The organism is Acidocella aquatica (assembly GCF_030160635.1).
In the GTDB taxonomy this organism is placed as follows: domain Bacteria; phylum Pseudomonadota; class Alphaproteobacteria; order Acetobacterales; family Acetobacteraceae; genus Acidocella; species Acidocella aquatica.
Map to the genome: position 1 here is coordinate 111,046 of NZ_BSOS01000005.1, position 54,654 is coordinate 165,699.

Here is a 54,654-nt window from a genome sequence, read left to right on the forward strand (position 1 = left end):
TTGCGTGGACGGCGCGTTTTCGCATGATGGCGGTTATTGCGGCTTTTGCGGGTTTTCCGGCGGCGATTATGGCTTGATACTTGGCTTTGAAGTCTGGGTTGAAGCGTGTTGCGACGATATGGGAAAATAATAGTTGGCGAATCGAAATTAACGGCCAAAATAGTTTAATTAATAAAACTTAATTTTTTGGAAATCGTAATTTAGTCAACTTTAAGTGCAAAGAATTTTCTAAGCTGTCGCTGAGGCACTTCTGGGAGCTAAAATGAAAACCGTGCGGATTTTATCCGTGGCGCTTGCCGCTGCGGCAGTGTTGTTTTGCGGTCTCAGTGGACCTGCCCAGGCGCAGGAACAAGTTGGCTTTCAGGCTTCCGACCCCTTTACGGCAAATGAGGTCACACTCACTGCGGAGTTGAACAAGCCGCTCGGCAATGGGCCATTTCCCGCCGTCGTGGTTATGCATGGCTGTGGCGGCTGGCAACCGGCGGTGCTGTATTCGCTTGACCTGCTCTCGGAATACCTCAGCGAGCACGGCTATGTGGTTCTGGATGTGGACAGTTTCGGACCGCGCAACCTATCGGGCGACGAGATGTGCGCCAGCAATGCGCAACTCCGGCAAGCGCTCGTCTACCGCGCCCATGATGCCTTCGATGCTATGCGTTATCTACGCGCGCAACCCTTCGTCCAACCGCAGGACATTTTTCTGATGGGCCAAAGCAACGGTGGCAGCGTGGCGCTGGAAGCCGCGGACGCCAGCGACCTGAAATCTCTCAATGGCCCCGGCGCTTTCCGTGGCGTGGTGGCCTATTACCCGTGGTGCGGCGTATATTCTCAGCGCCCCGTGGACCTCGCCTCACCTCTGCTGATCTTTAACGGCGGCGCCGATAACTGGGTGTCCGCCAGCCAATGCACGCGTATCAAAAGCACTGGCGCGGACATTGCCGAAATCACCTACCCTGATGCCGTGCATTCATTCGACATCAACATCCCCAAGCAACTCTATCAGGGCCATTGGGTCGGCTATGACCCGCAGGCAGCCCAAGATAGCGAGGCGCGCATGCTTGCCTTTTTCAACGCTCAGCTCACGCCTGACATCCGTCAGGATTGAGCCGCCTCAGAATGGGAGCCCGGGCTCAAAGGAGAGTTGCGTGTAAATAACGCTGCCCGTCTCGAACACGGCCTCCACCTTCACCGGTCCGCGCAAACGCTGGAATGTGCAGGTAATCTTGGTGGGCAGCAAAGATGACTGCCTGACCGGGATACTCTCCACCACCAGCGTGCGCGTCTCAGTGTTGGGCGTCTCCAGGCACATGCATCGCATCTCGGGTAGGGGCAGCCGCCTATAGGGCCAGAGTGAGAGGCTGAAGGAATTCGCCACAAAGGCCCAAGCCAGCGCCGGTTCGTACCATTCCATGGCGCTTCTGGCGGCATAGGGAATGGAGGGAATGGCCAGGGCCAGCAAGCGCAGCAGCGGGGCGCGCAGCTTGTGAAGCTCACGTATACGCCACGCGTCAGGGTCAAGATGAAGAACAAGGCCGCCACCGAAACAGGAAGTGAGGATATGCTGCCCCTCCATATCCAGCCGCGTGGTGATGTGCTCGATTTTTCCGCGTCTGTTGGGTTGGCGGAAGCGCGACGGCAGCCTGCCGGTCACGGCGACGGTCCACACGGCCGAGCCCGGCGCTAAGCTCGTCAATATCTGATAAGTTTCCGGTTCCGGCCAGGAGGCGGCAAGAACTGTCTGTTCTTGCGGCACGCCTGATTCCCGCCAGAAACTGCCAATGCCGCGCTCGGCAAGCCGCGTCTCGTAATTGGCCAGGCGGAACGGGCTGGCCGGCGCGCCCATATGGGGTGAATTCTGCACCTGCAAATGCAGATGCGGCACCGGCGAGCGGCCTGAATTCCCCACCTTACCCAGATAAGCCCCCAGCTCCACACGCGTGCCGGCTATTACCGCGATGCTGGATTGCTTAAGATGTGCGAGCAGCACCCAACCGCCCTGATCCATGCGCAGCAGGACATAATTCCCCCAGTTTTCCGCATAGTTGCAAACCCCGAGCTCGTTATCGGGGATATTGTCCCTCACCCGCTCGACCGTACCGGAAGTTGGCGCGGTAACAAGCGCCTCCCAGATCGACTCGCCGGGCGGCCTCTGGAAATCAAGCGCATAACGCCAAGCCCCGGAATGGCTCAACCGGCCATTGAAGCCTTGTGTGATCTGCACAGCCCCGGTCAAAGGCACAACAAGCAACGGCTCATGGCTGCCAAACCGGCGTACATGGTCGACCGCATATGCCCAGGCTTGTTCGGGCGGTATGTTGTGCCGCTCATTGCGCCTGATCAACGCCTCGTCCTTGGTCAGGGTGAATGCCGTCAGGCAAATCCAGATTATTCCAATCGCCGGTAGTGGCAGAAACGCCCAGGCTGGCTCCATATGCTGGATTAGTGCCGCCAGCACAGCCGCCCCCATGCCGCCAACAACCGCCAGGCCAAGGCTCGGCCAGCCCGGCAGGAAATACGCCGCCCCCAACGCCATACCCGCAATAAAGAAGTTATATGACGCCGGTTGCCAGTAGAACGGCACCGACAGCCCCTGCAATTGTATGGAAGTGAGTGCGCCGGCCAGCCACCCGGCAAACCCGGTGAAAACAATTATCCGCGACCACAACAGCAAGGCGAGGCCGACGATAATCCCGACCTCCAATGTCGGCGAGAACACCAGCGAGCCCAGCGAACGGATGAAAATCTGCGCATCCGCCCAAGCATTCACGGGGGCCGGCCAGACCAACAGCGTGCTCGACGCACTCTGCACCCAGAGCGGGAACAGCGTGAACAAAATTCCCGCGACAATGCTGAAACCAAGCACCATCGGCGGGAGCAGCGTTTCGGCAAGCGCGCGCATCAGCGCGGCGGTAATAAGGCCGGCCGCGCTTGCCGCCAGCGTGGCGAGCACGATCTCAGTTTCCAATGGCGTGTAGGAGCCAGAGGTGAGCCACGCGACCGCAACCGCGCCGAGAATTGCATTGGCCCGCACGCCACCGCCCAGCGCGGGCCTATCCAGCACCCCGATTAGGCGGCCAGTGATATCGCCCACCCAAAGCCCGAACAGCCCAAAGATCAGGCTGCGCACATGCCCGGCGGTAACCGCCACCCAGAGCAGAATGCCGAGCCTGGAATCGCCGATCAAAAACGCCAACCCTAGTGCGCCACCTACCCTGGCGAGCAACAAATCTCCAGCGCGGCGCATTGGCTTGGCCGGAAACTCCAAGCAACCGCCGCGCAGGGTATTAGAATTTTCCTGTTCGCTCATTATCTGGTCAGATGCTCCGGCATCCTCTCCGGACCGCTAATATCCTCAAGCGTCTCGCGGGCACGGATGATATCAGCCTTGCCGTCGTTGCTGATCAGCACCAACGCGGGGCGATATTGGATGAACTGCATCCATTGTGTGACGTTATAGGCGCCCACGGGATGGATCGTGAGAATATCGCCTGTCTCCAGCGGTGGAAGATCGACATGATCCCGGATCACGTCGATGGCCATGCACAACGAGCCGTAAATACGCGACGTCACCGGCGGCGCGTCAATCGTCCGTGCCGGCAAAATCTCGAACTGATACCATGCGCTCGTATACAGCAGGTTGATGCCGGCATCGACGACATAGCCAATGCGTGAATCCTCATTAAGGATCATGCGTTCTTTATAGGCGCGCGCTGACAACCCGCCATCGGTGAGCGCCGGTCGGTTTACGCCCTTCACGGCGATGACTGTGCTCAGCAGATAGCCGGCCTCATCCACCAGATAACGCCCGGTTTCAAGCCGCAGTAACGGCTGCTCGCCGGGCGGCAACTCACGCAAAACATCGGTGATCGCCGTCGCGAACGCCTCTATCGGCGGCACCACCTGCTCCGCAGGCCCGGCGAAACCGTGCAACAGGCTATGCGAGGGGAAGCCACCACCCAAATTCAGACATGGCACCAGATAATGGTATCTGGCCCGCAATGCATCCCGAAGGTGCAACAATTTTTTCGCCGTAACAGCATAGGCGTTGGGGGCAAGAATGTAGGTGCCAATATGGCAGTGCAACGTATGCAGTTGCAGATTCGGATTCTCGAGAATCCGCGCCGCCGCGCGCTCAGCCTCGCCATTTTCCAAAGCAAAGCCGAATTTCGACCACACAGGCTTGATCTCGGGATCAAGCCACACGCGTAGCCCGATATCCACGACCTTGCCATGTTGCGCCACCAGTTCCTCGGCCAGGCTCAACTCGTCCCAGTTGTCGATCTGGATCAGCGCGCCTTCTTCAATCGCCGTCTTCATCGCCGCGCGCGGTTTGTAGGGGCCGTTGAAGACGATCTCATTACCCTCAAAGCCAATCTGCCGCGCCTTTTCGTACTCGAATTGCGAAACCACTTCCGCGATCCACCCCTCGCTTTGCAAAATTTTACAGATGGCACCGAGATAATTCGTCTTCAGCGACCACGCGAAGCTGGTCTTTTGATAACGGCTCCTGAATGCCTCGCGAATCCGCTTGGCCTTGGTCCGGATGTCGTATTCGGAAAAGACAAAGAGCGGCGAACCGAACTCCTCGATCAGCCCCACGACCGGCAGCCCGTCGATTTGGAACAGCGACGGTGCCCGCGGCCCACGCGCATAAAAATTACGGTCCTCAGCTACATGCGGGGCGTTGCGTCCAAGTTCTCCGCTGATGACGGGAGGAATGTAAGAACGATCCATCATAGCCTCCTGGAAAAGTTAAAAAGCGACGAACCGGTCCGTTCTCCGGTGCTGGCTAATTCCGCAAGATCGGCAATATCACCCAGCACATCAACACAATGGCGAATGAACATCCGCCCCGGCTCGCAGGGCGCAAGCGGGGTTTGCTCCGTCTCCATCAGCCATTCCAGCAAACAGGCGGGCAGATTGCAGCCAAGTTGCGAGGGGAAATCCACCCAGGCCGGAAATCTTGGATTCATCTCAAAAACAAGATGCCGCTGCCCCGGCGCCTTGATGAGTTCCAGCTCAAAGGGCCCTGCCCAGCGGAGCGCGCGGATAAACCGGCGGGCAAGATCGTCGATCCGCGTATCCGCCACGACCACACCAGCAAACCCCTTACCCGCCGATGTGCGCAGCATTTTCCGGATGGAACAACTACCGATGATGCCGCCTCGGCCATCTCCCAGGCCGACAACGTCATATTCCTCGCCGACCACCATCTCCTGCACCATCACGGGCAGCCCCCACATCTCGGCAATATCCTTAAAAGCGGCGTAGAGCTCTGCTTCCGTGGCTGCCAGATGCGCCTCATAATATATCCCTTTCACATAGATCGGATACCCGATCTGCTCCGCAAATCTGGCCAATTCCACTGCATCATGCGCCATTCTCGTTTTCGGCGTGGGGATATCAATCCGGTGGCAAAGGAGCGAAAGCGCATCCTTGCGGCGCCGCAAAAAAGCCGCCTTACCCGGCAACATCATCTTGATCCCGCGATGCGCAAGAACCCCTTGCAGCTCAATATAATTCATAATTTCGGAATCGAGACACGGAATGATGAAATCAATCTTCTCTTTCTCAAGAATGCTTTCCAGACGCTCCATGAGCGCCCGAGCGCCGGCCCTTGGATACGGCATCAAATAAACCGCATCGAGATGACTGTTGTCCCGGCAATAGATCGTGCTTTCCATCGGGTCATAAGAAAATCCGATGATCCTGACACCGGGAAACCGCCGCCGCAAACTCGCAATCACCGCGGCTCCAGGCTGCGGATTGTCGCCTCGATGCAACCCCGTAACCGCGACGGATACCGCGTTAATGGGGATTGGCTTTGTCATGGACAAACTGATCCAACGGATCGAGGGCAACCAATTCGTTCAGAAACAATTGAACATCTCTCGCTGCCATCGCATGATCGATACCATAACGTTGCTGCATCGCCGCCGGCAGATCGGCAATGCTGACGCCACCGACAATCGAACGGAGAATAAAACTAGCAACCGCACTCAGCCGGAAAAACATTCCCGATTTGGTGTCGAACACAAATTCATCGCCATAAAAGCGCAATCCGGAAGCAGGCAGTGCCGCCACGGTAGACGCATGCTCCGCATCTGCGATAACGGCAGGATCAACGGACTTGGCAGTAAGGTGGGCATCCATCTATGTCCCTCCCGTACGTTAAATTGTACTCAATTTTGAGACCTGTTAACAAATAAATGTAAAAAAGACTTATTTTAACTTCTCACCCGGACACAAGCGAATTGTTCTTTGCTTCTTTAAGGCATTGAGAGTAATATTAATAACCCAACAAACAGTACTTCGTTCATTGATTTGCATCAATGCCAAAAACAAATATTTGTTGGTAGTGTCGTTAATATAAAGATCATTAGGACGCGAAATTAAACTGATCGCTGCACTTTGTCGGCCTAAAGGCTGAAAAATAAGGAGTCTTCGATGCTTTTAAGGAAACTGAGAAAGCTGGCTCTGTCAGCAACCATCTTCTCGCCTTTGGCAATTGGGGTCCTCGCGCCTTCCGCCGCGCAGGCGGGGCCTCAATTAAAACCAACACCTTCCATTTTGCGGGTCGCTGTGCATGTAGGGCTGGAAACGCTCGATCCCATCACCACCACCGCCTATATTGATCGAACACATGGCTACCTAGTGTATGACACTCTGTTAGCAATGGACAAGAACTTCCAGCCACAACCACAGATGGTCGGCCACTGGACGGTGTCCCCGGACCAGAAGACATGGATATTCGTGCTGCGCGATGGGTTGAAATGGAGCGATGGCACCAATGTTGAGGCCGCCGATTGCGTGGCCTCGCTTGAACGCTGGGGTAAACGCGATGGTACCGGGCAGCAGTTGTTCGAAGATATCGCAAGCCTGACCGCGCCGGACAGCAAAACGATTGAGATACAGCTCAAAGCCCCGGACGATACTTTGCTGGATGCACTAGCGAAATTGTCATCGAACGTGCCGTTCATGATGCCCAAACGCATTGCCGAGACAAGCCCATACACATCCATTACCGACCCGACCGGCTCCGGCCCCTACATGTTCGTGATGAAGGACTGGGTGCCTGGCGAAAAAGCCGTGTATGTGAAGAATCCTTATTACAAGCCTCGCTCGGATACGCCTTCGCTCGCCGCGGGCGCAAAGATCGCGCAGGCTGACGAGATCGATCTTATTCACTATGCCGACCCCAAAGCCGCGGCCAAGGCGCTGATCGATGGGTATGTGCAATATGATGAATCGCCGCCGATGAGCGTCCTGCCGATGCTCGAAGCAGACCAGAGCATTATTGTCGAACCGACATCACCGCCGGGCGCGGTTGGCATGCTCCGCTTCAACGCAGCCATCCCGCCCTTCGATAACCCTGCCATCCGGCTTGCAGTGCTCGAGGCCATCAACCAGACCACCTACATGGAGGCAGCGTTCGGCAATGACCCGCGCTGGTGGCGCACCTGTTATTCCATCTATCCCTGCGGCACGACATACGCGACCGACTCCGGCAACTGGATTATGAAGCTGACCAACCCGCAGGCCGCGCGCTACGCCCTCGAAAACGCTGGTTACAAGGGAATGCCGGTGGTCGTGCTCGACCCGGTGGATATCCCGGTTCTCGCGGCTTTTACAAACGTCACTGTCAAGATGCTGAAAGATCTTGGCATGAAGGTCGAGGTCGAGAATATGACCTGGGACGAGATGCTGAAGCGCCGCAACAACCGCGGGACCGAAAACGGGTGGAACATATTCGATACCTGGTGGATTGCTGATGACATCTCCTCCCCGCAGGCGATCGCCTATTCCGGTGATCCCAAAACGGGTTGGGTAGGCTGGCCGGACGATCCGAAACTTGAAAAGGACCGCGTGGCGTTTACGGCGGCCACGACCCTGGCCGACCAGCAGGCCAAAGCCGCTCAGGTGCAAGCAGATGTACTGCAAGATGCAACAGTCGGAATTCTCGGCCAATTTTTCGAACCGATTGCTTTCAGCAAAAGCGTAACGGGTCTGACCACACCGGTCCAGTTTTTCTGGAATCTCCGGCCGTAATAGCATGTCTCGCGATGTGTCCATTGGTGTTTGATCCCGGACTTTAGAGCCTGATCGCTTTAAGTGCGATCAGGCTCTAGCCGTATTTCTGAGGGCGTTTCACGCTTTCGGCTCGCTCGGTTGAGCGAACCTCAAACGATCGCACTCTAGTGGATAGGATCTGACACTTGGTACCCGCCCACGACCGTCCTTCGCTCTAGCTTTGAACACTAAAATTAGTGCTCCGCCATCGCCGCCTTGGCCTCAGGCGGGAGCCGTTGGGCCCTCGGCGGAAACCCGCGCGCTTGCCATCCGCTCCAGGGCTTCGTCGTGGGCGGCTGCGGTGGCGCTTCTCACATAGTTTGCCAGCATGTCTGGGGTGGCAATCTCGATCATCACCCGGTTCTCAATCCAAAACTCGATCAGCTCGAACGCCGGGTGCCCGGGCGGTCCGCGCCAGCAGTTCAGCGTGCGCCAGCCCTCGCGATCACCGATGCGCTGCACAGTGGCGCGGTCTGTGTCCAGCGACAACAGGACGTGGAACGGGAAGACCGCCGGGCTCTCGTTGCGGCCGAAGACGATCTGGCCGTCGCTCTGGCCCGGCGACATGGTAGTGCCGTCGGGGTAGATCTCCATCGCCGTCCCGTGCCCGTCCTCAGCGAGCATCATGACCGAGCCGGGACAAGGACCGAGGAATGGCCGCGCCTGCCAGCCGGCCAGTTCTGTCAGCACCTTGGCGACATGGCTCACGTCGAGTGCGGGAATCGAAACGTGATGGATCATAGCGTCCTCCCTAAACGGCTTCGATAGCGCCGTTGTATGGGCCTCAATCGGAGCCCGATCAAGTTGGAGACTCTCGGATACCGCCAGGTTCATCAGTCAAACCCGTCTTTTGCGACGGCTGCTTTTTTGGTCGCGGGCTCCCTTGACGACGATGCCCAGAAGCGGACGCCGCGTTGGGCGGCAAGGGGGCGATTCCCATCGTTGGCTTCCAGTTCGGAACCGGGCCTTCGACCGACAGCCTTATCGACGCACTGCTGGGAATCATGTGTGAGATTTTGACCACTAGCACTACTTTGGCATATTTTGGGTGGCGCTTTTGTCAGGGGCATATCACAGTGCGGACATCGCCGAGGCGGAGGCAGCGCGAAGAGAGGTGGCACGCGAAATTCAGACGCCGGGATAAGTGGAATTTCTGCCTGAACCCGGCGATGATGCCGCAGAACAGTAGAGCAGCTTACGAAGCGTACCCGCCATAACCACGCCCTGGCTTTCAAGGCCAAAGTGGCGTTAGCCGCTTGGAAGGGCGAGAAGACGTTGGCTGAATTGGCGCAGCTTTACGATGTTCACCCGAACCAAATCACGACCTGGAAGGGGCAACTTGCGGAAGGTGCCGCCGGGCTGTTTGGCGGCGCGCCGGGCGCAGCAGGCCGTCATTCCAGAGAAGCATCTCTTTTTGAGGCGAGGCATCGTGATTATGTTCGGTCTCACCGGTATCAATTCTGGTGAAAGACTGAACATGCGAAACATGATTGCGGTTTTTGGGCATCGCGGCGCGCGAGGTTTGGCGCCAGAGAACACGCTGGCGGGATTTCGCCTGGCTTCATGTCTGGGCTTGACGGGAGTTGAGTTTGATGTCGGCATGACGGCGGATAATGTCCCAGTCGTCCACCACGATGCGCGGCTGCATCCTGACATCGCCCGTAATGAGAGCGGCGTCTATGCCGGCGCGGATGCGCCGTTGATCAGAGCCCTCACCTATCAGCAATTGGCCACCTACGATGTCGGACGATTGCGCCCCGGTTCGGCTTATGCCCGCCGGTACCCAGGCCAACAAGCGCAGGATGGGGAGCGGATTCCAACGCTTGCCAAGGTTTTGACAACATGTGCATCGCTTGATCTGCTTGTGGAGATCAAGACCGCACCTGACCGGCCCGATATAACTCACACACCGTCGGAATTGGTCGAACAGGTATCGCGCGTTTTAGGCGCCGCGAAGTCGAGCGAGAATGCCGGGCTTATCGCGTTTGATTGGAGGGTGTTGGATGTGGCGGCACGACGCGCGCCATCTCTGCGGCGCGGCTGTCTGACGGACGCGAATACGGTGTGCCAAGCCCGTCTTTGGTTCGGTGATAGCAGACTTGATGCGCACGAACCGGAAAAGCCAGGTAGCGTGCCGCGCACCGTGGCAAGTACTGGGGCTGTTATATGGGCGCCCGACCATAAGACCATCACTGAAGCCGATATAGCGGAAGCGCGGCGCCTGGGCCTTGCTGTGATTCCTTGGACGGTCAATGATCCCGACGATATTCAGCGCATGATCGAGCTTCGGGTGGATGGGATGATTTCAGACGTTCCAGACCAAGCGAAAGCCATGATTGCCGCCCGCGGCATTGCGCTCGCGGCGCCGGGCTTTGTTTCACGCCTACGGATGTGAGACCGGCTCCGAGCATCGCTCGTTTTGGGCTGTGCGCCAGAGTGCGATCGTTTGAGGTTCGCTCAACCGAGCGAGCCGAAAGCGTGAATCGCCCTCAGAAAAATAGCCAGAGCCTGATCGCACTTAGAGCGATCAGGCTCTGGCTTGACGCAGGGCGTTCAAGCTAGCCGCATGAATTTATTCGCTCAAACATGAAATTAGGGTATTTGGCGATTTGCTGAATACCCTAACCGGCCTGGCAGGCCAGAAGTTTTTGCGCGACCAGCGCCTCGGCGATCTGCACCGCGTTCAGCGCGGCTCCCTTGCGCAAATTGTCAGACACGCACCAGAAGGCCAGGCCATGGGGCACGGTGGGGTCCTTGCGGATGCGCGAGACGAATACCGCGTCCTCGCCCTTGCATTCGATGGGGGTGATGTAGCCGCCATCGACGCGCTGGTCGTGCACCTCCACGCCGGGTGCGGCGCGCAGGGCCGCGCGGGCCTCGTTCACGCTCACCGGGTTTTCGAACTCGACATAAACAGCCTCCGAATGCCCGATGAACACCGGCACGCGCACGCAGGTGGCGATGACCTGAATGGCCGGATCGAGAATTTTTTGCGTCTCGACCACCATCTTCCATTCCTCCTTGGTGGCGCCATCATCCATGAACACGTCGATCTGCGGGATGACATTGAAGGCAATGTCTTTCTGGAAGATCTGCGGCGGGTTCTTGTCGTGCACATAATGCACCTTGGTGTTGGCCAGAAGCTCGTCCATGCCCTCTTTCCCGGCGCCGGAAACCGACTGGTAGGTGGCGACGACAACACGCTTGATCTTAAATTTATCGTGCAGGGGCTTGAGGGCCACGACCATCTGGATGGTCGAGCAGTTGGGGTTGGCGATGATGTTGCGCTTACGGAACTGGGTGATCGCCTCCGGGTTCACTTCCGGCACAACCAGCGGCACATCAGGGTCCATACGGAACTGCGAGGTATTGTCGATGACGACGCAACCCGCCGCGCCCGCGCGCGGGGCGTGAATTGCCGAGATCGAGGCGCCCGGCGAGAACAGGCCGATGTCCCAGCCCGTGAAGTCGAAGGTCTCAAGGTTTTTCACGGTGAGGATTTTATCCTCCCCGAAGGACACCTGCGAGCCGGCGGAGCGGCCCGAGGCCAGGGCGGCGACCTCGGAGACCGGAAAATTCCGCTCGGCAAGGGTTTTGAGGATTTCGCGCCCGACCGCACCGGTGGCACCAACAACCGCAACCCTGAAAGACATCGCAACAATCTCCAAATTGAAAAGTGAACGGTGAAGTAAAACCAAAGGGGGGGCAACGCAAGGCAGGGGCTGGTTTGCGGCTCCCTTATGGCTCTGGCATAGCCGGCGCATGACCTCTGGCCCCATTACCGTGCCGTCCCCCAAGGCAGCGGCGTTGTTGCGCCATAAGCCGTTCCGGCTGTTTTTCATGGCGAGGGGCATGTCCAGTTTTGCTTACCAGATCGCCGCGGTGGCGGTGGGCTGGCAGGTTTACGCGCTCACCCATAGCGCCTTCGACCTCGGGATGGTCGGGCTGGTGCAGTTTTTGGCGCTGGCGGGTCTGTCATTTTTCGGCGGCCACGCGGCTGACAAGTATGAGCGCCGGCGCGTGGCGCAGATTTGCCAGAGTGCCGAGGGCCTGGTGGCGGTGGTTCTGGCCTGGGGCAGCTTTGCCGGCTGGCTGAGCGTGCCGGAGATTTTTGCCGCCGTGGCGGTGCTGGGCGGGGCGCGCTCGTTCGAGAGTCCGGCGGTAAGCGCGTTGTTGCCTGGCGTGGTGCCGGTGGGATTGCTGCAGAAAGCCTCGGCGCTGACCACCGGGGTGTTCCAGTGCGCGATGATCAGCGGGCCGGCGGTGGGCGGGTTACTATACGCGCTCAGCCCTGGCGTGCCCTATGTGGTGATGGCGGTATGCTGGCTGGTGAGCGGCGCGCTGAACGGGGCGATTACACTGGAGCGCAAGGTGGAGGCCAAGGCGCCGCCTGATTTTCGGGCGGTGTTCGCGGGCGTGGGGTTCGTGCGCCGCAACCCGGCGATTCTGGGGACCATCTCGCTGGACCTGTTCGCCGTGCTGCTCGGCGGGGCGACCGCGCTGCTGCCGATTTATGCCCATGATATTTTGCACACCGGCCCCTGGGGGCTTGGCGTGTTGCGCGGTGCACCGGCGGTGGGCGCGTTGCTCATGACGGCGTTTCTGGCGCGCTTTCCCATCACCCGCCGCGTCGGCATGCGCATGTTCCAGGCGGTCATCATATTCGGCATCGCCACCGTGGCGTTCGCGCTCTCGCGCTGGCTGGTGTTTTCGCTGTTCGCGCTGGCGGTTATGGGGGCGGCCGATACCATCAGCGTCATCATCCGCCTCTCGCTGGTGCAGTTGGCGACGCCTGATGACATGCGCGGGCGGGTGGGGGCGGTGAACTATTTGTTCATCAACGCCTCCAACTTGCTGGGCGAGTTTGAGAGCGGGATGACCGCGGCATTGTTCGGCGCGGTTCCCGCGGCGGCGCTTGGCGGGGTGGGCACGGTTCTGGTGGCGCTGCTCTGGATGAAGCTTTTTCCCGCGCTGCGTGAGGTGGAACGCCTGGAATAGCCGAAAGTTCTGGAGATTTTAGATCGTTGCGCTATAGTTCCACAACGGAGGCAAAAAGTGGGCAATGCGCTTCAGTCTGTTCTGAGCAGTGTTTTCTCCTTCTGTGAGGTGCTCCTCAATTGCGCCGGCTGGGTTAACGATGCGGCATCCAGTTTTCTGTCCAGGCTGGGGATACCCCCATCGTATCAACTTTATGTTTTCCTGGTCATTCTGGTTGCCGTCTCGGTGTTCGCGCTGCGTTGGCTGGGCGGGTTCATGGGCTGGCTGCTGGTGTTGCTGCTGTTGCTGCTGTTGCTGCAGCGGGTTTTGCCTGATTTCACCTCCGCCAGCCCCCAGAACCTGCCGGTGATTCACCCGCTGCAATCCGCGCTTTAACCAGAGCCGGATCACTTTGAGCGCGATCAGGCTCTGGCTGTTTTTCTGAGGGCGATCTCTCCGTACACGCGAAGTACCTATCTCTTGCAATTCCGGGTCAATTCTTACTATCGTCTTCCCATAAGGGGGGCGTCATGGGCAGTTTTATGTTGTTGATTTTAGCCATTCTAGGCTTCCTTCTCTATTTTCTTCCCTGCATTATCTCAGGCAACCGCAATGCCACGAACGGCGGGGCTGTCTTTATGGTCAACTTGCTTTTTGGCTGGACATTAATCGGCTGGCTGGTTGCCATGATTATGGCTATTACCGCACAGACAGAGGTATCGGCCGAAATCGAACGCGAGACATTGCGCCAGTTACGAGCCAAGGCAAACAAATAGCCTGCCTGGCCGTTACGCTCCATAAGCCCTCTTCCGCCCAATCTACCGATAAACGCTTTCGGCTCGCTCAGGCGAGCGAACCTCAAACGATTGCGCTTAATTGATAAGAGGCTGATTCAGCCATTCGCTGAAGACCCTAACGGCCCGCATCCACCAGCACCCGGCGGCCCGCGGCCCGGTGCCGCGCGGGAATAAGCCCGTGCAGATCCTTGCTCGCCGCCACGACGTGCAGCCCGGCGAATTGCGGCGCCAGCAGGCGCCCGGTGCGCTCGCACATATTAAATACCCGCAGCGCCGGTCCCCAGTTCAGCGGCGGGGCGAACAGGCAGGTTTCCTCGGCTTCGACGCGGAAAAACAGCCCTTGCAGCAGCCGGGTGATCTGGGCCTCCGAATACGGCTGGCCATGGCCGAAGGGCGTGCTCTCCGCATAGGCCCAAAGCCCGCGCCGGTTGGGCGCCACGATGATCAGCTGCCCGTCATCCTTCAGCAGCCGCCACACCTCGCGCAGGCAGCGCCGTGCGTTGCCGGCCTGCTCCAGCCCATGCACGAGGAGGATCCGGTCAAACATCAGGTCGGGGAAGGGCAGGGCATCCTCCTCCGCGCTGCACGCGAGGTTGGCCCGTCCGGCAGGCCACGGGGCCAGCCCCAGTTGCGGCGGCGATACAGCGATGCACCGCCGCGCCTGTTCGCGCCACAAATGCAGATAAGGCCCAGTGTAGCCAAGCCCCAGCACCGACATCCCGGTGCAGTCCGGCCATAGCGCAAGCAGCTTCCGCCGCAGCAGGGCGGCTGTCATCTGTCCCAGCGCGGTGGCATAAAATCCGGCCGCATCTCGCGTATCGGTCGCCATTGGCCCTATATATACGCGCAAACACCAAGGAGTGACACAGGTGACAGTGACGGCAACGCGCATCCCCATGCTGACCGATAATTATTCCTGGCTGCTGCGGGAGTCGGGCACCGGCAAGGTGGCCATCGTCGACCCGGCGGCGGCCGAACCGGCTCTTGCCGCGGTGGAGGCGGCCGGGGGTCGGCTGGATTATATTTTTCTCACGCATCATCACGGCGACCATATTGACGGTGTGCCGGCGCTCGTGGCGCGCTACCATCCGGTGGTGGTAGGCCACGCGGCTGATTCGCACCGGCTGCCCAAGCTCGATATCGCGGTGCGCGAGGGCGACCTTGTCGATTTCGGCGCCGCGAAATTGCGCGTCATCGCGGTTCCTGGCCACACGCTGGGCCATATCGCCTATTACATCGCCGATGGCGGCATCTTGCTCCCCGGCGACACGCTGTTCAGCCTGGGCTGTGGCCGGTTGTTCGAGGGCACGGCGGAGGACATGTTCACATCGCTGCAAAAATTCGCCGCGCTGCCGGGGGAGACGTTGATCTGCTGCGGCCATGAATACACCCAGTCCAACGCCAAATTCGCGCTGGCGGTAGACTCTGACAACGCAGCGCTGCGCGCCCGCGCGGCGGCGGTGAACGCGCTGCGCGAGGCCGGGCAGGCCACCGTTCCGGTCACCCTGGCAAGCGAGCGCGAATGCAACCCGTTTTTGCGCTCAGCCGACGCCGCCAGCCTCGGCCGCCTGCGCGCCGCCAAGGATGTATTCTAGCCCATGAACCGCCAGGAGCGCCGCCGCCTCGCCAAGACCAATCCGTCCAACAGCGCGGCGCTGCTCGCGCAGGGGGTTCGCGCGCATCAGGCGGGCAATCTGGCGGCGGCGGAAACCGCGTACCGTGAAGTGTTGCATCAGGAGCCCGGGCATTTTGACGCCATGCGGCTGCTCGGCGAGTTGATCCTGAGCCGGGGCCAGGCCCGTGACGCGCTGGCGCTGCTGAATCACCTCACCGCGCTGCACCCGCGCAATTTTCTCGCGCATTACACCCTGGGCAACGCCTGCCGCCTCACGGGGCAGGTTGATACCGCCATCGCCTGCTACCGCAACACCCTGGCCCTGAACCCCGGATTCGCGGCGGCGCATCACGGCCTGGGGCTGGCGCTGCGCCGGGCCGAGCGCGAGCGCGAGGCCGCTGATAATTTCCGCCAGGCGCTCACCGCCGAACCCAACTGGGCCGAGGCGTGGAAAGACCTGGGGCTGGCGCTGGCGATGCTGGGTGAACTGCCGGACGCCGAAGCCGCGCTCAAACGCGCCACCGCCTTGCGGCCGGGCTTCGGGGAGGCGCAGCGCCACCTCGCCGCGATCCGCTGCGACACCCCCACGCAGGCCGAAACCGCCGCCCTGCTGGCCTGCGCCGCCGACCCGCGGCTGCCGCCCGATGAAAAGCTGGAGATTCTCTTCACCCTCGGCCGCCAGGAGGACAAGGCCGGGCAGTATGAGGCCGCCTTCAACCATTTCGCCGCCGCCAACGCCCTGCTGCGCGCCCGGCAGGCCCAGGCCGGCATAGGCTTCGAGCGCGCCCGGCTAGTCCAGGACGTTGATAAACTGGCCTCCACCTTCAGCCCCGCGTTTTTTGTGGCGCAAGGCGGCACCGGCAGCCCTTCCGAGGCCCCGGTCTTCATCGTGGGCATGCCGCGCGCCGGGTCCACCCTGTTTGAGCAGATCGCGGCCAGCCATTCGCAGGTTTTCGGCGCGGGCGAGTGTCTTGGCATCGGCGCGGCCGCCGCGCGCATCGGCTGGGCGCCATCTCCGGCCTGGACCCCCGCCGCCCTGCGCACCGAGGCCGAGACCTATCTGCGCACCCAGCAGAGCAAGGCCGGAACCGCCGCGCGCATCATCGACAAAATGCCCGACAATATTTTCCAGCTTGGCCTTATCTCGGCCCTGTTCCCCCAGGCGCGCATCATCTTCTGCGCCCGAGACCCGCGCGACACCATCCTCTCCTGCTTCTTCCAGCATTTCGCGCAGCCGCTGGCCTACGACACTGACTTGCAGGACTGCGCCTTCCGCCTGCGCGAGGTTGAGCGCCTCACCCGCCACTGGCAGAGCGTGCTGAAGCTGCGCCACATGACGCTCTCCTACGACGCCCTGCTGGCGGCGCCGGAGGCTGAATCGCGGCGCCTCATCAGCTTCCTCGGGCTGGACTGGGAGGCGCAATGCCTGGATTTCCACCAGAGTGCCCGGGCAGTGCGCACCGCCAGCTGGGCGCAGGTGCGCCAGCCGTTGTATCAAAACGCCTCGGGCCGCTGGCGCCACTATGCGGCGCAGCTGAGCGGGGTGGAAATCTAGCCTTTCCCCCAGGTTTACCTTAGCGCGCAGTTTTTGCTTAACTTATACCAGAACAACCGTCCAAAAAGGGAAACCATAAATGCAAGACGTTTTCATCCTTTCCGGCCAGCGCACCGCCATCGGCGATTTCGGCAAAAGCCTGAAGGACATTCCGCCAACCAAGCTGGGTGAAATCGCGATCCGCGCCGCCATCGCCAAGGCTGGCGCCGAAGCGGCTGAAATCCAGAACGTGGTGATGGGCACGGTCATCTACACCGAACCGCGCGACACCTACCTCTCGCGCGTCTCCTCGCTGGATGCGGGGGTCCCGGTGGGCACCCCGGCGATGAACGTCAACCGCCTTTGCGGCTCGGGCCTGCAGGCCATCATCTCCGCCGCGCAGGGCATCATGCTGGGGGACTCCTCGCTGGCCGTCGCTGGCGGGGCTGAATCCATGAGCCGTGGCGGCTATCTGCTGCCCTCCGGCCGCTGGGGCGCGCGCCTTGGCGACGGTCAGATCATCGACATGGTGGTCGGCACCCTCAACGACCCCTTTGGCGGCGGCCATATGGGCATCACCGCTGAAACCGTCGCCACCCGCTATGGTCTCACCCGTGAGATGCAGGATGCATTCGCAGTGGAATCCCACCGCCGCGCCGCGCTCGCCATCGCCGAGGGCCGTTTCAAAGCCCAGATCACCCCGGTGGAACTCGCCTCGCGCAAAGGTGTCACCCTGTTCGAGACCGATGAGCATCCGCGTAGCGAGACCAGCATGGAGAGCCTGGGCGGCCTGAAACCAGCCTTCCAGAAGGGCGGCACTGTCACCCCCGGCAATGCCTCCTCGCTTAACGACGGCGCGGCCGCCGTGGTCCTGGCCTCCGGCGCCGAGGTTGCCCGCCGCAACGCCAAGCCGCTCGCCCGCCTGGTCGCATACGGCCATGCCGGCGTGGAGCCCGGAGTCATGGGCCTCGGCCCCATCCCCGCTTCGCAGATCGCGCTGAAAAAAGCCGGGCTCACCATCGCCGATATCGACGTGATCGAGGCCAATGAAGCCTTCGCCGCCCAGGCCTGCGCCGTCGCTCATGACCTCGGCTTCCCGCCGGAAAAAGTTAACCCCAACGGCGGCGCCGTCGCCCTGGGGCATCCGGTCGGCGCCTCGGGCGCCATCATCACCATCAAGGCCCTTTACGAGCTGCAACGCACCCAGACCCGCTATGCGCTTGTCACCATGTGCATCGGCGGCGGCCAGGGCATCGCCGCGATTTTCGAGCGGGTGTGAAACAAAATCCCCGGTGATGCTTTGTCACCGGGGGGAGTTTTATCCGCGGGCTAAAAACCCGACCAGCCGTTCCGCCTCGTCGACGATCGGGTTGGCGATGGCGGCGGCGCGGCGCGCGCCTGCCTGCAATATCTGGTCGAGATGCGCGGGTTCGGCCAGAAGCTCCTGCGCCCGGGCATTGATCGGCGCCAGATGCGCGATGAGCGCCTCCACCAGTTTTTCCTTGAACGGGCCAAAGCCCGAGCCTGCGAATTCGGCCAATACGGCGGCGGTTTTCTGCCCGGTCATGGCGGCGTAGATACCCACCAGGTTCGCCGCCTCCGCCCGCCCGGCCAGCCCCTCGGCGGTTTCCGGCAAAGGCTCGGGGTCGGTTTTGGCGCGGCGGATTTTCAGGGCGATGGTATCCACATCGTCGGTCAGGTTGATCCGGCTCTGGTCCGAGGTGTCGGATTTGGACATTTTTTTGGCGCCGTCGCGCAGGCTCATCACCCGCGCGGTCTCGGGTAAAATCAGCGGCTCGATGCGCGGAAAAAATTCCACGCCGAAATCATGGTTGAATTTCTCGGCGATGTCGTTTGCCAACTCCAGATGCTGGCGCTGGTCATCGCCCACCGGCACCTGCGTGGCGTGGTAGGCGTGAATATCGGCGGCCATCAAATTCGGGTAGACGAACAGCCCGGTGGAAACCGCCTCGCGGTCTTTACCGGCTTTGTCCTTGAACTGCGTCATCCGGCTGAGCCAGCCGAAGCGCGCGACGCAGTTGAAAATCCAGGCCAGGCGCGCATGCGCGTGCACGGCGGATTGGTGGAAGAGGATGTGCTTATCCGGGTCGATGCCGCAGGCGATCAATATCGCCGCGTTCAGCCGCGTTTGGTCGCGCAGCAGAACAGGATTCTGCGCCACCGTGATGGCGTGCAGGTCGACGAGGCAGAACACGCATTCGTTGCTGTCCTGTAGTTTGACCCAGTTTTGCACGGCGCCGAGGTAGTTGCCGAGATGCGCGATGCCAGTGGGCTGAATGCCGGAGAATATGCGTGCCATGGCGGCTACGTCGCGCGGTTTTTTGCCCCGGTCAACCGGGGGCGGGTTTCGGGCGCCGCCGCTTCAGCAATGCCGCCAGCTCCGAGAGATCAAACGCGCGCAGCAGAATCCCCGAACCGCCATAGGCAACGCCGCCCGCCAGTGTGAGCAGTAAAAATTGCGGAATGGTCGTCTTGCCGTGAGGGAGCACAAAAACCTCCATCGCGAAAAGCGCGCCGGCCATGATCGCCCCGGCCAGCATGAGGCGCGGCACCCGGCGCCGGGCGGCGGCATCGAGCGCGAAATGCCCCCGCCGGTGCAGCAGGAAGAGCAGCACGGCGGCGTTGAAGGCCGATGACAGGCTGGTGGCCAGCGCCGGGCCCACGGCCTTGAGCGGATGCATGAACAGCAGGTTCATGCACAGGTTCAACACCACCGCCGCCACGCCGATCTTCAATGGCGTCACAGTATCCCCGCGCGCGAAAAACCCGGGGGTGAGCACCTTCACCAGCGCGAACACCGGCAGGCCGAGCGCGAAGGCCGCCAGCGAATTCCCCGCCAGCAGCGCGGTATGCTGCGAAAACGCGCCGCGCACGAAGAGCACATCCATCACCTGCCGCCCCGCGACTGAAAGCCCGATGGCGGCGGGCAGGGTGAGCATGAGCACCCCTTCCAGCGCCCGGTTGAGCGCGTTCAGCGCCGCCCCCTCCTCGCGCAGGGCGATGTGGCGGGTGATCGCGGGGAGCAGCGCCGTTCCGGCGGCGGTGCCGATCACCCCCAGCGGCAACTGGTTCACCCGGTCGGCGTAATACAATACAGAGACCGACCCCGCCGGCAGCAGCGTGCCGATGATGATGTCGATGGAGACATTGAGCTGCGTCACCCCCGCCCCCACCAGCCCCGGCGCCATGCGGCGGAACAATGTCCTGATGCGCGGTGTCAGCCTGGGCCGTGGCACGGTGATGCGTATCCCCGCCCGGCGCGCCGCCCAGATGAGCAGAAAAAGCTGCGCGATGCCCGAAACCGTGACCCCCCAGGCCAGCGCATAGCCCGGGTTGGGCGTGTAGCGGCTCAAGCCCAGCATGAAGGCGATGGAAAACACGTTGAAGAGCACCGGCGCTGCGGCGGCGGCGGCAAAACGGTTCATGGCGTTGAGCACGCCCGAGAACAGCGCCGTGAGGCAAACGAAGAACAGATACGGGAACATGATCCGCGTCAGCGCCACCGCCAGCTCAAATTTGGCGTGATTCCCTGAAAACCCCGGGGCGAGCACATACAACAGCCAGGGCGTGAAAATCTCGCCCGCGGCCGTGATGCCGCCCAGCCAGAAGATCATCACCGCCGTCGCCTCCTCGGCGAACCCGGCGGCCGCCGCCACGCCCTCGGTGTGCAGGATGCTGGAGATGGAGGGCACGAAAGCGGCGTTGAACGCCCCTTCGCCAAACAGCCGCCGGAACAGATTGGGCAGCCGCAGCGCCACGAAGAACGCATCGGCCACCGGCCCGGTGCCAAGAATCGCGGCGATGAGAATATCCCGGGCGAAGCCCAGGACGCGGCTCGCCATCGTCCACATCCCAACCGTAAAGGCACCGCGCATCATGAGTTAAGGCCCTATCTGATTAATTCGGCAGGATAAACCCATAGGTGGGATACACCTTGCGGCCCAGCTGGTGCGCCGGCTCATACCACACCCGCACCCGTGTCCAGTCATTGCGCGCTGAAACATCAACCACCGGCTGGCCGTGCTCGATGCGGTGCGGCAGCCAGTTGGATTGCGTGACCAGAATGTTGCGCGGCCCGCGCACCGCCGTGACCACCGCCAGATGCCCCACATCCATGCGGCCATGCGGCGCGAACACCAGAACAGCGCCGCGCGCGGGCCTCTGGCTGCGCGGATACACACCATCGGCCTCGCCCCACCACTCATAGGCGTCGCCATCGAGCTGAATGCCCGAGACCTCGCGCGCATAAGGCACGCAGGTGAGCGGCGTGGGGGTGCCAAAATGGCTGGGCGAGGCCATCCGTGGCCCGGCGCAGGCGGCCAGTGCCAGAAAAACCGCCAGCAACCCAAGCCGCCGGGCCAGCATCATACCGGCGTGAGCTGTGAACCGCGCCAGCGCTGCAGCGTCACGAAGCTCCGCGTATTCTGCCCGCTGGCATCAAACGCCACGCCGAACCCGTTGGCCAGGCCGCCGGCCGGAATATCCACCTTGCGCAGCACGTCGAGCAATTTGTCCGCGCTGCCGCCCTGGGCGTTCAGCGTGTCGAACACCAGTTTCGCGCCAACATAGGCGGTCAGGCTGTCCGCGCCGCGCGGCGGGGTGCCGTATTTCGCCTGATACGCCTGCGCGATCGGCGCCGCCGCCGCGGGATAAAACGGCGCGCCGATGACCAGCGTGCCATCGAACGCCGCGCCCAGCGCATCGGCCGTTTCGCGCAGCATATAGCCATTGCCGCAGCCGATCACCGCGCCAGGCCGCCAGCCCTGCTCCTGCATGGCGAGATAAAACCCAAGCACATCCGCCGGTCCGCCCGCATGCAGCACCAGCTCCACCCCCGCGCGCATGAACCGGCCAACCGGGTCATACAGATCGGTCACATCCTCCGGGTAGCCGATGGCCAGCAGCACGGGGATTTTCGCGTTGCCGAGCGCCGCGATCACCCCTGCCGCAATCGCCCCGCCGGTGGCGCCGGTATTGAACAGCAGGCCAATTTTGCGCCCCGCGAACCGGCTCTGGATGGCGCCCACCGCCAGCCCCCCGATCATGCTGGTCGTAGGCCCGGTGCGGAGCAGGAATTTGAACCCGCGCGCGGTGAGGCCATCGGCCGGGGCGTTGAGCTCAATATAAGGCACCTGCGCCAATTCAGCCGCCGCCGAGCCAGGGTAGGAGAGCGCCGAAGCCCCGGTGCCCAGCACGACTCCGGCGTGGCCGCCGCCAATCACCCCGTTCACCGCCGCCGCCACATGGCTTTGGTCCACGGCATCCGCCGCCACCAGCGCCACTTCTTTCCCCGCGATGCCGCCCGCCGCGTTCACCGCCCCGGCGGCGAGATGTATGCCGCGCAGGCATTCATCCCCGATCAACGAGAGATCGCCCGAGAGCGGCAGCACAACGCCGGTCACCGCCGGGGCAGGGGGCTGTGCCTGCGGCGCGGCGGCTCTGGCGCGGCCTGCTATGAGGCTGGTAGAGAGGCTGGCGAGCAGAAATCGGCGGGTGAGGTATGACATCGCCGCTAAACTCGCATTTGGCACCAAACCCGGCAAGGTGATGCAGATGACCCAACTTCCCGACAGCATGCGCTATATCGAAATTGCCGCCCCCGGCGGGCCGGAGGTTATGCGCATCGGCCGCTGCGCGCTGCCCGTGCCCGGGCCCGGCGATGTACTCATCCGCGTCGCCGCCGCCGGGGTTAACCGGCCGGATGTGCAGCAGCGCAAGGGGCTGTACCCGCCGCCGCCCGGCGCCAGCCCGATTCTGGGGCTCGAGGCGGCTGGCGAGGTTGTGGCGCTGGGGGCGATGGCCAGCGGCTTCTACCCCGGCCACAAGGTCACGGCCTTGTGCAACGGCGGCGCCTACGCCGAATATGTCGCGGTGCCCGCCGGGCAATGCCTGCCCTGGCCGCACGGCTTCACCGCGTTGCAGGCCGCCGCCCTGCCGGAGAATTATTTCACCGTCTGGGCCAATTTGTTTGACATGGGGCATCTCAGCGCGGGCGAGACCCTGCTGGTTCATGGCGGCACCTCGGGCATCGGCCTCACCGCCATCCAGCTTGCCCTGGCGAGCGGCGCCAAGGTTTTCGCCACCGCCGGCTCGGCGGAAAAATGCGCCGCCATCGAGGCGTTCGGCGCCACCGCCATCAACTACCGCACCCAGGATTTCGTCGAGATCATCGCCACCCTGACCGATAATCGCGGCGTCGATGTGGTGCTCGATATCGTGGGCGCCCCCTACACGCAGCGCAATTTCAAATGCCTGGCCCTGCGCGGGCGGCTTTTGCAGGTTGCCTTCATGCAGGGCAGCAAGGCGGAGGGGCTGGACCTGCTGCCGATCATGACCAAGCGCCTCACCTATACCGGCTCGACCATGCGCCCGCGCACCACGGAGGAAAAAACCGCCATCGCCGCCGCGTTGAAGCGCAAGGTCTGGCCGTGGCTGGAGGCGGGCAAGGTTGTCCCCGTCATAGACAAGGTGTTCTCCCTGGAAGACGCCCCCGCCGCTCATGCGCTGATGGAAAGCAGCACGCATATCGGCAAGATCATGCTCGACCTTGCCGGTTGAAACCCTGATCGGCCCGGCTGGCGAGGTGCTGCACCAGCTCGGCCAGCCGGCCTCCTCGCTCCCGGCGGTGAGCAAGCGCGACCTGGAGCAGGCGCTGGAGGCGGCGCATGGCCGGTTGAAGAGGGCACCGGCACGCGGTTTTCGCTTTCTGGCCCCGCCCGCCCCGCCGGTGGAGTTGATACTGGCCGACGCTGACGCCGCCGCCTGGGCCGTCGCGGTGGAGCAAACCGCGGGGCTGGATACGCCGCACGGCGTTTCCCTCTGCCTGCGCCTGCTGGCCCTGGTGGCGCTGCTGGCCGATGCCGCCTGGGTGCGCCCCTGGCTGGCGCGGGGCGGCGAGGGCATTGAGATCCACCCGCAACTGCTGCGCGCCGCCGCCCTGGTGCCGCTCAATACGGCCGGGGGTTTTGACGAAACGGCCCTGCGCGCTCTATTGCCCCACACACAAGCCCGGGGTGCAAACATATGATGAAATTCCTGATGGCCGTTCTGGCCTGCGGCGCGCTCGCCGCCTGCGCGCCAGTCCAGCCGGAAAGCCAGGCCCAGCAGGCCGACGATGCGGCCTGCACCGCCCAGGCCGATGCCGCCTATAACGCCAGCACGCTCGATGAGCAGGCCCGCCCCTCGCAGAACGGGCTGCTATACGGCGCGATGCCGACGCACGTGTTCGATGGCGAGAAGCTTGGCGCCGAGCATGACCGCCAAAGCCAGATAAGCGATTGCGAGCGCAACGGCGGCAACAGCGGCCCCGATGGGCTGAACGGCGCCCCGGCCGTGGTGCCGCACATCATCAACCCCTGAATTTTTTGAAAAAAGGAACCTATCATGAGCCGCATAATCCGCACCGATGCCAATCCGGTCCTGTCCAAGGCCCTGGAGTACCATGGCTTTGTCTACACCCAGGGCGTGGTCGCTTCCGATCCGAGCCAGGACATCACAGCCCAGACCAAGGATGTTCTGGCGCAGATCGATTCCCTGTTGGAAATTCATGGTACGGATAATACCCGCCTGCTCCAGGCGCATATCTGGCTCAAGAATATGGCAGACCGCGAAGCCATGAATAAAGTCTGGACCGCCTGGCTGCCCGAAGGCGCCGCGCCCGTCCGCGCCTGCGTGCAGGCTGTTCTGGCCGACCCCGGCTATCTGGTCGAGATCATGATCACCGCCTGCCGTTAAACCGCAAATCAGTTTTTTTGTTATAAGATTGAAGCGGTTACGCTTCGATCATGGAGTCGCGGCCGCCTCTTGAAACGGGCGGCCGTATTTCATGGGACGAAAAAAACATAACCAAAAACTCAAATAGGAATGTTGTCTTAACTTGTTTCCGCTCATCATCGGCAAATGACGATTTTGTCACTATGTTGCATTTTTGCCGCAATTTCGTATTGCGCTTAACGCATTCCACCCGTAGCCCCTTAGCATGACATATTGGCGCAACGGCAATCTGGGGCGGAGTATTTGATGGCCGGCAAAAGCAAGTTCAGCGGATTTGGGGCAAAAGCCCGCTTGATTCTGCTCGGCGCGGCACTGGCCGGCGCATCGTTCCTCGGCACCACCGCTGCTCACGCAACCACCCATCATTATGTTCATCACACCGCGCCGCACATAGCCTCGGCCCATAGCCACCTGCGCAGCCATGTCCGCCTTGCCAGCCGCCACCATTACACCTCGGCCCATCTGAAAACCGCGGCATACCATCCGCATTACGCCCACAACCGCGTCGCGCGCTATCATCATTCGGGCCTGCAATGCGTCCCCTATGCGCGCGAAGTTTCGCATATCGACCTGACCGGCAACGCCTTTCTCTGGTGGGCCGAGGCGGCCGGCCGTTACGCGCGGGGCGATACCCCGGTTGAAGGCGCGGTGCTGAACTTCCGCGCCATCGGCCGCATGCCGCTCGGCCATGTCGCCGTTGTCACCGGCGTTATCGACAGCCGCACCATCCTCGTCACCCAGGCCAACTGGGTCCGCGGCACCATCACCAATGATGTCACGATGCAGGACGTATCCCCGAATAACGACTGGTCCCAGGTTCAGGTGGAACTGGGCGACAGCAGCACCTGGGGCGCCGCCTACCCGACCTATGGCTTCATTTACAACAAACCGGCGGCCAGCACGGTTATTGCAGCCAACGGCCAGGGCAGCGAAGTCGCGGAAGCTCCCAGCGTTCAGCCTGTCAGCACCGACGCTCCGAACCGCAACCTGCAATAATCTGTGTTTAAGGCGGGCGCCGGTCACGCCGCGGCAACAGGCGGGCTTCAGCCCTGCTTTAAAATCGCCATCATCAATTGCTCGAACTCCTCAACGCTGAGCGTTTCGGCGCGCCGGGCCGGGTCTATGCCCGCTGCGTCCAGAAGTGCGATGCCGCCGATCCCCTTTAACGCCCCGCGCAGCATTTTGCGCCGCTGGCCAAAGGCGGCGGCGGTAAGCTTCTCCATGGCCTGGATCTGGCGCCTCGGCGGCTGATTGGGTTTTGGCACCAGCCGGATCAGGGCGGAGTCCACCTTTGGCGGCGGCGCGAAGGCGCTGGCCGGAATCTGCATGACGATCGCCACATCGCACAGCCATTGCGCCAACACGGAGATCCGCCCGTAGGCCGGGGTGTTGGGCGCGGCGCAGATGCGTTGCGCCACCTCGAGCTGGAACATCAGCGTGAACGACTGATATTGCGCCGCCTGCATCAGCCATGAGATCAACAGCGGCGTGCCGATATTGTAGGGCAGGTTGGCGACGATGGCGCGCGGTGCCGGCACCAGCGCGGGCAGATCGGCCTTCATCGCATCGGCCTGGAGAATCGTGAGCCGGCCCTGTGCGGATTCCGCCAGGGCTTTGATCGCGGCCACCGCGCGCGGGTCAAATTCAATGGCGGTGACATGGCGCGCCCCGGTTGCCAGCAGCGCGCGGGTCAGCCCGCCAGGCCCGGGGCCGATCTCGATGACATTGACCCCCGCCAGCGGCTCCGCCCGCGCCGCGATGCTGGCCAGCAGGTTCGGGTCGAGCAAAAAATGCTGCCCCAGCGATTTATCCGCCCGCAGATCGTAGGTTTTTATGACCTCGCGGAGTGGGGGAGGCAAAATTTCATTCGGCATGGCGCTTGTTAGCCGAGGCGGGACCGTGGCAACAGGGGGATGTGAGCCAGCAAACAACGAAACCGCCGTCACTACGGCCAATTGGCGACTGGGTGATGCACGCGCCGCAGATATTGCGCGCGCTGGTGCGCGCCGACGAGATATGGCTGGCGATTTTGTCGGCCGCCGTAGGGGTGCTCAGCGGGGTGGGCGTGGTCATTATCAACGCCATCACGCAGATCATGCACGAGCGGCTGTTCGCGCTGCCCTCGGGGCAGGGGCTTTCGGAATCCGTGCACATCGCGCCGCTGCGGGCTTTTCTGGTGCCGGTGCTGGGCGGCACGGTTCTGGGTGTCAGCATGTGGGCGCTGGCCCGCCTGCGCCCGCGTAATCTGGTGGACCCGGTGGAGGCCAACGCGCTCTACGGCGGGCGGGTTTCGCTCAATGACAGCCTGATCGTGGCGGCGCAGACCGCCTGGTCCAACGGCGTGGGCGCCTCGGTCGGCATGGAGGCGGGCTATGCCCAGCTGGGTGCTGGCATCGCCTCCCGGCTGGGGCGCAGTTTCCGGCTGCGGCGTAATGATTTGCGGGTGCTGGTCGGCTGCGGCACGGCCGCGGCCATCGGCGGCGCCTTCAACGCCCCCTTGTGCGGCGCCTTTTACGGCATCGAGCTGATCATCGGCATATATTCGATTGCGACGCTGCCCTTCGTGGTGATCGCCGCCCTGGCGGGCACGCTCACGGTGCAGATCATCTCCGGTGGCACCGCGCCCTTGCTGGTGACCCTGCCGGCCGATGTGCCAAACGCCGCCTATGCCGCCGTGTTGGTCGAGGGGGTAGCCTGTGGACTGGCCGGCATTGCCATCATGCGCGGTGTCACCGCCATTGAGGGCTTGTTCCGCCGCTCGGGCATTCCGCTCTGGGCGCGCCCCGTTCTGGGCGGGGCGGTGGCCGGCCTGCTTGGCTGCATCACGCCTAAAGCCATGTCCTCGGGCCATTCCGCTCTGCATGCCGACATCAACATCGCCTATCCGTTTCTCGCCGTGCTTGGGTTTCTGCTCATAAAATCGGTCGCCTCGGCATTTTCCATCGGTTCGGGCTTTCGCGGCGGCCTGTTTTTCGCCTCGCTGTTTCTGGGCGCGCTGTTCGGCAAGGTTTTTGCCGGGGTGCTCACCGTGCTGCCCTTTGTCACCCCCATGCCGAGCGGCTTCTATGCCGTGGTCGGCATGAGCGCCCTGGCCGTGGCTGTTGTCGGCGGGCCGATGACGATGACCTTTCTGGCGCTGGAGAGTACGCAGAACTTTGGCGTCACCATGGCGGTGCTGGCCGCCTCCATCGTCTCGGCGATAACCGTGCGCCGCCTGTTTGGCTACTCCTTCGCCACCTGGCGCTTCCACCTGCGCGGCGAACAAATCCGCAGCGCCGTGGATGTCGGCTGGATCCAGTCCCTCACCGTCGGGCGCATGATGCGCCGCGCCACGGCGATGGTGCATCAAGGCATGACCCTGGTGTCGTTTCGCGCCGAGGTGCCGCTTGGCTCCACCCAGCGCGTGATCGTGACCGACGCCGAGGCCGCCTACGCCGGCATTGCCTATCCGGCGGAGGCCTTCGCGATTACCGGCGAAGGGCGCACGGTGCGCGATATTTTGCACCATCAGGAACATTTCCTGCTGCCCGCGATGACGGTGAAGGAAGCACTGGCGGCCTTCGAGGCGGCGGAAGCCGATGCGCTGGCCGTGCTGGACGGGCCGGACACCCGCAATGTGCTGGGGCTGCTGACCGAGCAATATGCCTTGCGCCGCTATAACGAGGAGCTGGACCGCAGGCGGCGCGAAATGTCCGGCGAGTAGAGGTTAGGGCGATATCCGGCGCGCAAGGCGCTGCAACGGCCGGTCATATAAAAACGTAACCAGCGCACTCGCGATGAGCGATGCGGCCATGAAAGCCACGAATACGGTGAGGGGGCTGAACATATGCTTGTCGCCCGGGTGCTCATAGATGAACGCGCTGCCCAGAAACAGGACCGAGGGGTGGATGATATAAAACGGGTATGACATGGCGCCAAGCCGGGTGAGGCGTTGGTTCAGGCGCAGATGCCCGCCACGCTCCAACGCCGCCAGGCTGACGATGATTGCGGCAAAGCTGGCGGCGACCAGCGGCGTGCGCTCCAGGCTTGGGTAGGCAAAACCCCAGGCATCCATCTGTGTAAGCAGCATGAGGGCGGCGCTTGCCCCGCCCAGGAGCAACCACAGCCAGCGATGGTGCAACCGCAGCCGGAAAAAGGTAGCACCCGCCCCTAGCCCGGCAAAGAACATGATCTCGTGCACGCCAAAAAAATGCCATGCCACCGCATGGGGCAGCCGTAGGATGAAGCCCATGGGCTTCATCGGCTGGTACACATGCCAGGCGGCAAGAAATATCCATGCGCCAAGAATATAGCGCCCCACGCGCGGGAGCAGGGCCAGCGCGAACATCAGATAGAACGCGATTTCAAAACGCAGGCTCCAGGCCGGCGGGATCAGTTCGCGGAAGCTGTTGTTGCGGGTGAATGGGGCGAGGGTGAATATCTGCGCCAGATAACCGGGGGTGCAGGTGGGCCATAAAAAAAACAGCGGAATGGCGAGCGAGAGCCAATAAACCGGGTAGATGCGCCAGAACCGCCGCCATGCGAACCGGGGCAGCCGGTTCAATTGCCCAAAATCCTGCCGGTGCGCGGTATAGATCACGAACCCGCTGAGCACGAAGAAGAACAATACCGAGGTGATCGGCGGCAGATCAAATCCACCAAGCACCGGATTGGGGCTGAGCGAGGCGGTGAAGCTGACAATATGGTCGGTCCCGACACAAAGGGCCGCGGCAAAACGGGCAACTTCGAGGCTGACGAGCTTGTCGGGGCGCTTGGCCGCGGGATCGTTCATGACAGACGCGATTCGTTTGACCGGCGGCTCATACCGTGGCTGATGCGGGCTTGGCGCCGGTACTGTCAAGCATGGCCGCTGGCCGCCGGGCCGAGGCGGCCGTTTTTCCGGGTGCCGGAACGATTCGAAGAGACAATGTACATAAACTTGTGCTTAATTTTTAAAAATAAAATAATATCCAAAAATAAACATCGTTAGGTTGTGCTAAATTTACGGTTTCGAAGGTGTATCTTCTCGAAAAAGTGATTAGCGTAATGGAGTTGTCATAGAAATTAACTAAAGATTGTACTTGCCAGCGCTGCACTGCAGCGGTAAGAAAATTTCGAAGTGATTAAATCAGGGGTAGTGTTATGTCAGCAGTCGTTTCAAGTACAGTAGGCTTAACAGTCGGCGGGTCCCCCAATTTGGCGGTTGGTATCGTTACCGTTCCGTCAGCCTTCAGCCCCGTGGGTGCGGGCAGCGGCGTCAACAGCCTTCTGCAGGCATACCTCAACGGTATCAGCAGCTCAATTTCCAGCTCCGTTCCGGGCGGAACCCCGGTTGTCGGCCTGATCAACAACGATCTCACGGCTGGTTCAGTTTATACCGTTTCCGGCTCCAGCGGTAAGTTTTTCGAGGAATTCACGAACACTGACTCGGTCGGCGGTATTTCGACGGTTAACGCCGCGCCTTACCCGGGTCTGGCTGTTGCCGCTAACGTGACGAACCTGCTCGTGGAAGTTCCCGGCAGGTCGGTGGTTACCGGCAACGGGAATACGTCCCTGGCTCTGTTCGGCGCCACCAGCAACGTTGTGTATACGGATACAAATGGTGGCACCACGGGTGCGGCGGATTCCATTTTCGCCGCTGGCGGCAGAGATGTTATCAGCGCCTACGGCACGAACGTTAATCCGAATTCGTCCTACGACATCGTGCTTTCGGGCGGCGGCACGTCCCAGGCGGGCGCCGGCAAGGACACTGTTAACGTCGGCGCGGCTTTCGATACCGTTACCGCTGATGGCAATTCGACGGCGACTGTCTATGTTTATGGCGGCGCCACGACCGTTAACGCGAACGACTCCTCCACCGTCGCCGTGCAGTTCGCCCAGAACGCTGGCGGTACGCTGGACTTCATCAATAACAGCTCCAATGCCGCAACCGTCTTTTCCGGCAACTATGGCGTCGGGAAGTTCGCTCCTAACTCCGTGACGGCTTACGGCGGCGCGGGTGGTGGTTACTATGTCGGCGGCCGCGCGGGCAGCAACTCGCTGGTTGGCGGTTCCGGCGCGGTGACCCTGCAGGCAGCTGGCGCGGGTGACTACCTCCAGGGCAATTCATCAGTTGGTAACTTGATGTTCGCCTATCAGGGCAGCGAAACTCTTATCGGCAGTGCCACTTCATCGAACAACACCTTCCAGCTTGGCCTGGCATATACCGGCAGCACGGGTGCGGTGGTTGCCAACGCCGTTGTGTCCACCGCGGGCAGCGGGCAGCAGGCCTTCATTCTGGGCAGCTCCTCCAGCAGCACGCTGACCGGCTCGAACTCAAGCGTTTCCGGCACGAACAATTTGTATATCTTCGTGAGCAACGCCGCGACCACCGTTAACGGTACGAGCAACTATCTGATCACGGATTTCAGCTCGGCCAACAGCTCGATCTACCTGAACGATACCATATACGGTTCGACCAATACACTGGGCATCTTCTCGATGGCCGATTCGACCGCCCCTGGCTTCAGCGGCGCTGTCATTACCCTGACCGATGGTTCGACCATCAAACTCTCCGGCGTGACGGCCGCCTCGCTTACCACAGTGGCTGGCTCCACTGGCGCCAATAGCATCGTGATCACCTGAATTTAAGCTTCCGGGCTCAAAAAAACCTGCGCGGCGCAAGCCTCGCAGGTTTTTTATTGCCTGGGTGAATACCCGATCAGATTGGTTCGGTAGGGCCAGGTAATCGGCAGATACGTGAACGCCCAGCGGACATCGTCACCCCTCCGGCGTAAAATTCAGCGCCACGCCATTAATGCAATAGCGTAACCCGGTCGGCGCCGGGCCATCCTCAAACACATGGCCAAGATGCCCGCCGCAACGGCTGCAATGTGCCTCAATCCTTATCATACCGTATTTGCGGTCAACCGAGGTCGCCACCGCGCCGGGAACCGGGTCGTTAAAACTGGGCCAGCCGGTGCCGCTTTCAAACTTCGTAACCGCAACGAACAAATCCTGCCCACACCCCGCGCAGGAAAACCGGCCCGCCCGCTTCTCCTGGTTCAGCGCGCAACTGCCAGGGCGCTCGGTGCCGTGGCCACGCAAAACCTCATACTGCTCCGGGCTAAGAATCTCACGCCACTCGGCTTCCGTGTGGCTGACGGGAAAACTGGGCTCAACAGGCAAGGTCATGCTTATCTCCTACTTTATGGCGCGGGCCGGGCGGAATTTTCCCACATTGCGGCCTTGGCACACTATATAAGTGCCAATCGTCCAGACCCCAAGATAAAGCAGGTTTCCATGTCAGGATCACGAACAAGCCGCCATCCTTGGCGCCTCTTCCCGGCCTTCCTCGCCGTTGGTCTTGCCCAGGCGATCGCCGGGGCTGCTTTTGCCAGCCCGGCGGTGCCGCCTCCCGCCTATGACCCGCCAAACCCCGCCGGGGTTGAAACCGCGACGCTTTCAGGCGGCTGCTTCTGGGGGATGCAGGGTGTGTTTGAGCATGTGAGGGGCGTTATTCATGTTTATTCCGGCTATACAGGCGGCGGCGCCGGCACCGCGCAATACGAGACCGTCAGCACCGGCCTGACCGGACATGCCGAATCCGTACAGATTATTTTCAATCCGAAAATCATCTCCTACGGTAAAATCCTGCAAATTGACTTCGCCGTCGCGTCGGACCCCACGGAGCTGAACTACCAGGGGCCGGATAGCGGAACGCAGTATCGTTCGGAGATTTGGTACGCCTCACCCGAACAGCAAAAAATCGCCAGCCTTTATCTCGATCAACTCACGAAGGCGCATATTTTCCCGGCCCCTATCGTGGTCCGGCTGGCTCCGGCCATGCCCTTCTACCAGGCCGAGGCGTATCATCAGGATTTTTTGGTTCGCCACCCGCATTACCCCTACATCGCCATCAACGACATTCCCAAGGTGCGGGCACTGCAAACAACCTTCCCGGCGTTCTACCAGGCGGTGCCGGTCACGGTCTTCCCGGCAAATTAGCGCGCTCCGCTCAGGAGGCCTTGATCTCGGTTTTAGCCGCGTCAGTTGCCGGAATGCTCATCCGGCGCCAACGCTCGATCGTCGCCTCAAGGCTTGGTTTGCCGTTGCTCAATGAAGCCGCGATCAACCGGTCAATCACGGCATGGCGCAGGTCAGCTTCGGTCTTCAGCATATTCACGGGCATTTTTATTCTCCGTCGTCAGGATCATGGATCAATCATCCATGTGAACAAGTTGGCTTGCGACCAAGGCACGAATAAGGCGGCGCGCTGATTTGATTGTGGCGAAAAAAATTTGTGCTTCGCGGAAAAAACTATGCCCGAATGCGCCGAATCGTCCTGTTAAAGTATTATGCATTTGTTATAGACAAGCGGGCTTCAGCTTCCGGGAATCGCATGGCGCAGCGGATCAGATTTAGACTTCTTGGCGCGGCGTGCGGTGTCATATTGCTTGCGGGCTGCGCTGATGTGCCTGGCCAAACCGCGCAAAGCGGGTCAACCGTCCCCTTGCTCAGCGCCGGCAATCTGGTTGGCGCCACCCCCGCGACGCTTGATGCCGCTTTTGGCCACCCGGCGCTGCTCCGGGTCGATGGCCCGGCTCAGGTCTGGCTCTACCATTCCCCGGTCTGCGGCCTCAATCTCATCCTCTACCCCGATGCGTCCGGTATTCCCCATGTCGCCACCGCCGTGCCCGATAATGGAGATGCCACCCGGTGCACACTCAGCCTGGAACACCCCACCACAGCCGCGGCACTGGAGCCCCCCGCCGCCTCCTGATAGGTTGTCCTCAACAGAGAATTGAGGATCACATGGCCGGCTTGAAAATCGCAGTGCAGATGGACCCGATGCACAGCATCGATATCACGGGCGACTCCAGTTTTGCCTTGATGCTGGAAGCGCAAAAGCGCGGCCATGCGCTCTGGCACTATGAAGTCCACCACATGTGGCTGAATGGCGCCACGCTCCAGGCCCGCGTGCGGCCTGTCACGGTCCAAAACGTCGCCGGCAAACACTATGAATTCGGCCCCGAAAAAACCGTGAACCTGGCGGAGATGGACGTGGTGCTGATGCGCCAGGACCCGCCGTTCGACATGGCCTATATCACCGCCACGCATCTGCTGGAGCACATCCACCCCAAAACCCTGGTGGTGAACAACCCCGCCGCCGTGCGCAACGCTCCTGAGAAGCTGCTGGTGACCCATTTTCCAGACCTGATGCCCCCCACCCTCATCGCCTGGGACCGGGGGGCGATCAAGGATTTCCGCAAGCTGCATGGCGACATCATCGTCAAGCCGCTGTTCGGCAATGGCGGCATCGGCGTCTTCCGCCTCAAGTCGGACGATGAAAACCTCGGCTCCCTGCTGGACATGTTCTTCGCCGCCTCCCGCGAGCCGCTGATGGTCCAGCGCTACGAGCCGGCTGTCCGCCAGGGCGACAAACGCATCATCCTGATTGACGGCGAACCTTTGGGCGCCCTCAACCGAGTCCCCGCCGAGGGCGACAGCCGCTCCAACATGCACGCCGGCGGCCGCCCGGAACCCACCAAACTCACCCCCCGCGAGCGGGAAATCTGCGCCCGCATCGCGCCCACGCTGAAACGGGAAGGTCTGCTTTTCACCGGCATCGATGTCATCGGCGGCTACCTCACCGAAATTAACGTCACCTCCCCAACCGGCCTGCAACAAATCTCCCGCTTTGACGGTGTTAATCTCGCCGCGGCCATCTGGGACAAAATCGAGGCGATGCGGGCCTGAGGCTGTCATTGAATTGTAGCAGACGAGACGCTGGCGGGTTTGCTAGACGGGTCGGAGATTCTGAGAGGTTGTTTGATGTTGCTTACACGCCGGCGGTTTATTTCCTCCTCGGTTGCCCTGGGGGCGGGCTCGGCGTTCGGCGTGGGGCCCGCGCTGGCGGACCCGGCAGCCCTCAACTGCGTGCTCATCGGCGACTGGGGCCGCAATGGGCATGACGATCAGCGCGCCGTCGCCGTGCAGATGGGCAAAACGGCCGCCGCCATAGGCGCCAAATTCACCGTCTCGGTCGGCGATAATTTTTATGAGGACGGTGTCACCGCCGTCGATGACCCGCAGTGGGAGAGTTCTTTCGAGAAGATCTACACCGCCCCATCGCTTCAGAGCCCCTGGAAGGTCATTCTCGGCAACCATGACTACCGCGGCAACGTGCAGGCGCAGCTTGACTACAGCGCCAGGAGCCACCGCTGGCAGCTGCCCGCGCGCTATTACATGGAAACGCAGACCCTGCCGGATGGCGCGCGCGCTGATTTCTTCTATCTGGACACTTCGCCGTTCATCAAAAAATACCTCGGCTCGAAGGTGAAAATCGAAGGCCAGGATTCTCAGGCCCAGCTCGACTGGCTGGATAGCGCCCTGGGCGCCTCCACCGCGCATTGGAAAATCGTTGTCGGCCATCACCCCATCTACACCGCGCTGGACGATGGCGACGGCGAGGATCACGATCAGCCTGACCTCATCGCGCGGCTCGACCCGGTGCTGATGAAGCATGATGTGCCGCTCTACATTTGCGGGCATGACCATTGCCTGCAATCAGTCGCGATGAACGGCACCACCTATGTCGTCACCGGCGCCGGTTCGCAGACCTACACCCCCCGCGCGGCCATTCGCGGCGGCTTCGCCTCCGGGGCGCATGGTTTCATGACCCTGCATATCACCGCCGGCAAGCTGCAATATGCCCTGGTGGATATGACCGGCAAATCGCTCTACGCCGGGATTATAACCCCGGCCTGATCCGCCGCGCGGCTGGTGCGGTCATGGGCGTTGCATTATGACAACCGCGCGCACCATTTTGCCGCGAGGAAGGCAACACCATGGCACCTGACCCCCACCAGCCCCCCGCCCCCCTGCGCGGCGTTTATCTCTTGCGCCCCTTCGCGGCCGCTCAATCGCGCGGCTACCTGAAAATCGGGCTACAGAAGGCGGGCGCGCAACCGCGTGAGTGGCTCCTCCCCGTGGGCCTGGGGTTAAATTTTTTCGTGGACCCGGAGCAGACCGGCGTGACCCTCTCGTTTGCCCCGGGTGAGGCGGCGCTTGAGCGTGTTGGCCGGGGCACGGCGATGCTGGCACGCCTCCGCCGGCGCTTTAAAACTCTGAGCCTGGGCGTGTTGAATTTTGACGGTGTGAAGATTTTTCCGGCCGGGAGCAAGCGGCAATACAAAACATATTGCAAACATGTGCGCTTCGCCCGCATCTCCCAAACGCCGCCGGATGGGGATATCATGCGCGAGCACCCGGAGCTGATAACGGGCTGGCCGCCAGCCGCACCCGCTGGCGCGCCCGCCACCATCACCCCCACCCCGCGCATCGCCGTGGCGCTGCACCTCCACTACGCTGATTTATGGTCAGAGATTGCAACCTTGCTCGGGCGGTGGAGCCTGCCCTTCACGTTGTTCCTGACAATTACGAGTGAAAATAAAGACTTAACCAGCCGCGTGACCGCCGCCTTTCCTGGCGCCATCGTCCGAATCGTCGAGAATTCCGGCCGCGACGTGCGCCCCTTTCTGTTGCTCCTTGAGGAGGGCGCCTTCGACGGATTTGATTTCGTCTGCAAAATCCATGGCAAAAAATCGGTCAGCCATGGCCGCGTGCTGATTTTTGGCGACATCTGGCGCCGCGCAACATTCCTTGACCTCATCGCCACCGGCGCTCAGCTACATAAAATCATCCGATTGTTTCAGGATGATCCAAAAATCGGAATTGCCGGGCCCGCCCGTTTCTTCATTGTTTCAGACAGCGCGGCGCCGCGCGATCTGCTTGGGAACAATCGCCCAGTGGTGGAAGAAATTGCGGCGCGCATGGGCGCCCCCATTCAAGGCGATACGTTTGATTTTTTCGAAGGCACGATGTTCTGGGCAAGGCCGCAAGCTCTGGAGCCACTTCGGCGTTTGCAACTGTCTGCGGCTTTCCAAACTTCCGATGCAGGACGCGGCAACGGCGCGCTCGAACATGCCCTGGAACGTCTTTTCAACCATGCGGCGCGCGCAGCGGGCTTTCGCGCTGAACAAGTCACGGGGACGATTATATAATGTCCGGACTCATGGCGTGTTATTACAAATGGCGGCAACGCAAATCATACCTCGTTGAAGGCGGCAAGAGGGCTCTTATTCTGGCCTGGTCGCATTCCAGCAATACGGTAATCTCCCTGGCCGGATCACTTGCCAGCGGGCTCATCGCGAATGATATCGATGTTACGATATTGAACCTGAGTGACAAAAGCCAAAGGAGGAAACTGGGCTTTTTTCATAGAAGATTTTTTGATCAGGTTTTTCTGATGGGGTCGGTACCGCTCAGGTACAAATGCAATGGAATGCCGATTGTTGATTATTTCGAATCAGACATTTATTTCTGGGTTCTGGACCCGATTATCTATGATTTTGATTCAACATCGAAAACGCGTGATTATTTTAATAAGGTCCGGCACTCCGAGCGGTTATATTGCCTGTTTCCTGACCGCTCATATATGAAATTCGTTGAGAGCTGGATCGGAGACAGGTGCATATATTTCCCATTTGCGGGAAATTTTAACCGCGAAGATGGCAGGCAAAATCGTGATAATCCCGATGACGAGAAGCGATCGGAAATTGTGGTTCTGGCGAACATCGGGCAGGAATTGAATGTCCATGCATCGCAAACTCTTCAGGAAATAATTGATATTCTCGATCCCTTTGGACTGGACGGACGCCGTAAGGCAAGTTTGGCGAAACATGTCATGAATGATGAGATACATTCAAACGTCGCCATATCGGTTAAAAATTTTATGCAGATACCGTTTCAGGAAATGTATGATCCCCGGATCATCAGCCTCCTTACGGCGATCGACGCTTCAGAGAAACGCCGCCGCCGTATTCAGATCGTTGATTCGATTAAATCTCTGAAAATTGATATCATTGGCGCCGGGTGGCAGAAAATACTCGGAGACCGGCCAAACATAACATATTCGGCAAAGCCGGTGCGGCATGATTTTCTGGCCGATCTTTTTGCCGATTATAAGGTCCTTCTCGATTTTTCCCCGAATTGGGACCATGGGTTTAACGATCGTGTTATTACCAGCATCGCCGCCGGTTGCCGCGTCGTGACATCGCAAAACGCCGCCATTACGGAACTTGGTGATGCTTCAACGCTTGTTTCCACCTATACGATGGTGCATCCCCAGCCAGAAGCTGAACTCGCAAAGGCATTGAATGCGCCAACCATTGATGAAAATCTGATTTCGCGCATCAAGCAAGACCACAACTGGGACGGGCGGCTACGGCAATTGCTCGCGTAAAAATTTGAGGTTGGGTGGTTGAACGAATTACCCTGGCCGCCTCGCGGTCATGGCAAGGCTTTCCCCCCGTTCCGGGGTACGAAAAGCGGCTTTATCCGCGGCGCGCGCCTGTTTTTTTCCGTCTATTTCCCACCCTGGCGGCGATTCTGTTTGCTGCGGGTTTAGACCCTGTTGCATTGCCAGGCTTTGCCGGAAATACGATTCAGCCACCGCCTCTGCGGGAAGCATTTTGATATCGATGAAGCCTGCTTCATGCAAAACCCGGGTCAGGCTTTTGCATGTGTATAAACATAAATGCCGTGGTGTTTCCAAGCCGCGCCAAAATTCGCCGAACAGTGAGAGGCCGATGGCATTCAGATTTGGCTGGGACAGCCAAACACGCCCGCCGGGCCGCAACAGGCTGAGAATCTCGGCGGCTGCCTCTCGCGGCCTGTGCAAATGCTCGAAGACGTGATTGAGAAAGATATAATCGAACGAACTCTTCGGAAGGCCGGAGTCAGGCAAGAGGCCTAATCGCACATCCAACCCCGCCGCGAGCCCGCGCTTTACAGCATCTCCGTCAGGCTCAAGCCCCACCGCGGCATATCCCAGATCGCGTGCCGTCAACAAAAAGCTGCCGTTGCCGCATCCGATATCCAGCACCATCGCATCCTTGCGTGATGGTGCGGGAAGATGCCTGATGGCGTAGTCGGCTCTTGAAGCCTTCGCATGGTCAAGCTTGAAAATGAATTTGCCGAACGGCCATGCCCCGGGAAAATCATAGCCATAATGCGCGTTGTAGTAGCCCATCTGCCGGCGGATTTTTATCCGCTTGCGGCGGTCTGAAATCGCGCTGCGGGGTTGCTTATGGGTGTAATAATTCTGGTAGGCGCGGCCGATCGAGTTTTCACTTGGCCGGGGGTCGAGATAGGCTGCCTCGCAGCCAAGGCAACGCCACATCGTCCAGGTTCCAGGCGCGACCTGAAAGGCGAGGTCGCGGAGTCCGGCAAAAAGCTGCGAGCGGTGTTCACCGCCGCAGGCGGGGCATTTGCCGAGCCATTCGAGGTCTTGTTCAGGCCAATTTTCGCTGGAGTTCATCATCGTCCAAAATCCATTATCGTGGTGCAGCGGGTTATTAGCTTTGCCGCATGAGGCTTTTCATAAGATGGCCAAAAGTTTTTTCTATTCGTTTCAGTAAACTTTTTATTCGAAAAACGATGATGCGTCGATCGGGCCTGCACTGGTATCCAACAATAATTTGCGCGCAAGTTGTCTGCAACAACCGGGGGCGAAGCGCATGATTCCATTTCTTTTCAAACGCGCGCCGCGCGGAATGAAAATCTGCGCCCATTTGGCCTCTGCCTAAATGGCGTAAATGAAAATTTATAACGTATGCGTTATATCCCATGATATTCGCATTAAGGCAGATATCCGTTCCATAGAAATGAAAGCCGGATAAATCATTCGAAAAGCCTAACCGCGCGCGCCTTCTGACGAGGATAAAATTTTCGTCCAAAGACATCACCTTCCTGGGAAATGTCCCGATACTTTGGTTCTCTCCATAAATATCGGTAATCCGCATGGATAATGAATTTAATGCCACCCCTCCGGCATTCCCCGCAAGGCCCCAATTTTGGTCGATCATGTCAAGTTCTGATAATCGTGCTTCAAGAATGTGCCGATTATCGAAAGACAGCCGTATATCTTGATGACATAAAATGACGTAGTCACCTTGAGCGGCATCGAGCAGACAATTTAAGCCATGATAGGCCGAGGCTTGGTTTGTATTGACGTTGTTAATATACAGATACTCACAATCTTCTGGACCAAATCCTGCTTCCAGAAAACTTTTCAGCGCAGCTTCATATTCTTCATTTTTTGTAACCAGCGTCCCGATCGAGAATATGGTTTTTTGGGTGCGCTTTGGAAATCCGGCAGAAGCATCAGGAGAAATCTCTCTTAAAAATGAAAACATCTGCATTAGATCGCTCACCAAGACATCCCTTGCCAAGATCGGGTTACTAAAATTTTCGAGCGTATATTTTGTATAAAACAGCCTTTTAAGAAAAAAATTGGTCAGTGAGCCGCCGGTCATACCTCTTGTATGAGGAATAGCCATGTTCGGGGGTTTTGAGAATGGTGAGCCGCGCATTTTGAGTTCAAGTTAACGAGGGCCGCCCCCGCCATCCCTCCCAGCACATGAACCTTGACAAAGCCTGACGAAAGTGTCGATTATTGGACGTATTGGACGGAACTGGCTTTGCCGGGAGCGGCGGCGCCTGTCCGCGGGGCTGGCGGGCGGGGCATCGGCCGGGCAGGGGAGAGTGCGGTGGCGGAGAGTTTGCGATTAAACGGGGTGCACCACACGGCCCGCCCCACCTGGAAGCTCAAGGAGACCGTGGAATTCTACCGCGACACCATGGGGCTGCCGCTCATCCACTGCGTCTCGGCGCGCGGCTGGGGGGCTGATAACCATCCCGATTTCCTGCATTTCTTCTTTGACAGCGGCAACGCCAGCACCATCGCCTTTTTCTATTACCTGGGCACCAGCCAGCCGGAGCATCTCATCCACCACCCCCGATATGACAGCGACGCCACCCACACCGCCTGGAGGGTCGAGAGCCGCGCCGAACTTCTGGCCTGGCGCGACCGGCTGGAGGGCCGGGGCGTGCCCATCATGTACCAAATCGAGCATGAGATCGTGGAGTCGATCTATTTCCGCGACCCCAATGGCTACTTCATCGAAATCGGCACCCAGGTGCGGCCGATCCTCCCGCTCGACATCGCCGACGCCGAGTTGACGATGCGGGCCGCCATCGAGGAGGAACAGCGCCGCCTGAGCGCAGGGCTGGGCAGATTGCAGCATGTGGAGGCAATCTATCAGGCCAAGGGCGCCGCGCTGGAGGCGCTTCTGGGAGCCGCCCCATGAGCGTCACCATTTTCGTCGCCGACCTCGCCGAGTTCAGCCCGCTGGTGGAAGCCGCGCGGGGGATGGCCGGGGTCACGCTCGCGCCGCCGCGCCATGGCTACTGGCGAATCCAGGCGGCCGGCACGCTGGCCCTGCAGCGCAAAGCCCTTGGCCTGCGCGTGGCTTTATGGAACTCAGCGCTCTCGGGCGGGATTCGCGGCCGGTTGGTGGAATACACCAATGATCGCATCATCCTTGAGAACGAACCCTGACATGAAGAAAATTGCCGTCATCGGCGGCGGCCCTTCCGGCTTGTTTTTCGCGCTTCTGGCCCGCCGCCGCTTTCCCCGCGCGGCGGTCGAGGTGTTTGAGCAAAACCCCGCCGGCGCCACCTTCGGCTTTGGCATCATCCTGGCCGAGGGCGGCCTGGACCGCTTCCGCGATGCCGACCCCGAGGCCGCCGACGCCATCATGGCCGCGTCGCGCATCACCCGCGACCGCGTGTTCTCCCACAACGGCGATGCCGTCTTCATCGAGGGCGGCGCTTATGGCGGCGCCATCGCCCGCATCAAGCTCCTCAACACCTTGCAGGACCTTTGCCAGGCGCGCGGTATCCCGGTGCATTATGAATCGCGCATCGAAAACCCAGACGTGCTGGACGCTGAGCTGATTGTCGGCGCCGATGGCGTCAACTCCGTGGTCCGGCGCGCCTATGAGGGCCAGTTCGGCAGCTCCACCTGGTATCTGACCAACCGCATGGCGTGGTATGGCACCACCCGGCAATTCCCCAGCCCCATTCTCTCCTTCCGCACCACGCCGCACGGCCATTTCTGGGCCGCGGCCTACCCGCATTCGCAGACCATGAGCACCTTCGTCGCCGAATGCGACGCTGATGCCTGGACCCGCTCCGGCCTCAACCGCATGACCGCGGCGCAGCGTATGGATTTTTCCCAGGAGATTTTTGCCGCCGAGCTGGAGGGCCACCCTCTGCTCAGCAACCGCTCGGACTGGGTCAGCCTGCCCGTGATCCGCTGCAAACACTGGTCGGTTGGCCATCGCGTGCTCATTGGCGACGCTTTGCACAGCCCGCACCCCTCCATCGGCTCGGGCACCCGCATCGCCATGGAAGACGCCATCGCCCTCATCGGCGCCCTGGCGGACAACCCGGACAACCTGCCCCGCGCGCTGGCTGAATATCAGCGCCGCCACACCCCCGAGACCGCGAAGCTGGTGGACGCAATGGAGAAAAGCTACGAATGGTATGAGCAGGTCGCCGCGAAGATGGACAATATGGACGCCATCACCCTGGCGTTTGACTTCATGACGCGCACCGGCCGCCTCAGCCCGCAGCGCCTCTACCGGGAATACCCGAAATTCATGCGGAAATACGAAGCCCAATGGAATGCCTGGCAAAAATCGCGCGGCCAGGCGCAATCCGCCCTGGCCGGAGCGTAGCGCCATATCTGAAAGAGCTGGTATCATGAGCAGAATCGGTCAACATCAATCGCGTTTCCTGCAGTACGATCCACAGAACCACATCTTTCGCGTTCACCGCGACGCCTATGCCTCGCCGGAGGTTTTCGCCGAGGAAAAACAAAAAATCCTCTACAAATCCTGGATCGTCCTTGGCCATGAAACGGAAATCGCCAAACCGGGCGATTTCGTCACCCGCCGCGTGATCGACCGCGAACTGATCTTCAACCGCGACAGCGCCGGCAATGTGAATGTGTTTTTCAACAGTTGCATGCATCGCGGCCCCGCCGTGTGCAAGCATAAGGAGGGCAAGGCCAGCGTCTTCGTCTGCCCTTATCACGGCTGGGTTTATAAAAACGACGGCTACCTCGCCTCCACCGGCTCCACGAAGGCCGATGCCGGTTATCCCGCCGCCTATCTGCAACGCGGCGAGGGCGCTGTACGCCTGCAACGCATTAAAAATGCCGCGCAACGCGCCGGTTTCTACTTCGTGAATTTTGATGAGAATGCAGGCCCGCTGGATGACTACCTGCAGGGTGCCGGCGCGCGGCTGGACCGCATGGCCCTGCAAACCACCGCGGGCTTTGAGATGATCGCCGGGGTGCATGAATACGACATCAGCGCCAACTACAAACTGCTCTGCGAAAACAGCTATGACGGCTACCACCTGATGCAGACGCACGCGACATATCTCGATTACGTAAAGGAGATACTCAAAGGCTCGAATCTGGACCCAAAACTGGGCGGCACGGTGATGACACTCGGCAACGGCCACGGCGCGTTTGAAATTCCGGTGCTCTCCGGCCGGCCGGTCGCGCAATGGCTGCCCCATTGGGGCGAGGAGGCGCGCCTGTTACTGGAGGCCAAGCGCAACGAGGTCATCGGCCGGCTGGGCGAGGAGCTTGGCGCCAATGTCTGCGACATGAACAGCAACATGGTCATCTTCCCCAATTCCGTCATCAACGACCAGCAGACCATCCTGGCGCGCACCATCATCCCCCTCTCGCACAACCGCATGCGCGTGCGCGCCTGGACGATCGCCCCCAAGGATGAACACCCGAAACTGCGCGAAATCCGCATGGAGAACATCCTCTCCTTCCTCGGGCCAGGCGGTTTTGCCACGCCCGATGATGTCTCCATGCTGGAATGGGCACAAACCGGCTACGAGACCACCAATGTCGCGTGGAATGATTTCTCCAAAGGCATGACGCCCGATGAAACCCCGCAGAATTCCACCGCCGTGTATGACGATGAAATGCAGATGCGCGCCTACTGGCTGCAGTGGGATAAAATGATGTCGGGTGATTAACGACTCTGAATGAGCAGTTTGAAAGGCCGCAACACGCCATGAGCGAAGCATCCCTGAGGCAAGAGATCGAGCAGCTGCTCTACCTGGAGGCGGATTATGCCGATGACTGGCAACTCACCAGCTGGCTTGGCCTGTGGGCGGAGGGCGAGCTGCTCTACGAAGTAGGCCCGCTGGACACGCCAAGGGGAGACCGCCTCTCACACAACCAGGTGCTCTACCTGCTCAGCGACGACCGCTTCCGCCTGGAGCAGCGGGTTATCCGCATGGGCAAGCCAACCGCCCATGCCGAGGCGCCGGTGCGCTCGCAGACACGCCATAACTACACGCATCTGCGCAATATCGCCGTCGATGGCGATGTCATCACCTTCAAGGTGAACATGCTGGTCACCCGCACGCGGCGCGACAACGAGGGGGTTGCCATTCTCCCCGGCTATGTTCTCTTCACCCTGGCGCGGCAAAATGGCGCCCTGAAAATTCAGCGGAAACGGATATTTCTCGACCTTTGGGTGCTCTCCAACCCCGGGACCATGTCGATTATCCTCTAGTCCTTTGTTTTGACGGGAAAATTTATCCGATCAGCCCCGTCATCGGGCTGGAGGCGCTGGCGAAGCCACGGCGCGGGATGCGCCCGGCGCGGAAGGCCAAACGCCCGGCTTCCACGCCCGCCTTCATCGCACGCGCCATCAGCACCGGGTCATTGGCCATGGCGATGGCCGAATTCACCAGCACGGCATCGCAGCCAAGCTCCATGGCGAAGGTGGCGTCATACGCGGTGCCGACTCCGGCATCCACCAACACCGGCACTTTTGCCTGTTCGATGATCATCTGGATCATCAGCGGGTTCTGTACGCCGAGCCCGGAGCCGATCGGCGCACCCAGCGGCATGATGGCGACGCAGCCCATCTCCTCCAGCCGTTTCGCGGCGATCGGGTCGTCCGAGCAATACACCATGACCTCGAAACCGTCCTTGATCAGGGCTTTGGCGGCTTCGAAGGTGGCTGGCATGTCAGGGTAGAGCGTGGGGGCCGGGCCGAGGACCTCGAGTTTCACCAGATTCCAGCCTCCCGCCTCGCGCGCCAGGCGCAGGGTGCGCACCGCTTCGTCGGCCGTGAAGCAGCCGGCGGTATTGGGTAAATAAGTGTATCGCTGCGGGCTTACATAATCCTGTAGCATCGGCGCGTTGCGGTCCGAGAGGTTCACGCGCCGCACCGCGACCGTCACCATCTCCGCGCCGGACGCCTCGATCGCCGCGGCGGTGGTGGGCAGATCCTTGTATTTTCCGGTGCCGACCACCAGACGGGAGGCAAATTTGCGCCCCGCCACGGTCCATTCATCGCCCGTACCTACATAAGAATCCATTTAACCGCCACCAATAAAATGAACAATTTCAAGAGCATCGCCGGGGGTCAGGCGCACATCCGCATAGGTTGAGCGGGGCACGATCTCAAGATTGCGCTCCACCGCCACTTTGCGCGTATCCAACCCCAGTTGCGCGATCAGCCCGGCCACGGTCAAACCCGGCGTAAAGGCCAGCGTTTCGCCATTTACTGTCACGCACATATTTTCCGCGGTCACACTCATGCGCGCATTATCGGCTGCGCAGCCCCCCCTCGCAAGGCCGCCGCCGCGTAAAATTTGGCGGCTACGATTTGGGTGTGCTAGCGGGGATAAAATGACGACACCACTTATCTTCGTATTGAACGGTCCGAATCTTAATCTGCTGGGCACCCGCGAGCCGGAAGTCTATGGCACCGGCACGCTGGATGACCTGGAAACCCTGTGCGCGGAAACCGCGGAGGGGCTCGGCATCGCCGTTGATATCCGGCAAAGCAACCTGGAGGGGGAGCTGATCTCCTGGGTGCATGAGGCGCGGGCCCGCGCGGCCGGGCTCATCATCAATCCGGCCGGGTATTCGCATACCTCCGTCGCGTTGATGGACGCGATTCTCGCCCTCGACATTCCGGTGATCGAGGTGCATCTCTCCAACATCCACAAGCGTGAGAGCTTCCGCCACCATTCATATGTGTCGCGTGCTGCAGACGGGGTCATTTGCGGTCTTGGTTTTGCAGGCTATAGGCTGGCACTCATCGCCCTCTCGGACATTCTGGAAGAAGATCAATGAGCCTTTCCTTCGATCCCAAAACCCTGCGCGAGCTGGCAGAGCTGCTCAGCGACACCGGCCTTTCGGAAATCGAGCTGGCCGAGGGCGACCGCAAGGTCCGTCTGGTGCGGACCCCGCCGCAGGTGCATGCCCAGGTGATTGCCGCTCCGGCTGTGGCGCATGCCCCGGTTCATGCCCCAGCACCCGAGCCCGCCGCCGAGCACAAGGCTGATCCGGCCAAGCATCCAGGCGTTGTGAAAAGCCCGATGGTGGGTGTTGCGTATCTCTCCGCCGAGCCTGGCGCCGCCCCTTATGTGAGCGTCGGCCAGACGGTTGAGGCGGGGGCTACGCTGCTGTTGATCGAGGCGATGAAGACCTTCAACCAGATCAAGGCGCCGCGCGCGGGCACCATCAAGCAGATTTTCGTGGCCCCGGGAGCGCCGGTCGAGTTCGACGAGCCCCTGCTGATTATCGAATGATCAGCCAATAGCATGTTCAAAAAGATCCTCATCGCCAATCGCGGCGAAATCGCGCTGCGCATCCAGCGGGCCTGCCGGGAACTCGGCATCGCCACCGTTGCGGTTCATTCCACCGCTGATACCGACGCCATGCATGTCCGCCTCGCCGATGAGAGCGTGTGCATCGGCCCGCCGCTGGCGCGCGACTCCTATCTCAACATGCCGGCGATCATTTCCGCGGCGTTGATCACCGGCGCCGAGGCGATTCACCCCGGCTATGGGTTTCTCTCCGAGAACGCGGCCTTCGCCGAGATGGTCGAGGCGCATAACCTGGTCTTCATCGGCCCCACGGCGGCGCATATCCGTATGATGGGCGACAAGATCACCGCCAAGACCACGATGATGGAACTTGGCGTGCCGCTGGTCCCAGGCTCGCCCGGCGAGATCGCGACGCTTGAGGAAGCCCATGCGATTGCCGAGAAGATCAAATTCCCGGTGCTGATCAAGGCCGCGGCCGGCGGCGGCGGGCGGGGCATGAAAGTGGCCTACAGCGCCGATGAGCTGGCGGCGGCCTTCCATGAGGCCCGCGCCGAGGCGGGGGCGGCGTTTGGCAACAATGCCGTCTACATGGAAAAATATCTGGACAAGCCGCGCCATATCGAGCTGCAGATTCTGGCCGATAATCACGGCGCCGTGGTGCATATCGGCGAGCGGGACTGCTCGCTGCAACGCCGCCACCAGAAGGTGCTGGAAGAGGCGGGCAGCCCGGCCATCACCACCGCGCAGCGCGACGAGCTCGGGGCCACGGTGACCAGGGCGCTGAAGAAAATCGGCTACCGCAACGCCGGAACGCTGGAATTTTTGTACCAGGACGAGCAGTTCTCCTTCATCGAGATGAACACCCGTTTGCAGGTGGAGCATCCGGTTTCGGAGATGATCTCGGGGCTGGATCTGGTGCATGAGCAGATCCGCATCGCCGCCGGGGAGCCGCTGGGCTACGGCCAGAAGGATATCCACCTCGCGGGCCATGCCATCGAGTGCCGGATCACCGCCGAGGACCCGGAAACCTTTGCGCCATCGCCCGGAACGGTGGTGATGTATCACCCGCCCGGCGGGCTTGGCGTGCGCGTCGACTCGGCGCTCTACGCCGGTTATCGCGTGCCGCCGCATTATGACAGCCTGATCGCCAAGCTGATCAGCTATGGGCGCACGCGCGACGAGGCGATTGCCCGCATGCGCCGCGCGTTGCGGGAGTTTGTCATCACCGGCATCAAGACCACGATTCCCCTGCACGAGAAGATTTTGCAGGCGCCGGAGTTCATCGATGGCGATTACACGATCCACTGGCTGGAGCGCTTTGTCGCGGGCCAATAGGCCGGGCGTTGCGCTTCTGGCTTGAAACGGCGGCCGGGCTGGTCGTGGCGGTGAAGGCGCATCCTGGTGCGAAGCGGGTTAAAATCGGCCCGGTGATCGCCGCCGCTCCAAGCCCTGGCTGGCCGCAAGCGCGGCTGCGGATTTCCGTCGCCGCCCCGCCCGAGGATGGGCGGGCCAACGAGGCGATTATTCAGGCTCTGGCTGATTGGCTGCACATCAAGCCCGCGGCCATTACCCAGGAGGCTGGAACCACCGCGCGGGATAAGAAATTCCGCATCGCCGGTGCGGCCGCCGGCGATTTCGCAGAATTATTGCGGCTGTAGCAGCGCCTGCAGCGCCCCTGGGGGGAGTGTCACGTCGGAAAATCCGTCGGGCAGCGCAAATTCCTGCGCCGGTTGCGGGGCGTAGGCGACGGAAAGCGCGGTCACCTCGGCTGAACCATGCGCGTCATGCCCGGCGAAATGCAGCACTACGCCATCGGGCGTGATGCAGGCGGTGCCGGAGCCCTGGGCGTTGAGTACCAGATATTTCTGGCAGGCCATGCCAGCATAATGCCCTGAGCCCAGCGGGGTGAACTGGGCGCCGCCGGCGGTGGAGATTTCCTGCGTCAGGGCCGAGAAATCAGGTGCCTGCACAATGGCGTGCAAGGCGGGGACCACCACCTGCGCCTGGCCCGAGGGCAGGTTCGCCAGGATATAGACGCCCTGGGCGGGGTTTTCGACCCGCGCCAGCTCCTGCGCCGCGTCGTAGTTCAATTGATAATTCTGGGCCGCGCGGCCGGGCGCATCCAGCTCATAGGTGATGGCGACATCGCGGGTGGGCAGAAACGCGGGTGTCGCCAGGGCGGGGGCCGCGGCCAGCAATGCGGGCAATACGAAGGGTAAAATTCTCATGGTGATTCTTTCCTCATGGCCTCTATCTCGCGCAGCAATACGGCAGGATCAGGGCTGGCGGTGAAGTGCGCCGGAATTTCCACCGCTTGCGCCAGCAAGGCATGATACGCCGCGCGGGGGATTTCCATCGCGCCGAAGCGGGCCAGATGCGCGGTGATGAACTGTGTGTCGAGCAGCGTGAACCCGCCCAGGCGCAGCCGCGCGAGCAGATGCACCAGCGCCACCTTGGAGGCATCCGTCGCGGTGGAGAACATGCTCTCGCCGAAAAAAGCGCCGCCCAGGCAGGCGCCATAAAGCCCGCCGGCCAGTTTGCCGTTCTCCCAGGTCTCCACGCTATGGGCGAAGCCGAGGTGGAACAGCTCGATGAACAGCCGCTCGATCTCCTGGTTGATCCAGGTCTCCGGCCGGTTTTCCCGCGCGGCGGCGCAGGCGGCGATGGTGCCGGGGAAGTCAGCGTCAGCCGTGACGGTGAATTTGCCGCTGCGCAGGGTTTTCATCAGGCTGCGGGGCAAATGAAATTTATCCAGCGGCAGCACCCCGCGTGCCTCCGGGTCGAGCCAGTGCAGTGTTTTGCTGCTGCGCGACTCCGCCATGGGGAACAGCCCCAGCCGGTAGGCCCGGAGCAGCAGGTCTGGATTAAGGGTGAATGGCCGGGCGGACATGGGGGGAGGTTGGCACGGTTTTCGAGCCGGGCGAAGCCTAAAAAAATGAACAATAAAAAACCCTGGGCATTATGACCCAGGGGTGTTCGTGGACGTTTCCTGAACAGGCGGCGCTTATGCGCGGTTTATTGAATTATTGATCTTATTTGAAGGCGATTCGGCCCTCAGGTCAAGCCCGCATGAGGCGAAAGTGACCTGAGGGAGGGAATTATTCAGCGTTCGGGGGACGACATGGCCCAGGCGTGGGCATGAACCAGGCCGTCGTCGTAATCGTGAAACGTCACCGTGGCCTTGCGCTCGCGGGACTCGCGGGCCCAGCCGTGGGAGTGCACCAGGCCATCATCATAATCGTGGCCCTGCATGGTTTCGATGGAGGTTCTGGCGGTGGTGGTCTGGGTCTGCATGGCGGGTCTCCTGGGTACGCGGTGGTTTGGCGTAACACAGTTAATAATTTACATTGCACCGCGATGCATAGCGCAAAATCACCGGGCACCCTCGAAATAAGTCTTCAACTTTACTGTAAAAATTTGCTATATGTAAATCATGTCAAAGACCGCCATTGGTAAAACCATCCGCCGCCTGCGCATGGAGCAAGGCTATTCGCAGCAGGGACTGGCACAAAAACTAGGTATCTCAACGAGCTACCTTAACCTCGTCGAGCATGACCAGCGCAATGTCACGGCTTCGTTGCTGTTCAAGCTGACGGATATTTTGCACGTTGACCTCGCGGCGCTCTCAGGCGTGCAGGAGCGTGAGTTCGAGGTGGCGTTGCGCGAGGTGTTCGCCGACCCGCAACTGGCCATAGAACCGGTGCCCGAGGCTGAGATTCAGGCCCTCGCCGCCGCGCCCAATGGCGCGCGCGCGATTCTGGCGCTGCACCGCGCCCTGGCCGGGGCACGCGAGGAGTCATTGGGCATCACCTTGCCTTCGGGGCGCAAGATCATGCTGCCGAACGAAGAGGTGCGGGATTTTTTCCATGACCATGAAAACCATTTTCCGGCGCTTGAAGCCGCCGCCGAGGCCATCAACGCGACCCTGAACGCGCAGACCATCGGCAGCAGCCACGCTCTGGCCGAGCGGTTGCGCCAGGTGCATGGGCTGATCGTGCGTGTGCAGCCGCTCCCCGGCGCGCTGCGGGTGTTTGACGCCAAGGCCCGGCTGCTCACGCTCTCGGAGGATCTGCCGCGCGAGAGCCGGGGGTTCCAGATGGCGTTCCAGCTTGCCCTGCTGGAAGCGCGTGACGCGATCGACCCGATCATCAAGGCCGCCAATCCGTCGTCGCGCGATGCCACCGAGCTGCTGCGCATTGGGCTGCTCAACTACATTACCGGCGCCATCCTGATGCCCTATGATGCGTTTTTGGAGACCGCGCGGCATCTGCGCTACGATGTGGACGCCATCGCGGCGCGTTTTGGCGTGAGCTACGAGCAGGCCTGCCACCGGCTCTCCACCTTGCAGCGCAATGGCGCGCGGGGGGTGCCGTTCTTCTTCCTGCGGGTGGACCCGGCGGGCAATGTCAGCAAGCGCTTCTCGGCGGCCGGTTTTCCCTTCATGCGCTTTGGCGGCACCTGCCCGCGCTGGATCGTCCATTCCGCCTTCGCCACGCCGGGGACCATCCGCGTGCAGGTGGCGCAGCTGTCGGCCACGGAAACCTTTCTCTGTTTCGCGCGCGCCATCACCGGCCGCCCGGCGCGCTGGGGCGAGCCGCCGCCGGTGCGGGTTGTCGCCATGGGGTGCGATATCAGCCACGCCGGAGAAGTGGTTTATGGCGACGGGCTGGATCTCGCCACCGCCGCGGTGGGCATTGGCCTCTCCTGCCGGTTGTGCGATCGCCAGGACTGCCGCTCGCGCGCGTTTCCGCCCCTTGCGCACCGCCTCAGCATCGATCCGCTGACCACCAGCGCCAGCCCGTATAAATTCGAGGCGAAGAAATAAGCGGTTGCCGTATCCTTGACGTAGCGGGACACCGGGCGAAGATAAGGACGACAAAACGGCAAGGACGAGACATGCGCTTTGAAGGTACTGATACATTCGTCGCCACCGATGACCTGAAGGTCGCGGTCAACGCCGCCGTGGCGCTGCAAAGGCCGCTGCTCATCAAGGGCGAGCCCGGCACCGGCAAAACGGTTCTGGCGCAGGAGATCGCCACCGCGCTGGGCAAGCCGCTGATCTCCTGGCATGTGAAATCCACCACCAAGGCGCAGCAGGGGCTCTATGAGTACGATGCGGTTTCGCGCCTGCGCGATTCTCAGCTCGGTGATGCGCGCGTGCATGATATCGCCAACTACATCATCCGCGGCAAATTATGGGATGCCTTCGACGCCGAGAACGCGCCTGTCCTGCTGATCGATGAGATCGACAAGGCGGATATCGAATTCCCCAACGATCTGCTGCTCGAACTCGACCGCATGGAGTTTTTTGTCTACGAGACGCGCCAGACGATCAAGGCGAAGCAGCGCCCGATCATCATCATCACCTCCAATAACGAGAAGGAACTGCCGGACGCGTTTCTGCGCCGCTGCTTCTTCCACTACATCAAATTCCCTGACCGCGAGACGATGCAGCGCATTGTGGATGTGCATTATCCCGGCATCAGCAATCTGCTCCTGCGCGAGGCGCTGACCTCGTTCTTCGAGCTGCGCGAGGTTCCCGGCCTGAAGAAGCGGCCCAGCACCTCGGAGTTTCTGGATTGGTTGAAGCTGCTTCTAGCCGAGGAGATCGGTCCCGAGTTGTTGCGCGAGCGCAATACGGCCAAGCTCATTCCCCCGCTGCACGGCGCGCTGCTGAAAAACGAGCAGGATGTGCATCTGTTTGAGCGCCTGGCGTTCCTGAACCGCCGGGGCACGAGCTGAGCCATGTTCCTCGCGTTTTTCCTGGCCCTGCGCGCGGCGGGCGTTAAAGTCTCGCTCCGCGAGTTTTTAACCTTGCAGGAGGCGATGCAGGCCGGGCTGGCTGATTACGATGTCGACCATTTCTACTATCTCGCCCGCGCCACCTGGGTGAAGGATGAGCGGTTTCTCGATAAATTCGACCGCGTTTTCGCCGAGAGCTTCAAGGGGATTCTGCAACCGCAACCGGTGGCGCCCGATGGTGTGCCGGTGCAGGAAATCCCGGAGGAGTGGCTGCGCAAACTGGTGGAGAAAAACCTCACCCCGGAGGAAAAAGCCGAGATCGAGGCGATGGGCGGCTTCGAGAAGCTGATGGAAACCTTGAGGCAGCGGCTGGCGGAACAGAAAGGCCGGCATCAGGGCGGCAACAAATGGATCGGCACGGCCGGCACCTCGCCCTTTGGCGCTTACGGCTATAACCCCGAGGGGGTGCGTATCGGCCAGGAGTCCGGGCGCAACCGTTCGGCGGTGAAGGTCTGGGACCAACGTAGTTTCAAAAACCTCGCGGGCGATGTTGAGCTTGGTACGCGCAATATGAAAGTCGCCTTGCGCCGCCTGCGCCGTTTCGCGCGCGAGGGGGCGGCCGATGAGCTCGACCTTTCCGGCACCATCACCTCCACCGCGCGCAATGCCGGGTATCTGGACCTGAAAATGGTGCCCGAGCGGCATAATGCGGTGAAAATTCTTCTCCTGCTCGATATCGGCGGCTCGATGGACGATCACATCGCCCTCTCGGAGCAACTCTTCACGGCCGCCGGGTCAGAGTTCAAACATCTCAAGCATTTGTATTTTCATAACTGCCCGTATGAGATGCTGTGGAAGGACGCCCGCATGCGCGGGCAGGACGCGGTGGCGACCAGCGATGTGCTGAATACTTATGACCACACCTGGAAACTTGTGTTCGTCGGCGATGCGGCGATGAGCCCGTATGAGATCATGCAGCCGGGCGGGGGGATTTCATCCTGGAATGCCGAGAGCGGCCAGACCTGGCTGACCCGCATTATCGCGGCCTATCCAAAAGCCGTCTGGCTCAACCCGGTGGGCGAGCAGCACTGGAACTATACGCAGTCGACCCGCATGATCCGCGCATTGATGGAAGAGCGCATGTACGGGCTGACGCTTGAGGGGCTGGATGCCGCGATGCGCAGATTGATGCATTGAAGCAGGGGGCTGGTTTTAATCCGCCGGACGCGCACCAGATAAACGTAATGTCCTATCCCATCTCAGACCATTATGACGGCAAGCTTTTCTTCAACCCCGAGCCCACGGCCCGCGCCGCCAACGGCCGGCGGCTGAATTTTTTCACGATCTTGCGCGCGCGGCTGCGCAGAAACCCGGAGACCTGGGCCACCTGGCCCAAGCATATTGAGAACAATCACCATCCTGTTCCCTCGGTTGAGCCGCCGGCCATCAGCTTTATCGGCCACAGCACGTTTCTGATCCACCTGCCCGGGTTGAACATTCTCACCGATCCGGTGTTTTCCGCGCGTTGCTCGCCCTCGCAATTCGCCGGGCCAAAGCGTGTCCGCGCGCCGGGGGTCGCGCTGCATCATCTGCCGCATGTCGACCTGATTTTGCTGTCGCATAATCATTACGACCATATGGATATCATCTCGCTGCGCAAACTGCGCGCGCGATTCCCGAAGGTTCATATCGTGACCACGCTCGGCAACGCCGCGTTTCTGCACAAAAAGGGAATCCCCGGCGCGGTGGAGCTGGATTGGTGGCAGAGCCACACCCATGGCGAGGCGGTGCTGACTGTAACGCCGGCCCGGCATTTTGCCGCCCGCACCTTGTATGACCGCAACACAACCCTCTGGGGCGGGATGTTCATTGAGCATCAGGGCCGGAGAATCTATTTCGCCGGGGATACTGGAGCGACCAAATTCTTCACTGAAATCCGCGCCCGCCTGGGTGCGCCGGATCTGGCCTTGCTGCCGATCGGCGCCTACGAGCCGCGCTGGTTCATGGGGCCGGTGCATATGAACCCGCAGGACGCTGTGCAGGCCTTCGCGGCGCTGGAGGCGAAGCGGGCCATCGGCATGCATTTTGGCACGTTCCAGCTCACCGCCGAGGCGATCGGCGCGCCGGAGCAGGACCTGGCCGCGGCGCGGGAGGAAGCGGGGATTGCGGAGGATTTGTTCTTCACGCTGGATTGCGGCGAGACGATCAGGCTTTGATGGTTTTCTCGCCATAGGTGCAATAGGCAGCGCCGGGGCAGCGCCAGCATTCCGGCGTGCGGGCCTTGCAAACGTAGCGCCCGTGCAAAATCAGCCAGAGATGCGCGGGCTTGAGCATGTCCTTGGGGATGCGCTTCAGCAATGCGTCCTCCACGGCGCGCGGGGTGCTGCCCGGCGCCAGGCCGGTGCGGTTGCCGAGGCGGAAGATATGCGTGTCCACCGCCATTGCAGGCTGACCGAAAACCTCGTTCAGCACCACGTTCGCGGTCTTGCGGCCCACGCCGGGCAGCGCCTCCAGCGCCGCGCGATCGCCCGGCACCTCGCCGCCATGGCGCTCCAGCAGCAGGTGCGAGAGCATGGCCACGTTTTTTGCCTTGG

General features: G+C 61.2%; 58 protein-coding genes and 1 pseudogene (1 of these 59 only partly in view). 36 read left to right on the forward strand and 23 right to left on the reverse strand.

Annotation, left to right across the window (positions count from 1 at the left end; translation table 11 throughout):
- Positions 1-262: 262 nt before the first annotated feature.
- A complete protein-coding gene (locus tag QQJ84_RS01070; RefSeq protein ID WP_284256049.1) occupies positions 263-1,105 on the forward strand; it encodes a dienelactone hydrolase family protein in 843 nt (280 codons plus the stop codon).
- A 6-nt stretch (positions 1,106-1,111) separates the two neighbouring features.
- Here QQJ84_RS01070 and QQJ84_RS01075 read toward each other — a convergent pair whose 3' ends face one another.
- The 4 genes from QQJ84_RS01075 to QQJ84_RS01090 form a co-directional block, all read right to left on the reverse strand.
- Positions 1,112-3,307 (reverse strand): urea transporter, encoded by a 2,196-nt coding sequence (locus tag QQJ84_RS01075; RefSeq protein WP_284256050.1) that lies wholly within the window; start codon positions 3,305-3,307, stop codon positions 1,112-1,114.
- Complete coding sequence (locus QQJ84_RS01080; protein WP_284256051.1) at positions 3,307-4,737, reverse strand: type III PLP-dependent enzyme domain-containing protein; 1,431 nt, start codon at positions 4,735-4,737, stop codon at positions 3,307-3,309. Before QQJ84_RS01080 ends, QQJ84_RS01075 begins: the two co-directional genes overlap by 1 nt.
- Positions 4,734-5,684: a hypothetical protein gene (locus QQJ84_RS01085; protein ID WP_284256053.1), complete on the reverse strand. Its 951-nt coding sequence runs from the start codon at positions 5,682-5,684 to the stop codon at positions 4,734-4,736. The genes QQJ84_RS01080 and QQJ84_RS01085 overlap by 4 nt, the downstream gene beginning before the upstream one ends.
- Positions 5,685-5,808: 124 nt before the next feature.
- Positions 5,809-6,153, reverse strand: coding sequence for a PqqD family protein (locus QQJ84_RS01090; RefSeq protein ID WP_284256054.1), 345 nt, complete (start codon positions 6,151-6,153; stop codon positions 5,809-5,811).
- Positions 6,154-6,447: 294 nt separating this feature from the next.
- Between QQJ84_RS01090 and QQJ84_RS01095 the strand changes: the two genes are divergently transcribed.
- The gene (locus tag QQJ84_RS01095) at positions 6,448-8,049 is read left to right on the forward strand and encodes an ABC transporter substrate-binding protein (RefSeq protein WP_284256055.1); all 1,602 of its coding nucleotides are present in this window, start codon (positions 6,448-6,450) and stop codon (positions 8,047-8,049) included.
- Between the two features lie 243 nt (positions 8,050-8,292).
- On the opposite strand, the gene QQJ84_RS01100 is transcribed toward QQJ84_RS01095, so the two are convergent.
- Positions 8,293-8,811, reverse strand: coding sequence for a hypothetical protein (locus QQJ84_RS01100; RefSeq protein ID WP_284256056.1), 519 nt, complete (start codon positions 8,809-8,811; stop codon positions 8,293-8,295).
- 483 nt (positions 8,812-9,294) lie between these two features.
- Between QQJ84_RS01100 and QQJ84_RS01105 the strand changes: the two are divergent.
- Positions 9,295-9,438 (forward strand): annotated as a pseudogene (locus QQJ84_RS01105) (transposase); the annotation flags it as partial.
- Complete coding sequence (locus QQJ84_RS01110) at positions 9,419-10,465, forward strand: glycerophosphodiester phosphodiesterase family protein (RefSeq protein WP_284256143.1); 1,047 nt, start codon at positions 9,419-9,421, stop codon at positions 10,463-10,465. The pseudogene QQJ84_RS01105 and the gene QQJ84_RS01110, both read left to right, overlap by 20 nt.
- A 226-nt stretch (positions 10,466-10,691) precedes the next feature.
- On the opposite strand, the gene QQJ84_RS01115 is transcribed toward QQJ84_RS01110, so the two are convergent.
- On the reverse strand, positions 10,692-11,723 hold the full coding sequence (locus QQJ84_RS01115) for an aspartate-semialdehyde dehydrogenase (RefSeq protein ID WP_284256057.1): 1,032 nt from the start codon (positions 11,721-11,723) through the stop codon (positions 10,692-10,694).
- 109 nt (positions 11,724-11,832) lie between these two features.
- Here QQJ84_RS01115 and QQJ84_RS01120 point away from each other — a divergent pair, with 109 nt between their 5' ends.
- From QQJ84_RS01120 to QQJ84_RS01130, 3 genes are all read left to right on the forward strand, one after another.
- Positions 11,833-13,068 carry an MFS transporter gene (locus tag QQJ84_RS01120; RefSeq protein WP_284256058.1) on the forward strand — a complete coding sequence of 412 codons (1,236 nt, stop codon included), beginning with the start codon at positions 11,833-11,835 and terminating at the stop codon, positions 13,066-13,068.
- 57 nt (positions 13,069-13,125) lie between these two features.
- On the forward strand, positions 13,126-13,443 hold the full coding sequence (locus QQJ84_RS01125; protein WP_284256059.1) for a hypothetical protein: 318 nt from the start codon (positions 13,126-13,128) through the stop codon (positions 13,441-13,443).
- Between the two features lie 134 nt (positions 13,444-13,577).
- Positions 13,578-13,823, forward strand: coding sequence for a superinfection immunity protein (locus QQJ84_RS01130; protein WP_284256060.1), 246 nt, complete (start codon positions 13,578-13,580; stop codon positions 13,821-13,823).
- A gap of 136 nt (positions 13,824-13,959) precedes the next feature.
- Here the strand turns inward: QQJ84_RS01130 and QQJ84_RS01135 are convergent, their stop codons facing one another.
- Positions 13,960-14,673, reverse strand: coding sequence for a class I SAM-dependent methyltransferase (locus tag QQJ84_RS01135; protein WP_284256061.1), 714 nt, complete (start codon positions 14,671-14,673; stop codon positions 13,960-13,962).
- A 40-nt stretch (positions 14,674-14,713) separates the two neighbouring features.
- Here QQJ84_RS01135 and gloB point away from each other — a divergent pair, with 40 nt between their 5' ends.
- From gloB to bktB, 3 genes are all read left to right on the forward strand, one after another.
- On the forward strand, positions 14,714-15,439 hold the full coding sequence (gene gloB, locus QQJ84_RS01140; protein ID WP_284256062.1) for a hydroxyacylglutathione hydrolase: 726 nt from the start codon (positions 14,714-14,716) through the stop codon (positions 15,437-15,439).
- A gap of 3 nt (positions 15,440-15,442) precedes the next feature.
- Positions 15,443-17,014: a tetratricopeptide repeat-containing sulfotransferase family protein gene (locus tag QQJ84_RS01145; protein ID WP_284256063.1), complete on the forward strand. Its 1,572-nt coding sequence runs from the start codon at positions 15,443-15,445 to the stop codon at positions 17,012-17,014.
- A 79-nt stretch (positions 17,015-17,093) separates the two neighbouring features.
- Positions 17,094-18,272 (forward strand): beta-ketothiolase BktB, encoded by a 1,179-nt coding sequence (gene bktB / locus QQJ84_RS01150; RefSeq protein ID WP_284256064.1) that lies wholly within the window; start codon positions 17,094-17,096, stop codon positions 18,270-18,272.
- A gap of 39 nt (positions 18,273-18,311) precedes the next feature.
- On the opposite strand, the gene trpS is transcribed toward bktB, so the two are convergent.
- From trpS to QQJ84_RS01170, 4 genes are read right to left on the reverse strand one after another with little or no spacing between them, the layout of a single operon-like run.
- Positions 18,312-19,313 carry a tryptophan--tRNA ligase gene (gene trpS / locus QQJ84_RS01155; protein ID WP_284256065.1) on the reverse strand — a complete coding sequence of 334 codons (1,002 nt, stop codon included), beginning with the start codon at positions 19,311-19,313 and terminating at the stop codon, positions 18,312-18,314.
- A 31-nt stretch (positions 19,314-19,344) separates the two neighbouring features.
- Positions 19,345-20,892: a murein biosynthesis integral membrane protein MurJ gene (murJ, locus tag QQJ84_RS01160; protein ID WP_284256066.1), complete on the reverse strand. Its 1,548-nt coding sequence runs from the start codon at positions 20,890-20,892 to the stop codon at positions 19,345-19,347.
- A 19-nt stretch (positions 20,893-20,911) separates the two neighbouring features.
- Positions 20,912-21,382 carry a CHAP domain-containing protein gene (locus tag QQJ84_RS01165; protein ID WP_284256067.1) on the reverse strand — a complete coding sequence of 157 codons (471 nt, stop codon included), beginning with the start codon at positions 21,380-21,382 and terminating at the stop codon, positions 20,912-20,914.
- Positions 21,379-22,590 carry an ABC transporter substrate-binding protein gene (locus QQJ84_RS01170; RefSeq protein ID WP_284256068.1) on the reverse strand — a complete coding sequence of 404 codons (1,212 nt, stop codon included), beginning with the start codon at positions 22,588-22,590 and terminating at the stop codon, positions 21,379-21,381. The genes QQJ84_RS01165 and QQJ84_RS01170 overlap by 4 nt, the downstream gene beginning before the upstream one ends.
- Here QQJ84_RS01170 and QQJ84_RS01175 point away from each other — a divergent pair.
- The 5 genes from QQJ84_RS01175 (at position 22,568) to QQJ84_RS01195 (ending at position 25,783) form a co-directional block, all read left to right on the forward strand.
- On the forward strand, positions 22,568-23,572 hold the full coding sequence (locus QQJ84_RS01175) for an NAD(P)H-quinone oxidoreductase (protein ID WP_284256070.1): 1,005 nt from the start codon (positions 22,568-22,570) through the stop codon (positions 23,570-23,572). The two genes, QQJ84_RS01170 and QQJ84_RS01175, sit on opposite strands and share 23 nt — an antisense overlap.
- The gene (locus tag QQJ84_RS01180) at positions 23,562-24,041 is read left to right on the forward strand and encodes a hypothetical protein (RefSeq protein WP_284256071.1); all 480 of its coding nucleotides are present in this window, start codon (positions 23,562-23,564) and stop codon (positions 24,039-24,041) included. Before QQJ84_RS01175 ends, QQJ84_RS01180 begins: the two co-directional genes overlap by 11 nt.
- Positions 24,038-24,373 (forward strand): hypothetical protein, encoded by a 336-nt coding sequence (locus QQJ84_RS01185; protein WP_284256072.1) that lies wholly within the window; start codon positions 24,038-24,040, stop codon positions 24,371-24,373. Before QQJ84_RS01180 ends, QQJ84_RS01185 begins: the two co-directional genes overlap by 4 nt.
- A 24-nt stretch (positions 24,374-24,397) precedes the next feature.
- Positions 24,398-24,748 (forward strand): RidA family protein, encoded by a 351-nt coding sequence (locus tag QQJ84_RS01190; RefSeq protein ID WP_284256073.1) that lies wholly within the window; start codon positions 24,398-24,400, stop codon positions 24,746-24,748.
- 285 nt (positions 24,749-25,033) lie between these two features.
- Positions 25,034-25,783 carry a CHAP domain-containing protein gene (locus tag QQJ84_RS01195; RefSeq protein ID WP_284256074.1) on the forward strand — a complete coding sequence of 250 codons (750 nt, stop codon included), beginning with the start codon at positions 25,034-25,036 and terminating at the stop codon, positions 25,781-25,783.
- A 47-nt stretch (positions 25,784-25,830) separates the two neighbouring features.
- On the opposite strand, the gene rsmA is transcribed toward QQJ84_RS01195, so the two are convergent.
- A complete protein-coding gene (rsmA, locus tag QQJ84_RS01200; RefSeq protein WP_284256075.1) occupies positions 25,831-26,661 on the reverse strand; it encodes a 16S rRNA (adenine(1518)-N(6)/adenine(1519)-N(6))-dimethyltransferase RsmA in 831 nt (276 codons plus the stop codon).
- A gap of 41 nt (positions 26,662-26,702) precedes the next feature.
- Between rsmA and QQJ84_RS01205 the strand changes: the two genes are divergently transcribed.
- Entirely contained in the window at positions 26,703-28,490 is a 1,788-nt protein-coding gene (locus tag QQJ84_RS01205) for a chloride channel protein (RefSeq protein WP_348522653.1), read from the forward strand.
- Between the two features lie 3 nt (positions 28,491-28,493).
- Here QQJ84_RS01205 and QQJ84_RS01210 read toward each other — a convergent pair whose 3' ends face one another.
- Entirely contained in the window at positions 28,494-29,558 is a 1,065-nt protein-coding gene (locus QQJ84_RS01210; RefSeq protein ID WP_284256076.1) for an acyltransferase family protein, read from the reverse strand.
- A gap of 350 nt (positions 29,559-29,908) precedes the next feature.
- Between QQJ84_RS01210 and QQJ84_RS01215 the strand changes: the two genes are divergently transcribed.
- Positions 29,909-31,390 carry a beta strand repeat-containing protein gene (locus tag QQJ84_RS01215; protein WP_284256077.1) on the forward strand — a complete coding sequence of 494 codons (1,482 nt, stop codon included), beginning with the start codon at positions 29,909-29,911 and terminating at the stop codon, positions 31,388-31,390.
- Between the two features lie 135 nt (positions 31,391-31,525).
- On the opposite strand, the gene msrB is transcribed toward QQJ84_RS01215, so the two are convergent.
- The gene (gene msrB / locus QQJ84_RS01220; protein ID WP_284256078.1) at positions 31,526-31,939 is read right to left on the reverse strand and encodes a peptide-methionine (R)-S-oxide reductase MsrB; all 414 of its coding nucleotides are present in this window, start codon (positions 31,937-31,939) and stop codon (positions 31,526-31,528) included.
- Positions 31,940-32,047: 108 nt separating this feature from the next.
- Here msrB and msrA point away from each other — a divergent pair, with 108 nt between their 5' ends.
- Complete coding sequence (gene msrA / locus QQJ84_RS01225; protein ID WP_284256079.1) at positions 32,048-32,752, forward strand: peptide-methionine (S)-S-oxide reductase MsrA; 705 nt, start codon at positions 32,048-32,050, stop codon at positions 32,750-32,752.
- A 10-nt stretch (positions 32,753-32,762) separates the two neighbouring features.
- On the opposite strand, the gene QQJ84_RS01230 is transcribed toward msrA, so the two are convergent.
- Complete coding sequence (locus tag QQJ84_RS01230; protein ID WP_284256080.1) at positions 32,763-32,936, reverse strand: hypothetical protein; 174 nt, start codon at positions 32,934-32,936, stop codon at positions 32,763-32,765.
- 282 nt (positions 32,937-33,218) lie between these two features.
- On the opposite strand from QQJ84_RS01230, the gene QQJ84_RS01235 reads away from it, so the two are divergent.
- From QQJ84_RS01235 to QQJ84_RS01255, 5 genes are all read left to right on the forward strand, one after another.
- The gene (locus tag QQJ84_RS01235) at positions 33,219-33,527 is read left to right on the forward strand and encodes a hypothetical protein (RefSeq protein ID WP_284256081.1); all 309 of its coding nucleotides are present in this window, start codon (positions 33,219-33,221) and stop codon (positions 33,525-33,527) included.
- A 32-nt stretch (positions 33,528-33,559) separates the two neighbouring features.
- Positions 33,560-34,504, forward strand: coding sequence for a glutathione synthase (gshB, locus tag QQJ84_RS01240; protein WP_284256082.1), 945 nt, complete (start codon positions 33,560-33,562; stop codon positions 34,502-34,504).
- A 75-nt stretch (positions 34,505-34,579) separates the two neighbouring features.
- On the forward strand, positions 34,580-35,515 hold the full coding sequence (locus QQJ84_RS01245; protein WP_284256083.1) for a purple acid phosphatase family protein: 936 nt from the start codon (positions 34,580-34,582) through the stop codon (positions 35,513-35,515).
- 80 nt (positions 35,516-35,595) lie between these two features.
- Positions 35,596-36,810 (forward strand): rhamnan synthesis F family protein, encoded by a 1,215-nt coding sequence (locus QQJ84_RS01250; protein ID WP_284256084.1) that lies wholly within the window; start codon positions 35,596-35,598, stop codon positions 36,808-36,810.
- A complete protein-coding gene (locus tag QQJ84_RS01255) occupies positions 36,810-38,051 on the forward strand; it encodes a glycosyltransferase family protein (protein ID WP_284256086.1) in 1,242 nt (413 codons plus the stop codon). The genes QQJ84_RS01250 and QQJ84_RS01255 overlap by 1 nt, the downstream gene beginning before the upstream one ends.
- A 27-nt stretch (positions 38,052-38,078) precedes the next feature.
- On the opposite strand, the gene QQJ84_RS01260 is transcribed toward QQJ84_RS01255, so the two are convergent.
- Both QQJ84_RS01260 and QQJ84_RS01265 read right to left on the reverse strand, forming a co-directional pair.
- On the reverse strand, positions 38,079-39,131 hold the full coding sequence (locus tag QQJ84_RS01260; RefSeq protein ID WP_284256087.1) for a class I SAM-dependent methyltransferase: 1,053 nt from the start codon (positions 39,129-39,131) through the stop codon (positions 38,079-38,081).
- Positions 39,132-39,165: 34 nt separating this feature from the next.
- Complete coding sequence (locus tag QQJ84_RS01265; RefSeq protein ID WP_284256089.1) at positions 39,166-40,182, reverse strand: hypothetical protein; 1,017 nt, start codon at positions 40,180-40,182, stop codon at positions 39,166-39,168.
- A 54-nt stretch (positions 40,183-40,236) separates the two neighbouring features.
- Between QQJ84_RS01265 and QQJ84_RS01270 the strand changes: the two genes are divergently transcribed.
- Genes QQJ84_RS01270 through QQJ84_RS01290 form a run of 5 tightly spaced genes read left to right on the forward strand, consistent with a single transcriptional unit; the run spans position 40,237 to position 44,265 of the window.
- A complete protein-coding gene (locus QQJ84_RS01270; protein ID WP_284256090.1) occupies positions 40,237-40,959 on the forward strand; it encodes a VOC family protein in 723 nt (240 codons plus the stop codon).
- Entirely contained in the window at positions 40,956-41,210 is a 255-nt protein-coding gene (locus tag QQJ84_RS01275; protein ID WP_284256091.1) for a hypothetical protein, read from the forward strand. The genes QQJ84_RS01270 and QQJ84_RS01275 overlap by 4 nt, the downstream gene beginning before the upstream one ends.
- Position 41,211: 1 nt before the next feature.
- Positions 41,212-42,393: an FAD-dependent monooxygenase gene (locus QQJ84_RS01280; protein WP_284256092.1), complete on the forward strand. Its 1,182-nt coding sequence runs from the start codon at positions 41,212-41,214 to the stop codon at positions 42,391-42,393.
- A gap of 25 nt (positions 42,394-42,418) precedes the next feature.
- Entirely contained in the window at positions 42,419-43,720 is a 1,302-nt protein-coding gene (locus QQJ84_RS01285; protein WP_284256093.1) for an aromatic ring-hydroxylating oxygenase subunit alpha, read from the forward strand.
- Between the two features lie 38 nt (positions 43,721-43,758).
- Entirely contained in the window at positions 43,759-44,265 is a 507-nt protein-coding gene (locus tag QQJ84_RS01290) for an aromatic-ring-hydroxylating dioxygenase subunit beta (protein WP_284256094.1), read from the forward strand.
- A gap of 22 nt (positions 44,266-44,287) precedes the next feature.
- Here the strand turns inward: QQJ84_RS01290 and QQJ84_RS01295 are convergent, their stop codons facing one another.
- Both QQJ84_RS01295 and thiS read right to left on the reverse strand, forming a co-directional pair.
- Entirely contained in the window at positions 44,288-45,079 is a 792-nt protein-coding gene (locus QQJ84_RS01295; RefSeq protein ID WP_456304802.1) for a thiazole synthase, read from the reverse strand.
- Entirely contained in the window at positions 45,080-45,280 is a 201-nt protein-coding gene (thiS, locus tag QQJ84_RS19565; RefSeq protein ID WP_456304803.1) for a sulfur carrier protein ThiS, read from the reverse strand.
- A gap of 112 nt (positions 45,281-45,392) precedes the next feature.
- On the opposite strand from thiS, the gene aroQ reads away from it, so the two are divergent.
- The 4 genes from aroQ to QQJ84_RS01315 are packed head-to-tail and all read left to right on the forward strand — an operon-like array spanning position 45,393 to position 47,976.
- On the forward strand, positions 45,393-45,842 hold the full coding sequence (gene aroQ / locus QQJ84_RS01300; RefSeq protein ID WP_284256095.1) for a type II 3-dehydroquinate dehydratase: 450 nt from the start codon (positions 45,393-45,395) through the stop codon (positions 45,840-45,842).
- Positions 45,839-46,300 carry an acetyl-CoA carboxylase biotin carboxyl carrier protein gene (gene accB / locus QQJ84_RS01305; protein ID WP_284256096.1) on the forward strand — a complete coding sequence of 154 codons (462 nt, stop codon included), beginning with the start codon at positions 45,839-45,841 and terminating at the stop codon, positions 46,298-46,300. The genes aroQ and accB overlap by 4 nt, the downstream gene beginning before the upstream one ends.
- Before the next feature lie 12 nt (positions 46,301-46,312).
- Positions 46,313-47,653, forward strand: a complete 1,341-nt coding sequence (gene accC, locus QQJ84_RS01310) for an acetyl-CoA carboxylase biotin carboxylase subunit (protein ID WP_284256097.1) — start codon at positions 46,313-46,315, stop codon at positions 47,651-47,653.
- 8 nt (positions 47,654-47,661) lie between these two features.
- On the forward strand, positions 47,662-47,976 hold the full coding sequence (locus QQJ84_RS01315) for a DUF167 domain-containing protein (RefSeq protein ID WP_284256098.1): 315 nt from the start codon (positions 47,662-47,664) through the stop codon (positions 47,974-47,976).
- On the opposite strand, the gene QQJ84_RS01320 is transcribed toward QQJ84_RS01315, so the two are convergent.
- From QQJ84_RS01320 to QQJ84_RS01330, 3 genes are all read right to left on the reverse strand, one after another.
- The gene (locus QQJ84_RS01320; protein WP_284256099.1) at positions 47,962-48,546 is read right to left on the reverse strand and encodes a hypothetical protein; all 585 of its coding nucleotides are present in this window, start codon (positions 48,544-48,546) and stop codon (positions 47,962-47,964) included. The genes QQJ84_RS01315 and QQJ84_RS01320 overlap by 15 nt on opposite strands.
- Positions 48,543-49,208, reverse strand: coding sequence for a leucyl/phenylalanyl-tRNA--protein transferase (gene aat, locus QQJ84_RS01325; RefSeq protein ID WP_284256100.1), 666 nt, complete (start codon positions 49,206-49,208; stop codon positions 48,543-48,545). The genes QQJ84_RS01320 and aat overlap by 4 nt, the downstream gene beginning before the upstream one ends.
- A 212-nt stretch (positions 49,209-49,420) precedes the next feature.
- Positions 49,421-49,612 (reverse strand): hypothetical protein, encoded by a 192-nt coding sequence (locus QQJ84_RS01330; RefSeq protein ID WP_284256101.1) that lies wholly within the window; start codon positions 49,610-49,612, stop codon positions 49,421-49,423.
- 139 nt (positions 49,613-49,751) lie between these two features.
- Between QQJ84_RS01330 and QQJ84_RS01335 the strand changes: the two genes are divergently transcribed.
- The 4 genes from QQJ84_RS01335 (at position 49,752) to QQJ84_RS01350 (ending at position 54,276) form a co-directional block, all read left to right on the forward strand.
- Entirely contained in the window at positions 49,752-51,143 is a 1,392-nt protein-coding gene (locus tag QQJ84_RS01335; protein WP_284256102.1) for a helix-turn-helix domain-containing protein, read from the forward strand.
- A 71-nt stretch (positions 51,144-51,214) separates the two neighbouring features.
- Positions 51,215-52,060: an AAA family ATPase gene (locus QQJ84_RS01340; RefSeq protein WP_284256103.1), complete on the forward strand. Its 846-nt coding sequence runs from the start codon at positions 51,215-51,217 to the stop codon at positions 52,058-52,060.
- Between the two features lie 3 nt (positions 52,061-52,063).
- Positions 52,064-53,257 carry a vWA domain-containing protein gene (locus QQJ84_RS01345; protein WP_284256104.1) on the forward strand — a complete coding sequence of 398 codons (1,194 nt, stop codon included), beginning with the start codon at positions 52,064-52,066 and terminating at the stop codon, positions 53,255-53,257.
- Positions 53,258-53,304: 47 nt separating this feature from the next.
- Entirely contained in the window at positions 53,305-54,276 is a 972-nt protein-coding gene (locus QQJ84_RS01350) for an MBL fold metallo-hydrolase (protein ID WP_284256106.1), read from the forward strand.
- On the opposite strand, the gene nth is transcribed toward QQJ84_RS01350, so the two are convergent.
- A protein-coding gene (gene nth / locus QQJ84_RS01355) for an endonuclease III (protein ID WP_284256145.1) crosses the window boundary here: on the reverse strand, positions 54,266-54,654 show its 3' portion. 250 nt of this gene lie beyond the right edge of the window; 389 of the gene's 639 nt are visible here — the last part of the coding sequence; its start codon lies off the right edge, out of view; its stop codon occupies positions 54,266-54,268. The two genes, QQJ84_RS01350 and nth, sit on opposite strands and share 11 nt — an antisense overlap.

Bases quoted from the DNA above. Each gene is read 5' to 3' on its own strand.
- QQJ84_RS01070 (WP_284256049.1), top strand. From the start codon at position 263: ATGAAAACCGTGCGGATTTTATCCGTGGCGCTTGCCGCTGCGGCAGTG.
- QQJ84_RS01075 (WP_284256050.1), bottom strand. From the start codon at position 3,307: ATGAGCGAACAGGAAAATTCTAATACCCTGCGCGGCGGTTGCTTGGAG.
- QQJ84_RS01080 (WP_284256051.1), bottom strand. From the start codon at position 4,737: ATGATGGATCGTTCTTACATTCCTCCCGTCATCAGCGGAGAACTTGGA.
- QQJ84_RS01085 (WP_284256053.1), bottom strand. From the start codon at position 5,684: ATGGAAAGCACGATCTATTGCCGGGACAACAGTCATCTCGATGCGGTT.
- QQJ84_RS01090 (WP_284256054.1), bottom strand. From the start codon at position 6,153: ATGGATGCCCACCTTACTGCCAAGTCCGTTGATCCTGCCGTTATCGCA.
- QQJ84_RS01095 (WP_284256055.1), top strand. From the start codon at position 6,448: ATGCTTTTAAGGAAACTGAGAAAGCTGGCTCTGTCAGCAACCATCTTC.
- QQJ84_RS01100 (WP_284256056.1), bottom strand. From the start codon at position 8,811: ATGATCCATCACGTTTCGATTCCCGCACTCGACGTGAGCCATGTCGCC.
- QQJ84_RS01115 (WP_284256057.1), bottom strand. From the start codon at position 11,723: ATGTCTTTCAGGGTTGCGGTTGTTGGTGCCACCGGTGCGGTCGGGCGC.
- QQJ84_RS01120 (WP_284256058.1), top strand. From the start codon at position 11,833: ATGACCTCTGGCCCCATTACCGTGCCGTCCCCCAAGGCAGCGGCGTTG.
- QQJ84_RS01130 (WP_284256060.1), top strand. From the start codon at position 13,578: ATGGGCAGTTTTATGTTGTTGATTTTAGCCATTCTAGGCTTCCTTCTC.
- QQJ84_RS01135 (WP_284256061.1), bottom strand. From the start codon at position 14,673: ATGGCGACCGATACGCGAGATGCGGCCGGATTTTATGCCACCGCGCTG.
- QQJ84_RS01145 (WP_284256063.1), top strand. From the start codon at position 15,443: ATGAACCGCCAGGAGCGCCGCCGCCTCGCCAAGACCAATCCGTCCAAC.
- bktB (WP_284256064.1), top strand. From the start codon at position 17,094: ATGCAAGACGTTTTCATCCTTTCCGGCCAGCGCACCGCCATCGGCGAT.
- trpS (WP_284256065.1), bottom strand. From the start codon at position 19,313: ATGGCACGCATATTCTCCGGCATTCAGCCCACTGGCATCGCGCATCTC.
- murJ (WP_284256066.1), bottom strand. From the start codon at position 20,892: ATGATGCGCGGTGCCTTTACGGTTGGGATGTGGACGATGGCGAGCCGC.
- QQJ84_RS01165 (WP_284256067.1), bottom strand. From the start codon at position 21,382: ATGATGCTGGCCCGGCGGCTTGGGTTGCTGGCGGTTTTTCTGGCACTG.
- QQJ84_RS01175 (WP_284256070.1), top strand. From the start codon at position 22,568: ATGACCCAACTTCCCGACAGCATGCGCTATATCGAAATTGCCGCCCCC.
- QQJ84_RS01170 (WP_284256068.1), bottom strand. From the start codon at position 22,590: ATGCTGTCGGGAAGTTGGGTCATCTGCATCACCTTGCCGGGTTTGGTG.
- QQJ84_RS01185 (WP_284256072.1), top strand. From the start codon at position 24,038: ATGATGAAATTCCTGATGGCCGTTCTGGCCTGCGGCGCGCTCGCCGCC.
- QQJ84_RS01190 (WP_284256073.1), top strand. From the start codon at position 24,398: ATGAGCCGCATAATCCGCACCGATGCCAATCCGGTCCTGTCCAAGGCC.
- QQJ84_RS01195 (WP_284256074.1), top strand. From the start codon at position 25,034: ATGGCCGGCAAAAGCAAGTTCAGCGGATTTGGGGCAAAAGCCCGCTTG.
- rsmA (WP_284256075.1), bottom strand. From the start codon at position 26,661: ATGCCGAATGAAATTTTGCCTCCCCCACTCCGCGAGGTCATAAAAACC.
- QQJ84_RS01210 (WP_284256076.1), bottom strand. From the start codon at position 29,558: ATGAACGATCCCGCGGCCAAGCGCCCCGACAAGCTCGTCAGCCTCGAA.
- QQJ84_RS01215 (WP_284256077.1), top strand. From the start codon at position 29,909: ATGTCAGCAGTCGTTTCAAGTACAGTAGGCTTAACAGTCGGCGGGTCC.
- msrB (WP_284256078.1), bottom strand. From the start codon at position 31,939: ATGACCTTGCCTGTTGAGCCCAGTTTTCCCGTCAGCCACACGGAAGCC.
- msrA (WP_284256079.1), top strand. From the start codon at position 32,048: ATGTCAGGATCACGAACAAGCCGCCATCCTTGGCGCCTCTTCCCGGCC.
- QQJ84_RS01230 (WP_284256080.1), bottom strand. From the start codon at position 32,936: ATGCCCGTGAATATGCTGAAGACCGAAGCTGACCTGCGCCATGCCGTG.
- gshB (WP_284256082.1), top strand. From the start codon at position 33,560: ATGGCCGGCTTGAAAATCGCAGTGCAGATGGACCCGATGCACAGCATC.
- QQJ84_RS01245 (WP_284256083.1), top strand. From the start codon at position 34,580: ATGTTGCTTACACGCCGGCGGTTTATTTCCTCCTCGGTTGCCCTGGGG.
- QQJ84_RS01250 (WP_284256084.1), top strand. From the start codon at position 35,596: ATGGCACCTGACCCCCACCAGCCCCCCGCCCCCCTGCGCGGCGTTTAT.
- QQJ84_RS01255 (WP_284256086.1), top strand. From the start codon at position 36,810: ATGTCCGGACTCATGGCGTGTTATTACAAATGGCGGCAACGCAAATCA.
- QQJ84_RS01260 (WP_284256087.1), bottom strand. From the start codon at position 39,131: ATGATGAACTCCAGCGAAAATTGGCCTGAACAAGACCTCGAATGGCTC.
- QQJ84_RS01265 (WP_284256089.1), bottom strand. From the start codon at position 40,182: ATGCGCGGCTCACCATTCTCAAAACCCCCGAACATGGCTATTCCTCAT.
- QQJ84_RS01275 (WP_284256091.1), top strand. From the start codon at position 40,956: ATGAGCGTCACCATTTTCGTCGCCGACCTCGCCGAGTTCAGCCCGCTG.
- QQJ84_RS01280 (WP_284256092.1), top strand. From the start codon at position 41,212: ATGAAGAAAATTGCCGTCATCGGCGGCGGCCCTTCCGGCTTGTTTTTC.
- QQJ84_RS01285 (WP_284256093.1), top strand. From the start codon at position 42,419: ATGAGCAGAATCGGTCAACATCAATCGCGTTTCCTGCAGTACGATCCA.
- QQJ84_RS01290 (WP_284256094.1), top strand. From the start codon at position 43,759: ATGAGCGAAGCATCCCTGAGGCAAGAGATCGAGCAGCTGCTCTACCTG.
- QQJ84_RS01295 (WP_456304802.1), bottom strand. From the start codon at position 45,079: ATGGATTCTTATGTAGGTACGGGCGATGAATGGACCGTGGCGGGGCGC.
- thiS (WP_456304803.1), bottom strand. From the start codon at position 45,280: ATGTGCGTGACAGTAAATGGCGAAACGCTGGCCTTTACGCCGGGTTTG.
- aroQ (WP_284256095.1), top strand. From the start codon at position 45,393: ATGACGACACCACTTATCTTCGTATTGAACGGTCCGAATCTTAATCTG.
- accB (WP_284256096.1), top strand. From the start codon at position 45,839: ATGAGCCTTTCCTTCGATCCCAAAACCCTGCGCGAGCTGGCAGAGCTG.
- accC (WP_284256097.1), top strand. From the start codon at position 46,313: ATGTTCAAAAAGATCCTCATCGCCAATCGCGGCGAAATCGCGCTGCGC.
- QQJ84_RS01320 (WP_284256099.1), bottom strand. From the start codon at position 48,546: ATGAGAATTTTACCCTTCGTATTGCCCGCATTGCTGGCCGCGGCCCCC.
- aat (WP_284256100.1), bottom strand. From the start codon at position 49,208: ATGTCCGCCCGGCCATTCACCCTTAATCCAGACCTGCTGCTCCGGGCC.
- QQJ84_RS01330 (WP_284256101.1), bottom strand. From the start codon at position 49,612: ATGCAGACCCAGACCACCACCGCCAGAACCTCCATCGAAACCATGCAG.
- QQJ84_RS01335 (WP_284256102.1), top strand. From the start codon at position 49,752: ATGTCAAAGACCGCCATTGGTAAAACCATCCGCCGCCTGCGCATGGAG.
- QQJ84_RS01340 (WP_284256103.1), top strand. From the start codon at position 51,215: ATGCGCTTTGAAGGTACTGATACATTCGTCGCCACCGATGACCTGAAG.
- QQJ84_RS01345 (WP_284256104.1), top strand. From the start codon at position 52,064: ATGTTCCTCGCGTTTTTCCTGGCCCTGCGCGCGGCGGGCGTTAAAGTC.
- QQJ84_RS01350 (WP_284256106.1), top strand. From the start codon at position 53,305: ATGTCCTATCCCATCTCAGACCATTATGACGGCAAGCTTTTCTTCAAC.